The 57,671-nt window shown below is 38.3% G+C and carries 56 protein-coding genes and 1 riboswitch (1 of these 57 running past the window's edge); of the genes, 37 read left to right on the forward strand and 19 right to left on the reverse strand.

What is annotated here, in order from left to right; translation table 11 throughout:
• Positions 1–288 precede the first annotated feature (288 nt).
• Genes ACQKN2_RS17675 through ACQKN2_RS17685 form a run of 3 tightly spaced genes read left to right on the forward strand, consistent with a single transcriptional unit; the run spans position 289 to position 989 of the window.
• Complete coding sequence (locus ACQKN2_RS17675; protein WP_323650826.1) at positions 289–522, forward strand: hypothetical protein; 234 nt, start codon at positions 289–291, stop codon at positions 520–522.
• A gap of 44 nt (positions 523–566) precedes the next feature.
• Complete coding sequence (locus ACQKN2_RS17680; RefSeq protein WP_427416104.1) at positions 567–776, forward strand: hypothetical protein; 210 nt, start codon at positions 567–569, stop codon at positions 774–776.
• A gap of 15 nt (positions 777–791) precedes the next feature.
• A complete protein-coding gene (locus tag ACQKN2_RS17685) occupies positions 792–989 on the forward strand; it encodes a gamma-type small acid-soluble spore protein (protein ID WP_427416105.1) in 198 nt (65 codons plus the stop codon).
• On the opposite strand, the gene ACQKN2_RS17690 is transcribed toward ACQKN2_RS17685, so the two are convergent.
• The gene (locus ACQKN2_RS17690) at positions 983–1,243 is read right to left on the reverse strand and encodes a hypothetical protein (RefSeq protein WP_427416106.1); all 261 of its coding nucleotides are present in this window, start codon (positions 1,241–1,243) and stop codon (positions 983–985) included. The two genes, ACQKN2_RS17685 and ACQKN2_RS17690, sit on opposite strands and share 7 nt — an antisense overlap.
• A gap of 92 nt (positions 1,244–1,335) precedes the next feature.
• Here ACQKN2_RS17690 and ACQKN2_RS17695 point away from each other — a divergent pair, with 92 nt between their 5' ends.
• The gene (locus tag ACQKN2_RS17695) at positions 1,336–1,506 is read left to right on the forward strand and encodes a cysteine-rich CWC family protein (protein ID WP_323650820.1); all 171 of its coding nucleotides are present in this window, start codon (positions 1,336–1,338) and stop codon (positions 1,504–1,506) included.
• 119 nt (positions 1,507–1,625) lie between these two features.
• Positions 1,626–2,207 (forward strand): DUF305 domain-containing protein, encoded by a 582-nt coding sequence (locus tag ACQKN2_RS17700; protein WP_427416107.1) that lies wholly within the window; start codon positions 1,626–1,628, stop codon positions 2,205–2,207.
• Between the two features lie 109 nt (positions 2,208–2,316).
• On the opposite strand, the gene ACQKN2_RS17705 is transcribed toward ACQKN2_RS17700, so the two are convergent.
• A complete protein-coding gene (locus tag ACQKN2_RS17705) occupies positions 2,317–2,913 on the reverse strand; it encodes a metallophosphoesterase family protein (RefSeq protein WP_427416108.1) in 597 nt (198 codons plus the stop codon).
• A gap of 557 nt (positions 2,914–3,470) precedes the next feature.
• Here ACQKN2_RS17705 and ACQKN2_RS17710 point away from each other — a divergent pair.
• The 8 genes from ACQKN2_RS17710 (at position 3,471) to ACQKN2_RS17745 (ending at position 16,051) form a co-directional block, all read left to right on the forward strand.
• Positions 3,471–4,973 carry a class I adenylate-forming enzyme family protein gene (locus ACQKN2_RS17710; RefSeq protein WP_427416152.1) on the forward strand — a complete coding sequence of 501 codons (1,503 nt, stop codon included), beginning with the start codon at positions 3,471–3,473 and terminating at the stop codon, positions 4,971–4,973.
• 353 nt (positions 4,974–5,326) lie between these two features.
• The gene (locus ACQKN2_RS17715; RefSeq protein ID WP_427416109.1) at positions 5,327–6,313 is read left to right on the forward strand and encodes a C39 family peptidase; all 987 of its coding nucleotides are present in this window, start codon (positions 5,327–5,329) and stop codon (positions 6,311–6,313) included.
• A gap of 396 nt (positions 6,314–6,709) precedes the next feature.
• On the forward strand, positions 6,710–7,939 hold the full coding sequence (locus ACQKN2_RS17720; RefSeq protein WP_427416110.1) for an ATP-grasp domain-containing protein: 1,230 nt from the start codon (positions 6,710–6,712) through the stop codon (positions 7,937–7,939).
• Positions 7,939–8,640 carry an aspartate/glutamate racemase family protein gene (locus ACQKN2_RS17725; protein WP_427416111.1) on the forward strand — a complete coding sequence of 234 codons (702 nt, stop codon included), beginning with the start codon at positions 7,939–7,941 and terminating at the stop codon, positions 8,638–8,640. Before ACQKN2_RS17720 ends, ACQKN2_RS17725 begins: the two co-directional genes overlap by 1 nt.
• A 272-nt stretch (positions 8,641–8,912) precedes the next feature.
• On the forward strand, positions 8,913–10,061 hold the full coding sequence (locus ACQKN2_RS17730) for a DEAD/DEAH box helicase (protein WP_323650807.1): 1,149 nt from the start codon (positions 8,913–8,915) through the stop codon (positions 10,059–10,061).
• A gap of 1 nt (position 10,062) precedes the next feature.
• Positions 10,063–11,292: an aminopeptidase gene (locus ACQKN2_RS17735; RefSeq protein ID WP_427416112.1), complete on the forward strand. Its 1,230-nt coding sequence runs from the start codon at positions 10,063–10,065 to the stop codon at positions 11,290–11,292.
• A 524-nt stretch (positions 11,293–11,816) separates the two neighbouring features.
• Positions 11,817–12,974, forward strand: a complete 1,158-nt coding sequence (locus tag ACQKN2_RS17740; protein WP_427416113.1) for an exonuclease SbcCD subunit D — start codon at positions 11,817–11,819, stop codon at positions 12,972–12,974.
• The gene (locus ACQKN2_RS17745) at positions 12,971–16,051 is read left to right on the forward strand and encodes an AAA family ATPase (RefSeq protein ID WP_427416114.1); all 3,081 of its coding nucleotides are present in this window, start codon (positions 12,971–12,973) and stop codon (positions 16,049–16,051) included. Before ACQKN2_RS17740 ends, ACQKN2_RS17745 begins: the two co-directional genes overlap by 4 nt.
• 217 nt (positions 16,052–16,268) lie before the next feature.
• Here the strand turns inward: ACQKN2_RS17745 and ACQKN2_RS17750 are convergent, their stop codons facing one another.
• The 7 genes from ACQKN2_RS17750 to ACQKN2_RS17780 form a co-directional block, all read right to left on the reverse strand.
• A complete protein-coding gene (locus ACQKN2_RS17750; protein WP_427416115.1) occupies positions 16,269–16,988 on the reverse strand; it encodes a LutC/YkgG family protein in 720 nt (239 codons plus the stop codon).
• 3 nt (positions 16,989–16,991) lie between these two features.
• Positions 16,992–18,416, reverse strand: a complete 1,425-nt coding sequence (locus ACQKN2_RS17755; protein ID WP_427416116.1) for a LutB/LldF family L-lactate oxidation iron-sulfur protein — start codon at positions 18,414–18,416, stop codon at positions 16,992–16,994.
• The gene (locus ACQKN2_RS17760; RefSeq protein ID WP_427416117.1) at positions 18,416–19,150 is read right to left on the reverse strand and encodes a (Fe-S)-binding protein; all 735 of its coding nucleotides are present in this window, start codon (positions 19,148–19,150) and stop codon (positions 18,416–18,418) included. Before ACQKN2_RS17760 ends, ACQKN2_RS17755 begins: the two co-directional genes overlap by 1 nt.
• 33 nt (positions 19,151–19,183) lie before the next feature.
• Positions 19,184–20,497: a GntP family permease gene (locus tag ACQKN2_RS17765; protein ID WP_427416118.1), complete on the reverse strand. Its 1,314-nt coding sequence runs from the start codon at positions 20,495–20,497 to the stop codon at positions 19,184–19,186.
• A 127-nt stretch (positions 20,498–20,624) separates the two neighbouring features.
• The gene (locus ACQKN2_RS17770) at positions 20,625–22,400 is read right to left on the reverse strand and encodes a helix-turn-helix domain-containing protein (protein WP_427416119.1); all 1,776 of its coding nucleotides are present in this window, start codon (positions 22,398–22,400) and stop codon (positions 20,625–20,627) included.
• 146 nt (positions 22,401–22,546) lie between these two features.
• Positions 22,547–22,669, reverse strand: a complete 123-nt coding sequence (locus tag ACQKN2_RS17775) for a hypothetical protein (protein ID WP_323650791.1) — start codon at positions 22,667–22,669, stop codon at positions 22,547–22,549.
• A gap of 48 nt (positions 22,670–22,717) precedes the next feature.
• Positions 22,718–23,050, reverse strand: coding sequence for a DUF4870 domain-containing protein (locus ACQKN2_RS17780; RefSeq protein WP_323650789.1), 333 nt, complete (start codon positions 23,048–23,050; stop codon positions 22,718–22,720).
• Positions 23,051–23,175: 125 nt separating this feature from the next.
• A riboswitch (TPP riboswitch) is annotated at positions 23,176–23,283 on the forward strand.
• Between the two features lie 130 nt (positions 23,284–23,413).
• Between ACQKN2_RS17780 and thiT the strand changes: the two genes are divergently transcribed.
• Complete coding sequence (gene thiT / locus ACQKN2_RS17785; RefSeq protein WP_427416120.1) at positions 23,414–23,974, forward strand: energy-coupled thiamine transporter ThiT; 561 nt, start codon at positions 23,414–23,416, stop codon at positions 23,972–23,974.
• Positions 23,975–24,502: 528 nt separating this feature from the next.
• Positions 24,503–25,258: a type I methionyl aminopeptidase gene (map, locus tag ACQKN2_RS17790; protein WP_323650904.1), complete on the forward strand. Its 756-nt coding sequence runs from the start codon at positions 24,503–24,505 to the stop codon at positions 25,256–25,258.
• A gap of 25 nt (positions 25,259–25,283) precedes the next feature.
• Here map and ACQKN2_RS17795 read toward each other — a convergent pair whose 3' ends face one another.
• On the reverse strand, positions 25,284–25,997 hold the full coding sequence (locus ACQKN2_RS17795; protein ID WP_427416121.1) for a hypothetical protein: 714 nt from the start codon (positions 25,995–25,997) through the stop codon (positions 25,284–25,286).
• 203 nt (positions 25,998–26,200) lie between these two features.
• On the opposite strand from ACQKN2_RS17795, the gene ACQKN2_RS17800 reads away from it, so the two are divergent.
• Together ACQKN2_RS17800 and ACQKN2_RS17805 are read left to right on the forward strand one after the other, a co-directional pair.
• Positions 26,201–27,031, forward strand: coding sequence for a polyphosphate kinase 2 family protein (locus tag ACQKN2_RS17800; RefSeq protein ID WP_427416122.1), 831 nt, complete (start codon positions 26,201–26,203; stop codon positions 27,029–27,031).
• Positions 27,032–27,318: 287 nt separating this feature from the next.
• Complete coding sequence (locus ACQKN2_RS17805; protein ID WP_323650782.1) at positions 27,319–27,906, forward strand: GNAT family protein; 588 nt, start codon at positions 27,319–27,321, stop codon at positions 27,904–27,906.
• Positions 27,907–27,957: 51 nt separating this feature from the next.
• Here the strand turns inward: ACQKN2_RS17805 and ACQKN2_RS17810 are convergent, their stop codons facing one another.
• Both ACQKN2_RS17810 and ACQKN2_RS17815 read right to left on the reverse strand, forming a co-directional pair.
• Positions 27,958–28,521: a beta-class carbonic anhydrase gene (locus ACQKN2_RS17810; RefSeq protein WP_427416123.1), complete on the reverse strand. Its 564-nt coding sequence runs from the start codon at positions 28,519–28,521 to the stop codon at positions 27,958–27,960.
• Positions 28,522–28,855: 334 nt separating this feature from the next.
• On the reverse strand, positions 28,856–28,990 hold the full coding sequence (locus ACQKN2_RS17815; RefSeq protein WP_427416124.1) for a hypothetical protein: 135 nt from the start codon (positions 28,988–28,990) through the stop codon (positions 28,856–28,858).
• 851 nt (positions 28,991–29,841) lie between these two features.
• On the opposite strand from ACQKN2_RS17815, the gene motA reads away from it, so the two are divergent.
• Entirely contained in the window at positions 29,842–30,645 is an 804-nt protein-coding gene (gene motA, locus ACQKN2_RS17820) for a flagellar motor stator protein MotA (protein ID WP_427416125.1), read from the forward strand.
• Positions 30,629–31,402, forward strand: coding sequence for a flagellar motor protein MotB (motB, locus tag ACQKN2_RS17825; RefSeq protein ID WP_427416126.1), 774 nt, complete (start codon positions 30,629–30,631; stop codon positions 31,400–31,402). The genes motA and motB overlap by 17 nt, the downstream gene beginning before the upstream one ends.
• A gap of 66 nt (positions 31,403–31,468) precedes the next feature.
• Here motB and ACQKN2_RS17830 read toward each other — a convergent pair whose 3' ends face one another.
• Positions 31,469–31,690, reverse strand: a complete 222-nt coding sequence (locus ACQKN2_RS17830; RefSeq protein ID WP_323650773.1) for a DUF1128 domain-containing protein — start codon at positions 31,688–31,690, stop codon at positions 31,469–31,471.
• Positions 31,691–32,211: 521 nt separating this feature from the next.
• Here ACQKN2_RS17830 and ACQKN2_RS17835 point away from each other — a divergent pair.
• Together ACQKN2_RS17835 and ACQKN2_RS17840 are read left to right on the forward strand one after the other, a co-directional pair.
• Entirely contained in the window at positions 32,212–32,538 is a 327-nt protein-coding gene (locus ACQKN2_RS17835; RefSeq protein ID WP_427416127.1) for a YtxH domain-containing protein, read from the forward strand.
• Between the two features lie 25 nt (positions 32,539–32,563).
• Positions 32,564–33,502 (forward strand): YihY/virulence factor BrkB family protein, encoded by a 939-nt coding sequence (locus tag ACQKN2_RS17840; protein ID WP_427416128.1) that lies wholly within the window; start codon positions 32,564–32,566, stop codon positions 33,500–33,502.
• Between the two features lie 55 nt (positions 33,503–33,557).
• Here the strand turns inward: ACQKN2_RS17840 and ACQKN2_RS17845 are convergent, their stop codons facing one another.
• Complete coding sequence (locus ACQKN2_RS17845) at positions 33,558–35,462, reverse strand: heavy metal translocating P-type ATPase (protein ID WP_427416129.1); 1,905 nt, start codon at positions 35,460–35,462, stop codon at positions 33,558–33,560.
• Between the two features lie 328 nt (positions 35,463–35,790).
• Positions 35,791–37,329, reverse strand: coding sequence for a fumarate hydratase (locus ACQKN2_RS17850; protein WP_427416130.1), 1,539 nt, complete (start codon positions 37,327–37,329; stop codon positions 35,791–35,793).
• A gap of 419 nt (positions 37,330–37,748) precedes the next feature.
• Between ACQKN2_RS17850 and ACQKN2_RS17855 the strand changes: the two genes are divergently transcribed.
• Positions 37,749–38,540: a YwqG family protein gene (locus ACQKN2_RS17855; RefSeq protein WP_427416131.1), complete on the forward strand. Its 792-nt coding sequence runs from the start codon at positions 37,749–37,751 to the stop codon at positions 38,538–38,540.
• A gap of 236 nt (positions 38,541–38,776) precedes the next feature.
• Here ACQKN2_RS17855 and ACQKN2_RS17860 read toward each other — a convergent pair whose 3' ends face one another.
• Complete coding sequence (locus ACQKN2_RS17860; RefSeq protein ID WP_049668848.1) at positions 38,777–38,962, reverse strand: SE1561 family protein; 186 nt, start codon at positions 38,960–38,962, stop codon at positions 38,777–38,779.
• A 369-nt stretch (positions 38,963–39,331) separates the two neighbouring features.
• Between ACQKN2_RS17860 and ACQKN2_RS17865 the strand changes: the two genes are divergently transcribed.
• Together ACQKN2_RS17865 and ACQKN2_RS17870 are read left to right on the forward strand one after the other, a co-directional pair.
• Positions 39,332–40,510, forward strand: coding sequence for an MFS transporter (locus ACQKN2_RS17865; protein ID WP_427416132.1), 1,179 nt, complete (start codon positions 39,332–39,334; stop codon positions 40,508–40,510).
• A gap of 374 nt (positions 40,511–40,884) precedes the next feature.
• Positions 40,885–41,520 (forward strand): hypothetical protein, encoded by a 636-nt coding sequence (locus ACQKN2_RS17870; protein ID WP_427416133.1) that lies wholly within the window; start codon positions 40,885–40,887, stop codon positions 41,518–41,520.
• Positions 41,521–41,935: 415 nt separating this feature from the next.
• On the opposite strand, the gene rlmD is transcribed toward ACQKN2_RS17870, so the two are convergent.
• Together rlmD and ACQKN2_RS17880 are read right to left on the reverse strand one after the other, a co-directional pair.
• Positions 41,936–43,315, reverse strand: a complete 1,380-nt coding sequence (rlmD, locus tag ACQKN2_RS17875) for a 23S rRNA (uracil(1939)-C(5))-methyltransferase RlmD (RefSeq protein WP_427416134.1) — start codon at positions 43,313–43,315, stop codon at positions 41,936–41,938.
• Between the two features lie 44 nt (positions 43,316–43,359).
• A complete protein-coding gene (locus ACQKN2_RS17880; RefSeq protein ID WP_427416135.1) occupies positions 43,360–44,178 on the reverse strand; it encodes a polysaccharide deacetylase family protein in 819 nt (272 codons plus the stop codon).
• A 599-nt stretch (positions 44,179–44,777) separates the two neighbouring features.
• On the opposite strand from ACQKN2_RS17880, the gene recX reads away from it, so the two are divergent.
• Genes recX through ACQKN2_RS17895 form a run of 3 tightly spaced genes read left to right on the forward strand, consistent with a single transcriptional unit; the run spans position 44,778 to position 46,177 of the window.
• The gene (recX, locus tag ACQKN2_RS17885) at positions 44,778–45,581 is read left to right on the forward strand and encodes a recombination regulator RecX (protein WP_427416136.1); all 804 of its coding nucleotides are present in this window, start codon (positions 44,778–44,780) and stop codon (positions 45,579–45,581) included.
• On the forward strand, positions 45,578–45,907 hold the full coding sequence (locus tag ACQKN2_RS17890; protein ID WP_427416137.1) for a YfhH family protein: 330 nt from the start codon (positions 45,578–45,580) through the stop codon (positions 45,905–45,907). Before recX ends, ACQKN2_RS17890 begins: the two co-directional genes overlap by 4 nt.
• Positions 45,908–46,177 carry a YfhJ family protein gene (locus tag ACQKN2_RS17895; RefSeq protein WP_323650751.1) on the forward strand — a complete coding sequence of 90 codons (270 nt, stop codon included), beginning with the start codon at positions 45,908–45,910 and terminating at the stop codon, positions 46,175–46,177.
• Between the two features lie 39 nt (positions 46,178–46,216).
• Here ACQKN2_RS17895 and ACQKN2_RS17900 read toward each other — a convergent pair whose 3' ends face one another.
• Positions 46,217–47,206 (reverse strand): metal-dependent hydrolase, encoded by a 990-nt coding sequence (locus ACQKN2_RS17900; protein WP_323650749.1) that lies wholly within the window; start codon positions 47,204–47,206, stop codon positions 46,217–46,219.
• Between the two features lie 217 nt (positions 47,207–47,423).
• Between ACQKN2_RS17900 and mutY the strand changes: the two genes are divergently transcribed.
• The 10 genes from mutY to ACQKN2_RS17950 form a co-directional block, all read left to right on the forward strand.
• Positions 47,424–48,458, forward strand: a complete 1,035-nt coding sequence (gene mutY, locus ACQKN2_RS17905; protein WP_427416138.1) for an A/G-specific adenine glycosylase — start codon at positions 47,424–47,426, stop codon at positions 48,456–48,458.
• An 84-nt stretch (positions 48,459–48,542) separates the two neighbouring features.
• A complete protein-coding gene (locus ACQKN2_RS17910; RefSeq protein ID WP_323650745.1) occupies positions 48,543–48,719 on the forward strand; it encodes a gamma-type small acid-soluble spore protein in 177 nt (58 codons plus the stop codon).
• A 395-nt stretch (positions 48,720–49,114) separates the two neighbouring features.
• On the forward strand, positions 49,115–49,663 hold the full coding sequence (gene ntdP, locus ACQKN2_RS17915; RefSeq protein ID WP_427416139.1) for a nucleoside tri-diphosphate phosphatase: 549 nt from the start codon (positions 49,115–49,117) through the stop codon (positions 49,661–49,663).
• A 116-nt stretch (positions 49,664–49,779) separates the two neighbouring features.
• Positions 49,780–50,004 carry a hypothetical protein gene (locus ACQKN2_RS17920; RefSeq protein ID WP_427416140.1) on the forward strand — a complete coding sequence of 75 codons (225 nt, stop codon included), beginning with the start codon at positions 49,780–49,782 and terminating at the stop codon, positions 50,002–50,004.
• A 196-nt stretch (positions 50,005–50,200) separates the two neighbouring features.
• Positions 50,201–51,946, forward strand: coding sequence for an ABC transporter ATP-binding protein (locus ACQKN2_RS17925; protein ID WP_427416141.1), 1,746 nt, complete (start codon positions 50,201–50,203; stop codon positions 51,944–51,946).
• A 472-nt stretch (positions 51,947–52,418) separates the two neighbouring features.
• Positions 52,419–53,432 carry an ABC transporter ATP-binding protein gene (locus ACQKN2_RS17930; protein WP_427416142.1) on the forward strand — a complete coding sequence of 338 codons (1,014 nt, stop codon included), beginning with the start codon at positions 52,419–52,421 and terminating at the stop codon, positions 53,430–53,432.
• Positions 53,407–54,396, forward strand: a complete 990-nt coding sequence (locus ACQKN2_RS17935; RefSeq protein WP_427416143.1) for an ABC transporter ATP-binding protein — start codon at positions 53,407–53,409, stop codon at positions 54,394–54,396. Before ACQKN2_RS17930 ends, ACQKN2_RS17935 begins: the two co-directional genes overlap by 26 nt.
• Positions 54,397–54,417: 21 nt before the next feature.
• Entirely contained in the window at positions 54,418–56,037 is a 1,620-nt protein-coding gene (locus ACQKN2_RS17940; RefSeq protein ID WP_427416144.1) for an ABC transporter substrate-binding protein, read from the forward strand.
• A 206-nt stretch (positions 56,038–56,243) separates the two neighbouring features.
• Positions 56,244–57,248, forward strand: coding sequence for an ABC transporter permease (locus tag ACQKN2_RS17945; protein WP_427416145.1), 1,005 nt, complete (start codon positions 56,244–56,246; stop codon positions 57,246–57,248).
• A 15-nt stretch (positions 57,249–57,263) separates the two neighbouring features.
• A protein-coding gene (locus tag ACQKN2_RS17950) for an ABC transporter permease (RefSeq protein ID WP_427416146.1) crosses the window boundary here: on the forward strand, positions 57,264–57,671 show its start. Its footprint extends 486 nt past the window's final position; only the first 408 of its 894 coding nucleotides appear in the window; its start codon is at positions 57,264–57,266; its stop codon lies beyond the right edge, outside the window.

Consider the following 57,671-nt stretch of genomic DNA (forward strand, 5'->3'; position numbering starts at 1 on the left):
GAACGAAGGCTAAAACCATCACATCCTGTGATAACGCCTTCGTGACCAACATCGTGTTGGCCCGAGACCCTGCAGCGAAGCGAAGCGGCTCATCGAACGCCCCTAGGAAAGCGCCCAGTCGGAACGGAAATCAACTACACGTTATGATGATGAGCCCAAAATAATTCCTTTAATATAGGTTATGCCGTAGATATAGAAAATACCTATAATTTTCATGAGAATAGCAATTGCAGTTAGTTGGATATGATAAGCAGTAACAAACCATATCCAGTAATCGAGGAGATATTGATGAAAGAATTTAAAATTACTTATTTTTTTGATGAACTGCATTATGTACGGAGATTTATCCATATAGAGTCACAGGAAAAAGCAGAGGCATTAGTTCGAAGCGAACGAGATCAATATATATCCTTTACAGATAGTAGAGGGATGTATCATGAGCTGCATACAAGACATGTTCGGGTCATTCAAATATCTGAATATCATCGCATCGATAAAAGCTCGAAAACGAAAGGTACATGATTTGTCCAACATTGCACATGTTATAGGTAAAGGAGTGAGCAATGATGGACAAAGAAAACATACCACATGAAAAAAAGATGTTCATGAACTTAGCAAGTAAGGATAAACCAGACATGGTGGAATCTGATAATATAAGTCTTTTCGATTTACACGAAGATATGCAAACGGTTGATCCTATACCGGTTAGAGAGCTCAATAAAAAAGTAGAACGAGAAGGCGATGAATTGATCGAATTGCAGCCTGATGAATTATAGAAGGTAGGGATTTTCATGACGGATCATAACGAAGCTCAGTTTACTTCTGCTGGAACGAATATTAATGAAGTGAAAAGACAAAATGCGGAAAGTGGTTTATCTTACAATGAAGTGAAAAAACTGCTAGCCCAAAGAGGTGGGGTTGGTACGGGAATCTATAGTGATACAGATGTTGAAGAAGTAAAGCAAGAGATTCGTGGGAAAAATCAATAAGTTATTTTGGGAGGAGTATGAAATGACGTACTCCTCTTAACTATTTCAGCGGATGTCCAAATACCCGCTGAAATAGAGGAACTCAGTCTAAGAACGCCACGTCCTGTGGCAACGACTGAGTGACCAACATCATGCTGTTGTTGCTGCCGCTTCGCTTTCGCACAGTCCAAAACCTTTTGCTGTCGCTTCGCTTTCGCACAGACAAAACACGTTGCTGCCGCTGCGTTAGCACTACGCTTTCGTGCAAAAAACATCTGTTGGCCTAAAGCCCGATTGGGGAGAAAAAAATCACTGATTAAAATCTCACTTTATTATAAAATGTAAGCACATGTAAGGAGGTGGACGAATGAAAGAAAAACGTTGTCCGTTATGTGGGCAAGAAAATCATTGTGGGGTAGTAAAGGGGCAAAAGGATTGCTGGTGTATGACAGAAAGTTTTCCTAAAGAAATTCTTGAAGCGGTACCAAAAGAGCAATGTATTTGTCAAAAATGCTTGGATACATATAAAAAAGATTAATCGTTTAGAACTTAAAAATAACTTCAACTGCTATTTCGAAACAATAAAGATCATTTGGTACAATTGTCTACCGCACAACAACCTATCGGACATATATTACTCTGAAAGGAGTGTGTCTAATGACTAAAACAATTTTACTTAGTAATGTAACAAAGGCATATTTAGAGGAATACGAAAGGATCCTCAATAAAATGATGCAGGGCATGACCTATGTGACAATTACCTGTAGTATTTCAGATAATTTTATTAAGCAAATATTACCGCATCAAGTAGCTGCTATTAAAATGTCGGAAAATGTTTTGCGATATACCACTAATATACTAGTACAAAATCTCGCCTTAGAAATAATAGCAACAAGTACGGAAACTGTTGAATGTCTGGAAGCGATACAAAATAGATGCTGTATCGTACAAAATTCGGAATGTGAATTGTACGAATATATGTGTGCATACAAAGAAATTACCGGGGCTATGTTCCAATCAATGAGTTTACCACCAGTTTCTAACAATATTAATATAAACTTTCTTCGAGAAATGATTGTTCATCATCAGGGAGGCGTTCGACTAGCACAAAATGTTTTAAGGTTCTGTATTTGCCAGGAATTAATACCAATCCTTCGAAATATGATTCAAACTATGTGCGATCGTATTTGTGATATGGAAAAATTACTTGATGCTTTAAAGGATTGCGAAAACTGCTAGTTTGAACACGGAGCTAAAAAACGCTAGGGTCGAAGTCGACTTTAGCGTTTTTTGTGAGTGCTATGTATATCAGGAAACTGCAGAGTGAGGCTTTCCTTATGAAAAATAATCACACATTCTCAACAGACGGAGCGCACATAAATGTTACTGTTCGTTTTTGACTATCGTAGAGACACCATTCACGGTGATCGACAACTGATCCAACATTGATGCCGTACTGCTTTTCTTGTAATGCGATTGGTTGACCAAAGCGAATACGAATACGTAACTTTTTATTGCGATGATAAAGACCTGATTCATGACTATGTCCGAAGAAAAGAAGCGATTTTTTGAATGGCGGAAATGTTGGTTGCCACGTCACACTCCATTGAAATTGATGGCCATGCATAAGTGTAGCACCATCAATCTCCATTGTTTCAGGTAGGTTTGTAAAACGTTCGATGCCAGTTACACGCGTAATTCGCTCCTCTTGATTGCCACGAATAGAGGGGAATGTTAGCAAATTTTCAAAATCATTTTCCACAATTGCAGCTTTTTGAAGAGGTAAACCCGACATTGTTTGTGCCTTTTTCTTACTTACAGTACATTCGTATAAATCACCTAATCCCAATACCTTTGCATCTTTCGCAGTGTGCTGAATATGGGTTAGAACTGCTTTTGTATCTTCTATATTAGAATGTAAATCTCCTAAAAGTGCGTACAGCATTTTAATCAGGCCTTTCTTAAAATCAATTATGCCTCGGTATAATTGCGTGACATCCGCCGGAGGCTTTGGGCAAACACGATGTTGGTCACTCAGGCGTTTTCACAGGATGTGAAGTTCTTAGCCTGAGTTCCTCTATTTCAGCAGGTGTCCAAACACCTGTACCTGTCGCTACGCTTTCGGTACATAAAATATCTGTAGCTGACGCTACGCTTTCGCCACCAAAACACTTGTAGCTGACGCGTTGCTTTCGCTACATAAAACATTTGCTGAAAGAAGTTAAACATTATACAAATATCATACACCTAACAGAAATTGATAGAAAAGTAAAATGTATAAATATATTTAGTTGCATATTGGTTATATTTAGGTCCATCACTATAACGTGGAGCAAATTTCCGTTCCGACTGGGAGCTTTCCAAGCTTTCGCTCTGAATTACATATTTTTATGTGAAGAAAAATTGCCAACCTTTTCATAGATTGATAAAATGTAATTGTAATTTTCTGAATTTTCTCAGTACAGTGTAAGGGTAATGAATTTATGATTTGGGGGGCTTATGATGACGATGTTAATGACAGACATTCTACAAAACTATGCTATGCAGCAACCAAAAGGGATTGCAACGATATACGATGGGACAGAGCTATCCTATAGTGAATTTTATAAAAGTGCAGAAAAATTCGCAGCGTACTTACAAGAGCAAGGCTTTGAAAAAGATGATGTAATTGCATTATATACGCTCAATTCAGATTTGTTTTTAATTGCTTCTATCGGTGTTCAGTTAGCGGGCTACGTTGTCATGCCCATTAATACAAAATTAGCAGCTCCAGAGGTCGAATATATTTTTAATCATTCAGAGGCTAAAGGACTTATTTATGATGAAAGGTTAGAGGATGTACTCACAACTATTGCATATCCGTTTCAACTTATTGTAGGGCTCAATGAAATGACAGACATTATTAAAACATATCCAGGTCAAAGAAAAGCTATCAAATTGGAGCCTCATGATACTGCTGTTGTTATGTATACTTCCGGTACGACGGGAAAACCAAAAGGAGTAATGCTAACTCATCAAAATATTGTTTCAACTGCGGATATATGGTCGTCATCAATGGATATGACCAATGAGGATCGCATGTTTATTTGTACGCCTTTATTTCATTGTGCTGGTCTTCATGTATTTGCGATGCCGATGTTTTATAAAGGCGGTACGATAGTTATAGAAGAGGCGTTTTCTTCGTCAAATACATTAGAACAGCTCGCCACTACTGCTGCGACAATATTCTTTGGTGTTCCGGCAATGTATACAATAATTTTAAACACACCTAACTTTAAGGAACATGCATATAAAAATTTACGTTTATTATGTTACGGGGCGGCACCGATGCCTTATGAGCTTGTTAAGCAAGTGAAAGAGACATTTCCTAAAGTGAAAGTACAAAACCTGTATGGACAAACAGAAAATACTCCTGCGGCCTCTTCTCTTTTAGATGCAGATGCATTGACGAAGATTGGATCAGTAGGAAAACCATTAGCACAAACAGAGGTCCGTGTTGTTGATAGCTTTGGTGAAACTGTGCCAACGGGTGCGGTAGGAGAAATATGTGTCAAAGGACCACAGGTCATGAAAGGCTATTTACGTAATCCTGAAGAAACAGCTAGAGCAATTAAAGATGGCTGGCTCTATTCAGGAGATTTAGGACGTTTTGATAAAGAAGGCTATCTCTATATTGTAGATCGTAAAAAGGATATGATCATTCGAGGTGGCGAAAATATTTATCCTATCGAGATAGAAGAGGTTTTATATCAACTGCCAGAAATTTTAGAGGCTGCCGTTGTAGGTTTACCACATGAAGTATATGGTGAAGTTCCGAAAGCATTTGTCGTATTGAAGGAAGGGGATTCTTCCGATGAAGAGGCGATATTGGCTTATTGTCGGACGCAGCTTGCAAAATATAAAGTACCACATGAAATTGAATTTTTAACTGAATTACCACGTAATGCTTCTGGTAAGGTTTTGAAGCATACATTACGACCGAGCGTAAGCAGCACAGTAAACTAAGTGTGTAAAAGTGAAACTGGAAAGTAGCAAAACCAATAATACCTTGATTGGGCAATAACGCCATATGTAAAGGGTGAATGAAAATCAACGATGCCTAGGTCTAATTCCATGACTTCCGTCGGAGGCTTTAGGCAAGTAGATGTTTTTTGCTTTTTGCGCGTATACTTAGACACCTGTACCTGTCGCTACATAAAACATTTGTAGCTGCCGCTTCGCTTTCGCTACAGAAAACATCTGCTGAAAGAGGTTAAAATAGGAACGTCTATGAAATTAGCGTATAATAGAGTCTACGACAAATTGAAATAATAGAATTGAAGTTATTGTCTTCAAACAAGATAGGAGCGGAATTTGTCTTGTGGACGAGGTATAAACGCCTTTTACTAATAGGTATTATGATCATCATGCTACTTTCGAGTTGCAATTCGTTTTCTCAGCAGGAAACGCAAAATAATGGGTTAACTGTGTTAACGGTAGAGTTTAATAGTGGTGCACCAATACCTAACCTTTATATAACTGCTACAGATGTAAAGACAGGTGAGGTAGTGGAGGATGCGGTTGGCTCTGAAGAGGGCGAAGCGACATTTTCGAAACTTAAAGAGGGACGGGAATATGCTATTGCTGCAACTACACTTGAAAATAGTACGAAAAACGATGGCTATACGACAATCGAACATTTTACATATGATGTGACGAAGCCATATTATCGATTGCAAACGCATTTTTCAAGGGACGAGCAGGAGCTAGATGTACCAGTTGTTATGCAAAATCCAGAACTTCCACATGGCTGTGAAATAACATCGTTAACAGCTGTATTAAATTATTATGGGCTAGATGTGACGAAGCTGGAAATGGCTGATCACTACTTACCAAAGCAAACAATAAGTACTGTCGACGGACAACGATTTGGTCCAAATCCAGAGCAGGCTTTTGCAGGTAATCCTCGTGATAAAGCACATGGAATGTATGTCTTTGCTGCTCCGATTGTCAAAGCAGCAGAGGCAGTCATAGCGGATAAACAGGCAGACTTACGAGTGACAAATAAGAGCGGTGCCTCGCAGGACGAAATTTTACAGCTTGTTCGCGAGGGAATCCCTGTTGTGACATGGGTTACATTGGATTTATCAAAGCCAAAGATAAATTCAGATAAGGGCTGGATCTATGAAGGGGAAACAGTTCCACATGAAGCGTATATGAACTTACATGCTGTTGTTTTAAATGGGCATCTAGGCGATAAAGTAGTGGTCATGGACCCATTAAAAGGCTTTGTCACGTATAATGTGGATCAGTTTTTTAAAAGTTATAGAGAGTTAGGTAAACGAGCTGTAGCCGTTCATAAATGATTCAAAGAAGAGGTATAAGGAGTACAAGGAAAGTATGTTACACTTATAAAAAAGGCTCGACACTAAAAGTGACATTTGTTTATATATAAGTTGATCGAAGTGAAGGCAGGGCGACTCCTTGGGGATCAGCGTCACCGATGAGATCCTGGCAAGTAGCGGAACGAAGGTTAAAAGCATCACATCCTGTGATAATGTCTTCGTGACCAACATCGTTTTGTTGTCGCTACGCTTTCGCACAGACGAAAACCATGTTGGCACAAGTGGCTCATCGGACGCCCCTAGGAAGCTTTGCTCTGCGCGAAAGCGAAGCGTCAGCGACAAAGCTCCCAGTCGGAACGGAAATCAACCCCACGTTATGGTGATAAGCCTAAAAAAAGCTAAAGTGAGTTGAGCAGAATGGCCATTGAACACGCTTTTTTACCGATTTTATTAGGAGATGAAATGAATGCTTACGGCATGGCAAGAGCATTTTACGAGTCCTATGGCGTTAAACCACTTGCATTAAATCATACGAATATGGAGAAAATACAGCAGAGTGATTTATTAACATTTCGTGAAGTTCCAAGACTCCATATTGAAGATCGTTTTGTCGTGGCGTTAAAGGCCATTGCAGAGGAATTTACAGGTAAAAAATTGCTTTTATTAGCGTGCGATGAATTTTACGTAAAAAGAATTGTGCAACATAAAGAGGAACTAGCAGAGTATTTTGAGGTTCCTTATGTGGATGCAAACCTTGCTCAAGAGTTATTAACACGCGAGAGCATGTATGAACTTTGTGCGAAGTTCGGCTTTCACTATCCGTCAATGCATGTTTGCACTGTCAATGACTATGAGGAATTTGACATCCCTTTCGAATATCCAGTTGTCATTAAACCACTGAATATGACAAAGTATGCTGCATGTACTTTTATAGGCAAGAAAAAAGTGTATGTTGCAAAAGATAACGACGAAAAGGAAGCCATTTTCCACGCCATTTATAAGGAATCTATATACCGAGATGACATAATGGTACAGCACTACATTCCAGGCGAAGATGCTCATATGTGCGTCGTCAATGCTTATGTTGGGCAAGACAATAAGGTAAAGCTGCTTTCTGTAGGTAACCCGATTTTAGAGGAGCATTCTCCAGAGGGAATTGGTCGCTATGTAGCCATAATGACAGCATATGATCAAGACTTAATGGATCGCGTGAAATTGTTTCTAGAGGAGATTCGATTCCAAGGATTTATCACGTTTGATATGAAGTATGATGAACGTGACGGTCAATATAAGTTATTAAGTATTGAATTACATAATGAACTTTCCAATTATTATGTGACAGCTAGTGGCTATAATTTAATGCAATATGTTGCGGATGATTTTATTCGAGGAAGCAAGCAACAGCTAACTTATGTTCAGAATAAGCATCTTTGGACGATTGTGCCAAATGGTGTACTTTTTAAATATGTACAAAATGAACAGCTAGTAATTGAAGCGAAGAGCCTTATTCGCCAAGGAATGGCTACGGATTCCATCTTTAATTATAAAGATATGAATGCAAAGCGTTGGTTGAATATAACGCTAGATAATTTAAGCTTTTATCGCAAATATAAGAAATATTTTAACAACAAAGGTCTGTCAAACTAATGAAAAAACAAACTTTAGGTATAATAGGTGGCGTAGGTCCACTTGCAACGATGTTTATCGGTGAAATGATTGTAAGACGTACGAAGGCAACGAAGGATCAGGAACATCTACATACAATCATTGATAATGATACGAATATCCCTGATCGTACTGCCTTTATTTTAGATAGTACAAAGGAAAATCCTGTACCAGTAATAGTCGAAGATGCTAAAAAGCTTGCTTCTGTTGGAGCAGATGTGATTGCTATTCCATGTAATACAGCACATACCTTTTATGATGAGATTGCTGAAGGTTCTCCAGTTCCCGTATTACATATGATAAGGGAAACAGCAAAGCGTGCCTCTGATTTAGGGGCAGAGCGTGTAGGTATTTTAGCGACAACGGGTACATTAACTTCACGCATGTATCAAGATGCGTTAGAGGAATTTGGTATCACACCAGTTGTCCCAGACGATGTGATGAAAGAAAAAGTCATGTCAATTATTTATGATTACGTAAAGGCTGGGAAAGATGTCTCTCGAGAAGATTGGCAACCGATAGAAGAGGCAATGCTTGCACTTAATTGTGATCGTATCGTATTAGGATGTACAGAATTATCTATCGTCAATCGAGATTTAAAATTAAGTGACACATATATCGACTCATTAATTGTTTTAGCAGAACGTGCTATAGAAGCATGTGGCTATGAAATAGTAGATTAACAATTGAATCAACCAAATAAAAATCTGCTCGCTCTTCGCGGGTAAGCTGTAAACCTTCAAAGAAACTTCGGTGTCTTTGAGGGCTTGAAGGCTTACAAATCCCGTGCGAATCGTGCAGATTTTTTTCGCATTATTGTGCAGGAAGAACTTCCACCCCAAAATTCGTTAGGTGAGATTATTGAAACGATTATAAAATGGTTAATGTACATATGAAGTAGGAAAATGATTAGTGTGTTAAACTAGTGTCAAGTAGATAGAAGGTGGGAAATTACATGTCAGTAATAAATTTATTAAATGAAGATTTGCAAGCAAAATGGAAATTTGAAGAGCCAATGAAAATTCAAGAAGAAATGATTCCAGCGATGCTTGAGGGCAAAGATATTGTAGCCGAATCTCCGACAGGATCGGGGAAGACATTAGCTTATGTACTTCCTTTACTAAATAAAGTAAACGGTTCAAAAAAACAAACACAAGGACTTATCGTAGCCCCATCACAGGAGCTAGCAATGCAAATTGTAGAAGTTATCCGTGAATGGACAGCAGGTTCTGATATTACGGTTCAACAACTAATTGGTGGTGCAAACTCCGCACGTCAAATCGAAAAGTTAAAGAAAAAACCGACGATAGTTGTAGGAACACCAGGCCGATTAAATGAATTAGCTCGTGCTGGAAAATTAAAGCTAAAAGAAATTGAAACAGTTATTTTAGATGAATGTGATCAGTTACTTAGTCGTGAATATCGTGTCGTAGTAAAATCCTTTATCGAAGGTTCAGCATTTGGGCGACAAATAGTTGTTGTTTCAGCAACTATTACGGAGGAAATTGAATTAGTAGCTAGTCGCATGATGTTCGAGCCAGTACGCTTCAAAATTAAACCTGAGGATATGTTAAAGGTTGGTAAAGTTGTACACTCTTTCTTGAAAGTCGAGGAGCGAGATAAAACTGATTTCCTACGCCGACTATCACATACTGAAGGTTTACGTGCACTAGCTTTCGTCAACAATATAGATCAATTGCTGATGAAGGAAACGAAATTACAATACCGTGCGGCACCGATTGTGACATTACATTCTGACATGAAAAAAGAAGAACGTAAAAAGACGTTAGATGCATTCCGTAAAGGAGAAGCGCGTATTTTAATTGCTACAGATATTGCAGCACGTGGTTTAGATATTGCAGGTTTAACACATGTTATTCATGTCGATGTTCCAAGAACAATTGAGCAGTATTTACATCGTTCAGGTCGTACAGGTCGTGCTGGAGCAGATGGGGAAGTATTAACGTTATTATCATATCGTGATGAAAAAACGTATAAAAAATGGACTAGAGAAATTTCTGGAAAACCTGTGCAAAAAGTATGGCATGAAGGCAAGCTAGTGGAGGGCAATTCAAAAACAATTGGACAAAAGCGAGGTAAATAATATGACTTTTGAAGAAAAATTACAAGCATATGCAGAACTTGCGGTAAAAGTCGGTGTCAATATTCAACCAGGGCAATATTTATTAATCAATACATCAGTCGATGCATTGGATTTCGCCCGTTTAGTTGTGAAAGAGGCCTATAAGGCTGGGGCAGGACGTGTTCATGTTAACTTATCAGATGATGAAATGGATCGTGCTTACTTTGAACATGCCTCAGATGAAGAATTTAATCGTTTCCCAGAATGGGTAGTTAAAATGCGTGATGAGGTAATCGAACGTAAAGGCGCAATATTATTGATTGATGCTGCAGACCCTGATAAATTAACAGGTATTTCAGCAGACCGTCTAGCTACCCATCAAAAGGTATCAGGAGCTGCTCTAAGAAACTATCGTAACGCTGTCATGAAGGACTTAATCGCTTGGTCGATTGTAGCCGTTCCTTCGCCAAAGTGGGCTTCGAAGGTGTTCCCGAACTTAGTAGCTGAGGAACAAGTACCAGCATTATGGGAGGCTATATTTAAAACTGTTCGTATCGGTGACGGCAATGCTGTTGAAAAATGGCATGAACACGTAACAAATTTAGAATCTCGTGCGGCTCTACTGAACAATAAAAAATATGCGAAGCTTCACTATACAGCGCCAGGTACTGATTTAACAATTGCATTAGCGCCACAGCATAAATGGCTTACTGGAGGTAGTAAAACGCCAGAGGATACGATCTTTATTGCTAATATGCCGACAGAAGAGGTTTATACATTACCGATGAAACAAGGTGTTAATGGCTATGTAAGCAATACAAAACCATTAGCTTATCAAGGGAATATTATCGATGGCTTTAAACTAACATTCGAAGAAGGAAAAATTGTTCAGGCTGAAGCACAGGTAGGCCTTGATTTATTACAGGAGCTTATGAATGTGGATGAAGGCTCTTGCTATTTAGGCGAGGTAGCACTTGTACCACATGAATCACCAATTTCAGCATCGGGAATTTTATATTTTAATACATTGTTTGATGAAAATGCATCGAACCATTTAGCGATTGGTGAAGCTTATCCAACTTGCTTAGAGGGTGGAAGAGATTTAGAAAAAGGTCAGCTTGAAGCGTTAGGTGCAAATATTTCAGTAACACATGAGGACTTTATGATTGGCAGCGGTGAGATGGACATCGACGGTATTTTACCAGATGGAACTGTAGAGCCAATTTTCCGCAAAGGTAGCTGGGCATTTTAGGCTCTTGATGTAACTTATTTCAGCGGGTTTCCAAACACCCGCTGAAATAAGGGACTCAAGAACGCTACGTCCTGTGGCAATTTATTTGTGCGAAAGCGAAGTGACAGCAACAAGGTTTTAACTGTGCGAAAGCGAAGCGACAGCAACAAGGTTTTAACTGTGCGAAAGCGAAGCGACAGCAACAAGGTTTTAACTGTGCGAAAGCGAAGCGACAGCAACAACAACGACAACAACACACGACTGAGTGACGCCGCTTTTATGGAGAAGGTAAGAGTGAAAGAATCGTTTTAATGTAACAGGGCATTCGACAAGGATGCTCTTTTTTTGTTGAACGTATTTCGAAAACAAAGGCGACGGAAAGAATCGTCGAAGTGACGGAAACAATCGCCGAAACGACGGATCCCCCTGACACCTCAGCTCCACAAGTTACGACGTGGAGCTTTATTATATTTTTCAAACTAATAAAAGGAAAAACAAACAATACAGTAGCCATGATAAAATGAAATAGACAGGAGGCGCACAGAATGAAAATATTTCATACAGCAGATTGGCATTTAGGGAAGCTTGTACAAGGCGTCTACATGACCGAGGATCAACATTATATTTTACAGCAATTTAAGCTAGCTATAGATGAAGAGAAACCGGATGTTATCGTTATAGCAGGTGATTTATATGACCGTTCGATGCCTCCGATTGAGGCAGTGAATTTACTAAATGATATTTTGGCGGAAATTGTTCTTGATAAAAAAATCCCTGTGTTAGCAGTTGCCGGGAACCATGATAGTGCAGGTCGATTGAACTTTGGCAGTAGTTTAATGAGTGATAGTGGATTACATATTAAAGGCCAGTTTACGAAAGACCATGCACCAATCGTTTTACATGATGAGTATGGCGAAGTACATTTTCATCTCGTACCATATGCAGAGCCAGCTTCAGTACGGACAATTTTAGAGGATGATTCCATTCGTTCTCATCAAGAGGCGATGGAAAAAATTATTGAATATATTGGGCAAAGTTTAGATTCTACAAAACGTAACGTTTTTGTTGGACATGCCTTTGTGACGAAGTATGGAGAAGAGGAAGCAAATACGAGTGAATCAGAGCGACCTTTATCAATAGGAGGCTCAGATTGCGTAAATGCAGCGTTGTTTAAGCCTTTTCATTACACTGCACTTGGACATTTGCATAAAGCCCATTTTGTGTTGAATGAAACGATTCGATATGCTGGTTCTCCATTGAAGTATTCATTATCTGAGCACTTACATGAGAAGGGCTTTTTAATTGTTGAGCTAGATGCACAGGGAGAAATAACTGTGACGAAGCGAAAGCTTATACCGAGACGAGATTTACGTGTGGTAGAGGGTTTAATGGATGATTTATTGCAATTACCACCAAGTGATGATTATGTATTTGTACGCTTAACAGATACTACGCCAGTAACTTCGCCGATGGAACGTATTCGTACAGTATTTCCTCATGCGATGCATGTTGAACGTAAAGTAATACGCCAAGAAGTATCACAAGAAATTCAAGCGGTTGAGGCGGAGAAGATAGAAGACATCGATTTATTCCGATCATTTTTTACAGATATTATTGGCGTACAGCCAGATCAAGATACAGAGCGTCTATTTACAGAGATGCTGCAAGAATTATTAGATGAGGAGCGAGAGACAGTAAAATGAAGCCTTTAAAGTTAACGATTACTGCATTCGGTCCATATAAAAATACAGAGGTTATTGATTTTCAACAGTTAGGTGAACATCGTCTATTTGCGATTTCCGGAAAAACAGGTGCAGGGAAAACGACGATTTTTGATGCTATATGCTATGCACTTTACGGATCAGGTAGCGGTGAAGATCGTCAGGATACTGCTATGCTACGAAGCGGGTTTGCAGATGATGATGTGAATACTGCCGTGGAACTTGTTTTTGAAATGCATGATAAGGTCTATCAAATAGTACGTCAGCCAGGTCATATTAAAGAAAAGAACAAAAGTGTTACTGGTAAGAAAATAGAACTGGCTGAAATCAAAGGAGACACACTTGATTATAGTATTGTAGAAAAGCAGCAAACACTTGAGGTAGATAAAAAACTACAGGAAATAATAGGTCTCACAAAGGATCAGTTTAGTCAAATTGTTATGCTGCCACAAGGTGAATTTCGTAAGCTATTAACCTCAGATTCTACGAATAAAGAAGTTATTTTGCGCAAGATTTTTAAAACAGACCGTTTTGGTGCTATGACAAAAAGACTTGATGCGAAACGAAAAGAAGCGGAAAGTGATCTACTGCGTGCGAAACAATTAAAGGAGCATCTTCTTGGCCAAATTGCGGGGGCTTTGGCACAGCGTTCGTCCTCTTTATTTACTTGCATTACTAACAATACCGAAAATATGCATCAGCTAAAGAAGGCTCTGGAAGAAGAACAGACCTACTATACTGAATGTATACAATTGGAACAGCAGCGCTATAAAGAAGCTTATGCGCATCATCAAAAAGAGCAAGAGTTTTATAGTATGGCGAAAACATTGAATGAGCAATTTGATGAGCAAACGAATCGTCAGAACCGTCTGCAAGCATTGCTTCAAGAGCAAGATGTATATAGCGCAAAAGAACGTGAAATTGCATTAGCAGAGAAGGCAGAACGTCTTGTAATACTTGAACAGCAATGCATCGATATACGTGCTGAGCAAAATCGAAAAGAACAATCCTGTCAGCAAGCAGTGACGGAGCAGCAGAACGCGGACGCTCAGTTACAAATAGCACAAGAAAAGTTTAATGTTGAAGAGGCGAAAGAGCCTGAACGTCAACACGTTCTACAACAGGAGTTGCAGCTGCAAGCATTATTACCAACTTTCGAGGCGTATGAGTATAATCTTCAGCAACTGCAAATAGCTGAACAATATGTTGCTACAGCAAAGCTAGCAGTAGACGATAATAGTAAAATCGTAGAAACAGGACAAATGCAAGTTCTGCATCTATCAAAAACAATTGAACAATATGAAAAACAACTTGAGCCATATGAGGGTTTTTTAGAACAGCTACCGAAGCTAAAAGAGCAAGTATCATACCTAGCACAAGTTGAAAAATACACTAGAGCAGTTGAAACGGCAGAGCAGGATGTAGCGACGACTAATGTCCACTATCAAGAAAGTAAGCAAGCTCTTCAAAAGCTGGAGCAGCAATGGATTGCGAGTCAGGCAAGTATTTTAGCACAACAGCTTAAGGATGGAGAGCCTTGCCCAGTTTGCGGTAGTACATCACATCTCGAAACACATCGTGAGCAATTAGAGATGATAGAATTAGCACAGGTGGAAGCTTTACGAGTAAAGGCTACTAATGATGAGCGCAAGTTTTTAGAGAAAGAAGCTTTATTAAATTCTACAAAGCATCTTCTACAAGAGGCATTAGAACAAGTAGAGACGAATGAGATAGATCCATCGAATCAAGCACAAATTGTAGCTTCCTTACAAAATGTAGAGCAACAAATTATAATCTTAAAAGTAGTGAGCAATAAATTGTCTGATGTTCGCATGCAGCAAAAGGATCATCGTGCACGAATGGAGCAGCTACAAGAAAAGCAATTAAAACTAGAGCAATATTTAGCTGAAAAGACGAAGGAATTGACTAAACAACAAGCAGTTGTAGAAGAACAGCAAAGACATATTCCAGAAAATCTTATGACGCTACATGCATTGAAGCAGGAGATTGCTAATATAGGTTCCCAAAAGGTTTCCTTACAAACTGCGTGGACTGTCAGCCAGCAAGGTCTGCAATCTGCCAAGGAAGCAGCAAATAATGCTAGAATGACTGTCGAAATAGCGAAACAGGCTTTTGAGGAGTTAAAGCTGAAAATGGATGAAAAGCGCGAGCAATTTTCAGTAAGTATGAAGGAAGCCGGCTTTGAAAGCTATGAAGAATTTGCTACTGGGAAGCGTAGCATGTTGCAAATAGAAGCTTTACGGAAGGCTTGCAGTGATTATGCAATGCAAATCCACACTTTACAGGTGCAAATTACTGAGGGAGCGAAGCACCTTAAAGGACAAGAGAAACAGGATTTAACGGCAATGGAAGAAAAGTTAGAGGTGCTTCGTGTAACCTATGAGGAAGCTTTTAAAGTATTGCAGCAGATGGAAGGATTTGCGAAAGCTTGCGCAGACTTTATCGAAAAAGTAGAAGAAGCGGAGCTGGAGATACGCTTACTTGAAAAAGAAGCGGGACGAGTGAAGGAACTTTATGCAATGTTAAATGGACAAAATGCGAAAAAGCTGTCCTTTGAGCGTTATATTCAAATTAACTATTTAGATAAAATTACAGAGGCAGCAAATGTCCGGCTTTATCATTTATCCAACGGTCAATTTGAGCTACGACGTTCAGATCGTTTAGAAAAGCATGCTAAGCAAAGTGGGCTTGGACTAGATGTGTATGATGCCTATACAGACCAATTACGTGATGTGAAAACATTATCGGGGGGAGAAAAGTTTAATGCGTCTCTAAGTCTTGCTCTTGGTATGGCAGATGTCATTCAAAACTTTCAAGGCAATATCCGTATTGAAACAATGTTTATTGATGAGGGCTTTGGTTCACTTGATGAAGAAGCGTTGAATAAGGCGATTGATACGCTTATTGATTTACAAGATTCTGGACGCATGATTGGCGTCATTTCACACGTTGCAGAATTAAAAGCTACAATGCCTGCAGTTTTACATGTTGAAAAAACAATGAACGGTCATAGTCAAACATATTTTGAAGTGAAGTGAAAAACCAGATGTGTTGATTAACCATTTTTATATATTCGAAGAGGCTGATTTCCGCTACGGGCTACTCGCTTTCCTGCGGACGCCCCCAGGAAAGCGCTCAGTCGGAACGGAAATCAACCACTCGCTTTGCCGAAGAGCCATACTTTATTTAATATCACGCCCTTAATTTCATTTCAACAACAATAAAAAGAGGCGTAAAACGATACGCCTCTTTTTCCTATAAATCATCAATAATAATGTAGGTCATGTACATAGGGCCGTGAACACCGACAACTAAAATCATTTCAATATCAGCAGAGTTACTAGGTCCGGAAATAAAGTTAACGCAAGAGGCGAGAGTTTCTCCTTTTTGTAGACGCTCTCGAATTTGTACAGCTGCCTGCGTCATTCGAGGTACTATTGAACTTTTTGGCATTAAAATGATGGATTTGGTAGGTAAGAAACTAACAGTCCGACCGTGATTTGGATTGCTAAAAAGTACAGCTGTACCGGATTCCGCCAGTGTGATATCACTTATTGTAATTCCGATATTTGCTTTCTCTACTAGTGTTATATTGTCCTTGCCAATTGTCGGATCCCACGTGTGCAGCTCGATTTGTTTCTTAGGTAATGTGTCTGAAAACAGTGCTGTCAAACCATAAGCGTCAAATCGTTCATCCTGCCAAGTCATAATTGGACCACCATTATAATCGACAATGACTTTTTCCAGTGTCGTAGCTAAATCAGCAGTAGATGTCACGACGCAGTTCGTATTGATGCGTGTGCATTGTTTTTGTAAGACGCCCAATAGCTCATCCTGAGATAAATTTTGTAATGTTTTATGCTGCGGTGTATATCGCCATTGAGGACGCTCCACATGTGTTGGTATAGATGAACGTTGAAGTCTAGAAGATAATTGACGAATAAATGTCTCGCGATTTTGAATTGTGCCTACCATTCCTTAATCATCTCCTTTTTGTCGATTTTCGAACCAGTCACGGAAGCGCTCTTTTTTAGGTGCAGGGAATTCTCGAATATCTGTCCAATTTTTTAATGGGCCAATGCCTTTTGATAGTTGATCATTTTTTGTTAATGGCTTTAAAACACTCGATGCAACTTTAGAACCGAATTTATACATACCACTTGATGAGGAACCAATACCGAAAATAGACATAAGGAAGCGTTCTGATACGGGAGCACGACCTTCCTTTTCCACAATTGTTTGTCGATGCTTATGAAGTAACTCGTGCAACGGAATTTTTACTGGACAAACATCAGTACAAGCCCCACAAAGTGTTGAAGCAAATGGTAGTTCCTTATATTCATCATAACCACCAAGTAATGGAGATAAGACTGCCCCAACTGGTCCAGAGTAAATTGAACCGTATGAATGACCACCTACATGACGATAAACAGGACAAATATTAGCGCAAGCACCACAACGAATACATTGTAAAATGGCTTGGAATTCACTACCTAAAATTTCTGACCGCCCATTATCAACAATGACTAAATGGAATTCTTCTGGGCCGTCTACATCACCCTCTTGACGAGGACCGCTTAATACAGTTACGTAACTAGGCAGTTTTTGACCTACTGCACTTCTTGTTAGCATATTAACTAGTACTTCTAGCTCTTCAAACGTTGGAACAAGTCTCTCCATACCCATTACAGTAATTTGTGTTTTTGGTAATGCTGTCGATAAATCAGCATTTCCTTCATTTGTTACGATGCAAACAGAGCCAGTTTCGGCTACTGCAAAGTTACATCCTGTAATTCCAATATCCGCAGTTAAATAATCATCACGTAACATTTTCCGTGCATGCTTTGTTAGTTCCTCAGGACGTTCAGAGCCTTCATACTGGTGATGATGTTGGAAACTTTCTTGTACCTGTTCTTTCTTACGGTGTAAAGCGGGTGCCACGATATGTGAAGGTAAATCGTTGTCGAGCTGTAAAATGTATTCTCCTAAATCAGTTTCGATAACACGGCAGCCAACATGCTCCTCTAAATAATAATTTAAGTCAATTTCTTCTGTTACCATTGACTTTGATTTAACGATTTTTTTGGCCTGCTTTTTATTGGCGACATCAGCGATATAGACTTGTGCTTCTTCCGCAGTAGCGGCAAAGAAAACATGACCTCCACGTGCAGCGACCTGCTCACTTAGCTGTGTTAAATAATAATCTAGGTTTGCAAGTACATGCTGACGAATCTCTTCACCAAGTGACCGCCATTCCTCCCAATTGCCAAGCTCCTCGGTAGCCAATTGACGATTTGTTTCTAATCGGTCTTGTGCTCCTGAAACGGCACTACGCATAAAGGTATTTTGAATGCCTTCTCCAACACGATTATTAAAAGATTCATTGCCGACCTTCATTGGCATTATGCACGCACCTCCGCTTTTCGAGAATTTAAAATTTCAGCTATATGAAGTACTTGTACATGTGCACCTAATCGTTCAGCACGACCGCGAATATTCATTAAGCAGCCTTCATCCGCGCCAACTAAATAAGCGGCACCTGTTTCAATAATGTGCTGCACCTTTTCATCAACCATTTGCTCGGAAATAGGTGTCATTTTTACAGAGAATGTACCACCGAAACCACAGCAAGTTGTTTTGTTAGGTAGCTCTGTATACGTCAAGCCTTTCACGTTGTTTAGTAATGTTAAAGGCGGGCTTTTCACACCGAGTAGACGAGTCATATGGCAGGACATATGATAGGTCACATTTCCGTTGAAGCTAGCACCCACATCTGTAATGCCAAGAACCTCTACGATAAATTGTGTTAATTCATAAGTTTTGTCAGCCAATTTTTTTGCACGAGCCGACCATTGAGCATCGTCTGCAAAAACTTTTTCATATTCTCGAAACATATAAGCGCAAGAGCCAGAAGGGCAGACGATATACTCAGCATCATAAAATGCTGTGATCATGTTTTTCATTGCTTCCTTTGCTTCTTTAACATAGCCAGAGTTGTAGGCAGGCTGACCGCAACAAATTTGTCCTTTTGGAAATAGGACTTCACAGCCAAGATGTTCTAGTAGTTCTACAGTTGCTTTGCCCACATTTGTTTGAAACATATCTACTAAACATGTTGCGAAAAGTGAGACTTTCATGTTTGTTCATCTCCTACTGTTTATTATTGGTGTTTACGAATAAATTAAAATCGCAGTAATTAATGCTGGAATTGCTGCTACAAGAGGTCCAATTACTGAGACAAAAAATATATGCTTGTAGGCATCTTTATGTGTTAATCCTATAACTGCCAGTACAGTAATAACTGCTCCATTATGTGGTAAAGAATCTAAACTACCAGAAGCGATTGTCGCAATACGATGAAGTGCCTCAGGTTCAACGCCTAAATCTAAATAGGTTTGGGCCAGTGTTTCCATCGCGATTCCAAGACCACCAGAGGCAGTACCTGTAATCCCTGCAAGTGCCGCAATAGCGGCATAAAGAGAAATCAAAGGGGAACCAGGTATATTGGTAAGCATTTCAGTTACTACTCCGAAGCCCGCTGTCGCTGCAATTACGGTGCCATAACCAACATCAGCACTTGTATTTACAATTGGTAAAACTGTATTTGTTGCTCCTATATTAATTGCTTGTAATTTGTTGTCTATGTATTTCCAAAAGATAATGATGGAAACAAGCACTGTAAGCATTAATGTGTAGAGGATATCTACTTTAAAAACGTTTAATGTAACAATTAAGAAAATTGGTGGCAAAATACTTAAGATAAATGGCGGCAATTTTCTCTCGCTTGCCTCAAAAGCTTTTGAATCCTGTTTGTCTGGATTTTTCATATTTTCGTATGTTTCACCACGCGCATCTGATTTAGACAATTGACGTTTTAAATAGAAGCAATTGAAAACAATAATGGTAACCGTAGCAACAATCCCAACAACAGGTGCTGCAGTAGCTGTTGTACCTAAATATTTCGTTGGGATAATGTTTTGTACAGATGGTGAACCAGGAAGCATAGTCATTGTAAAGGTTGCCATGCCAAAGAAAAATGCTCCTGTAAATAGATGCCAAGGGATATTCATAGCCTTAAATAACGGCTTAGCAATTGGTAAAATAGCAAAAATAACAACGTATGTATTAATACCGCCTAACGTTAAAAAAGCACAAATGATGACGACTGCCATCAACGCATTAAATTTGCTATGACGTCCCATAATCTTTAAAAGTCTTTCTGCTATTGCACGAGCAGCACCACTATCATCCATAAATTTACCGAAAATTGCGGCAAATAAGAAGATGAGGTAGTAGTTTTTCATAAAGTTTATAAACCCGGTCATATAGTCGCCCTGTAGTGAATCTAAAATAGGCATTTGATTTAAAATAATGACGATTAAGCTGGCAATTGGCGCAATAATAATGATACTGAACCCGCGTAGTGCTAGAAAAATTAATAAAGCCAGGGAAGCAATAATCGTAAACAAACTCCACATTTCCATTCCTGTTAAGCCCTCCTAGTTTAATATAAATATTCTGAAAATTCAATAAGTAGGGTTTAGTATAACAATGAATACTATGAAAATACTATGTAAAAACAGACAAAGATAAGATCTATACTTTGTCTGTTTAGGCTAACTTCGCATTTTGTAAGTAAGAAAACATATAGATGGCAAGGTTTAATTCAAACATAGTTTTCCCATTTTGCTCATCAACTTCTATCAATGAAAAGATCGTCTGAAGCCTATATTTAATAGTGTTTAGATGTACATAGCATGCTTCCGCAGTTTGTTTGCGATTTTGATTATGTTCAAAAAATAGTTTTAGTGTATATAACAAATCAGTTTTATGCTGTTTGTCATATTCGATAATTGGTCCAAGCTTCATCTCTACATATTCTGCCATTTCCTGTGGGTCGTTATGTAAGAAAAGTGAGTATGGTCCAAGCTTATCGTAGGATAAAATGAACGGTGCCTGTTCGAGTGTTTGTAAATAGTCAATGCACTTTTTTGAGTCCCGGTGAGAGCTAGAAATATTTTCAATAGTGTCGAAATGTCTCCCTAGGCCAACGATAAACGACAGTGAATTGTACTTTTTAGAATCCTTATCGAGGAGCTTGAAAAAAAGTTGAATGCTTTCTTTAAATTGTTCAACTGGTTCTCTTAGATTGTTCATAAATAAAAAATGATAGTGTAAATCATGTTCTGAGATAAAAACTGGTAAGGAAAATAAACGTGCTAAGCGATAAAGTAGCTTGCTAAATTGTTGCTGCTTTTTTTTAGTTTGAGCAACACCATACTTACTTCCCTCAAGCTGTAGAGTAGCGCATAAATAATGGGTCGTTTGTTGGGCTTCTTGACGTTTATAAAAGGCATTAAAATTCAAGTTTAGTAGCTGTTGTAACAAATAACCGTCATATTTGAAGGAAATTTCAAGCTCCTTTTCCTCCTCGGCTAATTGTAAGGCGAAAAGAGCACTTGCCTGTTCTACTGCAAATAAATCTAGAGGATCCATCTGTAAATGTTGATCCATAACAATCAACAGTATTCCTATTACACCCCGCTCTGTATGGATAGGGAACAAATAACTTACATACATTTCATGGTTGATTGGTATATGTACTTGATGTCGCACGCATTGTTGAACAACTGTATGAAGATGCTCTGATTCCTGCTCTTTTAAAATTTCGGTTGCAAGCTTTGCTGTTGAAGAAGATGTGACAAGTAAATCGTAAAAATCAGTGGTAATTGCTACAGACTGTCCTAGTAAGGAAGCGAGGGTATCGATCATATCGTTTAGTCGACCTCGTGTTAAAGAGACTCGTGTTAAAGCATTATAAATGCGTTTAGAGCGTTCGTTTTGAGTAAATAATTTTGCATTTTCGATGGCGATTGAGGATTGATTCGCAAATGCTTGAAGCATTGTTAAATCACTATTCTCAAACTGTGTATCTCCTGAAAAATTGACAATCGTTAACACGCCTATACATGAATTACTTTTATCAAGAAGCGGAGCACAAACAGCACTTTTTGGGTAAGTAAAATCACCGACTGCTTTTGTATAGTTTTCTTCATACTGTGGAAATAAATCGGCCATATTTTCAGTTACATCATCGCTAGTATGGAATCTAAATGCCTTTTTTTGAGAGAATACTTTTCCAGTCATCCCTTCATTTGAGGCAAGGTGAATTTTCTTCAAGTAAGCTAGATCATAACCTACAGTATGCTTAGCAATTAAACGATCTGTCTCTGTATTTAACATAAACAGCACACCTGCATCAGCACCTTTAATCACATGGAGTACTTCACTAATAAGTTTCTCTAACACTTGGTCTATATCGAGTGTTGATGTTAGGACCTGTGCAGCATTAACCAAGCTCATTAATTGTTTTTCGGTATTTATCATAAACAACTCCTCATGTGTATTGTTAAACTTTATATTACAGTGCCATATAGAAGATAGCGAACTGTTAAATAAACGAAAAAAAGAATCTGCTGAAAAAAGTAAGCAGATTCTTGTTATTAAGCCCATTTAACTTTAAAAACGTATTATTACTTATAGATGTTTTTGGAGGAATTAGCCGTTCCCTTCTTTGCAGCGATTACTTTTTTAACAATTGGAATAACGATAGGTGCTAATTTTACGGCGGTTTTGACAACTTTAGATACTTTCAAAAAATAACAGCTCCTTTTAGTACTCTCTGTTCAAGGTTGAAATGAAACTTATCGGATAACGCGAACAGCTTGAATAATATTCCAAATGACGATTCCTATTGAGACGAGAATGTAAATTGCGAATGAAACTAACCAAATGATAAGAAATGTACTGCTACCTGAATCAGGTTCAAAAGTGTTGAATGATAAAGTTGAGAAAATAAAGACTGCAAAAAATATTATTCCAAATGCGACTGGGATTAAATGTGATATTAGTGCTCGAAGAGAATGACTCTTTACGTCGTGATCTTTTGAAACAAAGTAAACTACTAATGGCACAATAAAAGGTGCGAAAAAGATACTGAGATAACTAAAGGCAGATAAAATTTTTTGGTTCTCCATAGTTGTACCTCCTTTTTTAATATTTACGCATGAAAAACAGTAAAGTTTCAAAAAATTAATGTGGAAGAGGTTGTAATCGTTATAGTGTTTGCGTACAATGAGGTTGTTCAACTAAATTAAGATGTAACGACCACAAGGGGAGCTGATGATGTCAGCTGAGACTGGGCACGTAATGCCTTGACTCTTTGAACCTGTAAGTTAACGCTTGCGTAGGGATGTGGATAGAAACCGACACTTTTACGATGTGAGGCTCTGTCCTGGCATCGTTTTTTAATAATTATTGATGCCATATAGGAACATATTTGCCAACTGATTTCTATTCCTGCTCTTGTATCCTACATCGGAACAAAGGAGAGAATAATTATGGACAATAAAAGACTTTTAATGCTTGTGGAGATTGCGATATTCGCAGCGATTGGCCTTGTGCTTGATCAGGTTTCCTTTAAAGTATGGGCACAAGGTGGCTCTGTTAGTCTCGTGATGGTTCCAATAGTGTTAATAGCATTTCGCTGGGGCCTTATTCCAGGCATGACAACGGGTTTACTCATTGGTGTTATGCAAACAATGTTTGGTGCCTATATTATACATTGGCTTCAAGGAACACTTGATTATGGTGTTGCCTTTACAGTAGTAGGCTTAGCGGCCGTTGTGCGTGGGCCAGTGCTTGAGGCTGCAAAAGATTTAAACAAAAAGAAAATGGCGCTTTATATTATTTTAGGAACGGTAATAGCGGGCTTTTTACGTTATGCAGCACATACCATTGGGGGCGCTGTATTTTTTGCAGAGTATGCTGGCGATCAAAATGCATGGATTTATTCAATTATTTATAATGGAACATATATGCTACCAGCAACGATTTTAACAGCGATTGTCGGTGTTCTGTTATTTACGGCAGCACCTCAATTAATGCAACGAAAATCATAATTATTATGCCCTTCACACGAGTGAAGGGTTTTATTTTTATTAAATTGGATGAAGGATCATTGTTTTTTAGCTCATCCCCATAACATGAGGTTGATTTCCGTTCCGGCTGGGCGCTTTGTTGTTGCTGTCGCTACGCTTTCGCACAGAGCAAAGCTTCCTGGGGGCGTTCGATGAGCCGCTTCGCTTCGCTGCAGGGTCTCGGGCCAACAGATGTTTTTTGCGCGAAAGCGTAGTGCTAACGTAGCGGCAGCAGCACCGAGGTTGGTCACGAAGGCGTTATCACAGGATGTGATGGCTTTAGCCTTCGTTCCTCTTTCGCTGATCCCCGAGGAGTCGCCCAGCCTCCACTCCAATCAACTTATGCATGGCATACGTTTTAAATAAATGTCATTCTTAACTTTTAGTAATGAGCCTGTTTTCAGCAATTTACACTTTATGATGGCATATAATATTTAGAGCGTTTAGCGTTTTATGTATAAAAAGTTATGTTATATTAAATAGAGATATTAGATGAAAGGGACGTTAAAAATGATTGTAAAAACGCAAGAAGAGATTGAAGCCTTTAAAAAAATCGGCCGTATTTGTGCTGAAATTCGTGAAGCCATGAAGGCTGCTACAAAACCAGGTGTAACAACACTTGAACTAGATGAAATTGCAGGCCGTATGTTTGCTGAGGCAGGAGCAGTTTCTGGACCTAAAGGGGAGTATGATTTCCCAGGATACACATGTATTAGTGTTAATGAGGAAGTCGCACATGGTATTCCAGGTGAACGTGTGATTAATGAGGGAGATATCGTCAATATAGATGTATCTGGTTCATTAAATGGTTACTTTGCGGATACGGGCATTTCATTTGTAGTTGGTGAAGGTTATGAGGATAAAGAAAAGCTATGTCGCGTAGCTAAAAGTGCTTTCGACCGTGCAATGACAAAAGTAAAAGCTGGATCAAAATTAAACCAAATCGGCAAAGCTGTTGAGCGTGAAGCATATGCCAATGATTTAACAGTGATAATGAACCTAACAGGTCATGGTTTAGGTCGTTCTTTACATGATGAGCCAAATCATATTTTAAATTATTATGATGCATGGGATTCTACAATTATGAAAGAGGGCATGGTACTTGCAGTCGAGCCATTTATCTCAGCGAAAGCGGAGCATATTGTGGAATCTGGTGATGGCTGGACATTCGTTACGCCAGACAAATCATTAGTTGCTCAAATTGAGCATTCAATTATCGTTACAAAAGACAAACCAATTATTTTAACTTCACTTGATGAACAATAAAAAAGCTAAAAATCCTGCTACCAATTTAATTTTGGTGGGCAGGATTTTTTTTAATAAATAATATACCGACAAGTAGCACTCCACATAAAAATAAGGCTGCCGTTGACACAAGTAGCTCATCAAAACCATTATGTAATGCGACCCCGATATAGGACCAGATAAATACACTTGGATAGATAATATCAAAATAATGGAAACGGATATGTAGTGCTATTGCTACCCCAAGTGTTAGTAAAATAACTGCCCAAAGGGGATCACTAAGCCCAAAACCATTCCATTGATAAGATGTTAGCGTAAAGCTTACATTTGTCATCAGGCTGAATGTAATCCACCCGAAGTAAATCGAGAAGGGTAAACGACCTGTAAGTGAATTATTGCTGAGTGGGTACGTTTTGTACAACTTAGATAAATACAGGACTAAAATAAACGTACTGACAATTGACACGATAAATAGTTCGTGATGCCAAACAACAATTGCTAACGCCTGCATGATACATATGCTACTAAAGAGAACAGTCTGTTGAATAGATGTCTTTTTTAGATTCATGACTAACCAATAACCAAGTAACATGTAAACCACAATCCAAATCACATAACTAACATCAAAAGGTGCAAATATTACTGGAAAACGATTTGAGATCTCTAAGGAAGATTGACCGTTTATTTTCATGAAATAGGATGAAAAGGTTAGGATAAGTGAGACAACGTAAGTGATTGTCATCAAAAAAAATCGAGGCATGTTTTCCTCTCCCTTCGTGTTAAATTGTATAGGGAAAAGACAAATAAGTATAGGACTGTAACGTTATATTTTCATTATAACGGAAATTTCCAACAATGTATCGTGTTGTTTCGCTAAAATTATCTACAATTTACCATTTAAATGTGCATTCATATATTTCTTTAGTACAATGGGAGTATACAAATGTAAGGAGTGAAGTTTTAATGACTCAAAATTTAAATAATCTAGATCTATCAGTTAATCTGGATAAGAAAATGTATAAAAAGAAATTAAAAGTACTCCAGTATGAAATGTTAAATGCTCAACAGTTTTTATTAAACAATAAAATAGGGTTAATTTTAGTATTTGAAGGTATGGATGCTGCTGGTAAGGGTGGTGCTATTAAGCGTCTAATCGAACGTGTTGATCCACGTGGTTATGTCGTACACCCGATTTCAGCACCTCAGCCTCATGAACTACGCTACAACTATTTACAACGCTTTTGGAGAAAGCTACCACAGCATGGGCAAATCGCTATTTTTGATCGCTCATGGTATGGCCGTGTATTAGTTGAGCGTATTGAAGGATTTGCAACAAATGAAGAGTGGTCTCGTGCATACGAAGAAATTAATAATTTTGAAAAGATTTTAACGGCAGAAGATTATATTGTTATTAAGTTTTGGCTTCAAGTATCAGATGAGGAGCAGCTTAAACGTTTTAAAGAACGTGAGCAAGATCCGTATAAGTCTTGGAAGCTAACAGATGAAGACTGGCGAAATCGTGAAAAAACACTACAGTATACGGAAGCTGCAAATGAAATGTTTGAGAAGACCGATAAGAAAAGTGCTCCATGGGTTCTAATACCAGGAGACGATAAAAAATATGCACGTGTACAGGTGCTGCAAGAAACACTAGCACATATAGAACGTGAAGCAAAAAAACGTGGCCTTCATGTAACGAATGTCTTAGACAAAGCGCATTTAGAAGATGCTGAATCGTCTAGCCTTGAATTGCTAGAAGAGAAGCCTAAAAAACAAAAACAAAAAGTGAAATAATGTTATTGATGCTGTAACAACAAGACGAGATGTTTTAGTTGTAGCAGCATCTTTTTTTACATACAATAAAGTAAAACTTCAATTCGGTGGGGGTTTACCCACAAATTGTTAGTTGAGCATTATAGTCAGTTAATCGTGTACTATGTTGATTGAAATTCAATTTAAAACAGGGAAAGACATTTACTGGCCGTTAAAACGGGATACAGTGAAACTTCAGGCAATTGGGGTTAGATCCATTGAAAATGAACGCAGGCTTTAAACAATTATCGGAAGGTTAGTGTGGAAAAATGGTGCTTAAAATTTGGAGACTATTGAGGAAAAAGGGTGAAAATGTGGTATCAATTCAGGGGGGGAAATGCTACATTCGCACATTTTATGAAAAAGACGCACAAAGTTTAACTGATCTCGTAAGCCGCAATAAATATTTTTGGTCTACATACGAACCGTTACAACGACCTGAATATTATACAATTAATGCTCAATATAAAAAAATTCAAGAAAGCTTATACTTAATGGACTCAAAGAGGGAATTTACTTTCGGTATTTTTGAGCCAGGTACAAATAATCTAATAGGACATATTGCTCTTTATGCAGTAAAACGTTTACCGTATTCCAGTGCGTTTGTTGGCTATGCGATGGATGAAATTTATGTGGGAAAAGGGATCGTGACAGAAGCAGTGAATATGGTCGTGCAATTTGCGTTCGAGCAAGTAGGCTTACATCGTGTAGAGGCTTATGTTTCAACACAAAATAATCCTTCTATCCGAGTTTTAGAAAAGTCTGGATTTCAGCGAGAAGGTCTTTTGAGAAAGCTGCTGTACATTAATGGCCAATGGGTGGATCATTATATGTATGCACGTTTAGAGAACGAATAAAAAGAAGCGTCTTACTTTCAAGTAATGAAGGATAGACGCTTCTTATTTTTACTATTGTTTACTACCGTCTATGATTAAATCAAGGCGACCTGTATTTGGATCAACTACTAATCCATGAACAGGCACATCTTTCACCATTAACGGGTGATTGCGAATTGTATCTACGCTTTTCTTAACACTTGTTGCTACGTCGCCAAAGCCACGTAAAAACTCTTTTAAATCAAGACCTGAATTTTCTACCGTTTTGATAGTATCGGGATTAATCCCTCTAGCAACCATTTTATTTAGCATTGCTTCTGGGTCAACTGCGCTCATACCGCAGTCGTAATGTCCAACAACATACACTTCATCCGCTTGCAGTTCATAAACAGCTACAAGTAAACTACGCATAATTGCACCAAAAGGGTGACTAACTAATGCCCCAGCACTTTTAACGATTTTTACATCGCCATTACGTAAATTCATAGCTTTAGGTAACAGCTCAACAAGACGAGTATCCATACAAGATAACACAACGATGCGTTTATCAGGATACTTTGTTGTAATAAAAGGCTCATATTTTTTTTCTTGAACGAAATCTTCATTAAACTTAAGAATGTCTTGTAACATTGTCATGAAAGATTGCTCCCTTCCCTACAGAAATATTTTAGAGCAAAATGATCAATATGCAAATAATAATGACAATATTCACGCAATTTTTATGAAAAAAAAAGAAGTTTAGTAATTTATTTAGCGAAACGAAATAATTTAAAAAATAAAAAACAGCTACGTTTGGTAGCTGTTTTTTTAGATAGAATCAATTATGCCTTGGCATAATTGCGTCCGGAATCGGCTTTGTGCTTAGGCCTGCACGATGCAGGTCAGTTAGCCGATATCGCATGGATGCGATGATTTTAGGCTAACATCCCCAAAGCATTCCTTTCCGATTCAGTGACATCCGCTGAAAGAATTAGAATTTTTCACTTGGTTTTGCATCTACAGTTACTGAAGACTTAGTATCTAAACCAACTTGTAAGTAGTGGATGAAGAATCCCATAGAAATTAGTAAAACGGCCGAAAAGCCTAGTACAGTCGTAATGAACATAATGAAAGCTCCTCTCTACTAAAATAATCTACAATGTTGTCTAAAGTAATTATACAATAGGTTACTAGGAAAATCTAAGGAGAATTTATGACATCCATAAGATACCTAGTCTGGACTAATATTAGTAGGTATAAAATACTTGAAATACCCAGTTTTTATTACAGAGAATAGATTCTTTTTTACCTATCCGCAGGAATGCTGTTTGTACTCATTTACTCAAAACTAATTATAAAGTCATGTGCCAAGCTTTCATTTAGCTCATTCTTCAATAGCTCTCCAAAAGGCATTTCCTTCAAAAACAATATACAAGACTGTGGAATAGGTAATTCCGTGCCTTTAGGTGGTGAAAGGAGCTTTTTGTCCAAGCACAAAGCCGAAGCCGTACGCAATTATGCCAAGGTATAATTGATTAAATAGGAGAAAAAAATAAATGAGTCTTTCGGAGCGCTTTTATTGCGAGCGTGAAAAAAAGTATCGTCTGAACCATCGACAAACAACTGTTTTACACTATTTTTCTACGAAATTTTAGTAATTATCCGAATCGATTTCAGATTATCAGTCGAATAGCTTATATAGTAAAATTGATATTTTTAGGTATTTAAACCTACTTTTACGACTCATTCAGCATAAATTGATAATTTTGTGTCGAAGGATAATAACAAATTCTTAACTAATTTTAAATAAAGACAATTTAGTGTATTATTCTTAATTCAATATAATCAAATATAGTCGGAAAGTGAATAAAAAGTATTTATTACATCGAAAAAAATGTGAAATACATTTATACTATATTCAAAATATGAAAAAAAGGACGAAATAAAGGTAAATAGGAGATTTGGAGGTTCGAAAAAATGGATTTGTCGTCGGTAGTAGGGATAATTTTAGCGTTTATCGCGCTATTAACAGGGATGGTGATGAAGGGTGTAAACTTAAGTGCGTTTTATAACCCAGCGGCCATTCTAATTATCATCGTCGGTACTGTTTCCGCAGTAACAACTGCCTTCCCCATGAAGGAGTTAAAGCGTGTACCAAAGCTATTTAAAATTCTTTTTAAAGAAACAAAATTAGCAGATGATATTGAGATTATTAAGATGTTTTCACAATGGGCTGATTTAGCTCGCCGTGAAGGTCTATTAGCGCTTGAGAGTAAAGCTTCAGAGATAGAAGACCCATTTTTGAAAAATGGACTTACCTTAGCAATTGATGGTCAAAATGCGGACTATATTCGTGATGTCCTAACGGAAGAAGTCGAAGCAATGGAAGAACGTCATGCTAGTGGTTCTGCAATCTTTACACAAGCTGGTACATATGCTCCAACTTTAGGGGTACTCGGTGCGGTAGTAGGTTTAATCGCCGCATTAGCAGATTTGAATGACATAGAAAAGCTAGGACATGCTATTTCAGCTGCTTTTATGGCTACATTACTAGGTATTTTTACAGGTTATGTTTTATGGCATCCATTTGCAAATAAATTAAAACGTAAATCTGCTGTAGAAGTAAAACAAAAACGTATGATGATAGAAGGTATCCTTTCGGTATTAGAAGGGGAGGCACCACGTGTTATTGAACAAAAATTATCTTCTTACTTAACAATGGAAGAACGTCGTCAAATTTCGGATGAAAGCGGGGCGGGCGGCCTTGGCAAAGAAAGCTAGGAAAAAAAAGCATGAAGAACATGTTGATGAGTCTTGGTTAGTTCCGTATGCTGATATTTTAACGCTGTTATTAGCATTATTTATTGTACTGTTTGCGTCCAGTTCAGTAGACCAAGAAAAGCTAGAGAAAATGTCAGCGGTGTTTAATCAAGTATTTGATGGTGGTACGGGCTTTTTAGAACAGCCTGCACCGATACAAAGTCCGAATGCAGAAAGTAATCAAACACCACAACAAGCGCAGCAAAACTCCGCGTATTTAAAGGATCAGAAGGAGTTAGCTGAAATTAAAGGTAGTGTTGATAATTTTATCGCAGTGAATGAGATGGAAGGTCAATTTGCAACAGCAATGACTGATGAGGGTTTACTTGTAACAATTCGTGATAGTATCTTGTTCGATCCAGGGAAAGCAGAGATTAAACCAGAATATAATTCGATAGCTAAAGAACTTTCAGATGTATTAGTATCTAATCCACCACGTAGTATTGTGATTACTGGTCATACGGATAATGTGCCGGCTGGTCCAAACTTCACTTCTAACTTACAACTCTCGGGGTTGCGTGCAGTGAACTTCGCAGAAATTTTAATAAACAGTAACTCGAAGTTAGATCGTCGAAACTTTAGTATACAAGGTTTCGGTGAAAATCGTGCCATTGCACCAAATGATTCTACAGAAGGGCGTTCTAAAAACCGTCGTGTAGAAGTGTTAATACAACCACTTGTGACTGAGGATGGTACTGCCGCAAAAAAAACAAATTAGAAAAAAGCTATTAGTAACAGGATTTGATGCCCTATTGCTAATAGCTTTTTATTTACAAAATCCTATTTATTTACGTAAAGCTCCTAATTCAGCAACGATGGCTTGCATCTCGCTCGGACTAAATGTATCGCGCTTCATGACCATTTCGTATAAATAGACAAGGTCTTCGTAATTAGCTTCATCGAAATTTTCCGATTTCATGGCATCGACATTTACCATACGAAGCTTTTCTTTCATTTGATCAACCATATAAATAACGTTCTCTTTTGACGGTACTGATAAATCCATTATTTAAACCTACCTTTCATAATCCTCGGAAATATCATTTCATTGAATAAAAAAAATGTCAACACTGTATTTGAGCTTTGCTTTAAAAATAGACTGTTATTGGGTAGAATAAGGGCAGTAACAGTTTAATTATGGTTCATCACCATAACGTAGGGTTGATTTCCGTTCCGACTGGGCGCTTTGTTGTTGCTGTCACTACGCTTTCGCACAGATAAAACAATTGCTGACGCTTCGCTTTCGCACAGAGCAGAGCTTCCTGGGGGCGTCCGATGAGCCGCTTCACTCGCGCTGCTCGCTCCAGGGTCTCGGGCCAACACGATGTTGGTCACGAAGGCGTTATCACAGGATGTGATGGTTTTAGCCTTCGTTCCTCTATCGCTGATCCCCGAGGAGTCGCCCAGTCTCCGCTCCAATCAACTTGTATACATGGTATACGTTTTAACAAAATCATCCCTAACTTTTGATGATGAGTCTTAATTGTTCTAAAGGAATATACATTTACTAAGCAGGGGGTATTTAATATGGGACGAAGTAAATTATTAGCATCCATCGTAGTTGGTGCCGCAGTTGGTGCTGCATTAAGCATGTTGGACCGTGTAACGCGTGAAAAAACAGTAGCTACAACGAAAAAGATGAAAGAGGCAATCTCGTATTATGCAGCCAATCGAGAGGAATTACAAGTACTAGTTGAGGAAAAAGTATTGGCCGCTAAAGTGCTGTGTGAAGGTGTGACAGAAAATGTGAATGCCATTGTTGAGAAAGTGGATGAATTTAAAGAATTACCTTCTACAATCGAAGGTATGATTAATGATACAAAATCAGCCTTTTCTTTACCTGATAAAGAATAGTTGGTTCGTACAGGAGGAAATTTGTATGGAAAAGAAAAATGCATCGATACATACAGCTGTCGGTGTGGTGAAATCATTTGTCTCACCAGACGAAGACACTGTAGATGTGATGACATCAAGAGGCTTTATGCAAGATTTAATACTACGCTTACAGCGAGTGGAAGTATCAGCTCTTGCTGCGGAATTGGCTTATTTCTTTTTACTATCTTTTTTTCCACTACTAATTTTTCTAGTTACATTGCTACCGTATTTGAATTTAGAGACGACGCAAGTGTATTCCTTTCTAGTGAATATTATGCCGGACGAGGTATATAGGCTTATTGAAAATACATTAAATGAAATTTTAACAAGCCGTAATAGTAGTTTGTTATCCATCGGGGTGCTTGGAACAATTTGGTCTGCTTCTAAAGGGATTAATGCGTTGATTAGAGCCTTGAATAAGGCCTACGATACAGAAACTAGGGGGAGTATATTGGATCGAGGGTTATCCCTTGTTTTCACTATAGCATTTGTCGTTGTTATTGCTGTCGCTCTACTTCTACCGGTTTTTGGGCAACAGGTGGGGCATTTCTTATTTTCGATTGTTGGCATTGAGGAGCAGTTTGAAATCATTTGGTATAGAATGCGCTGGTCGATACCACCTCTACTTATTTTTATTGTTTTAATGGGGATCTATAGATTTGTTCCGAATACAGATCCTCGTTTGAAGATAATGAGCGTTTGGCCGGGGGCATTGTTTTCGACTCTAGCCTGGCTAGCGGTTACGTTTGTTTTTTCCTTTTATATTAATAATTTCGCAAATTATTCAGCTACATATGGCAGTATTGGTGGCGTTATTATTTTAATGCTTTGGCTATATTTCACGGGGATTATTTTAATATTTGGTGGCGTTTTAAATGCGACGATGCAGAAAAAAACATTGCAAAAAGAGCTTGTGAAGCAGGAGATATTAACAAATAGTTAGGAATATTAAAAAGGACAGCCTCGATATCACGTTTTGTGATACGAGGCTGTTTGTTTTAGACGTTTTTATTCAGCATACGTAAGCCGTTTAAAATAACTAAAATGGTGCTTCCTTCATGCCCAATAACACCTAGGGGTAAATCGACAACTTGTAAAAAGTTTGAGGCAATTAATAAAACGATAACGCCGATTGAGAAGAAGATGTTTTGTTTGACGATACGTTGCATTTTACGAGACAAACGTACGGCATAGGCAATTTTTGATAAGTCATTTTTCATTAAAACGACATCAGCTGTTTCCAAAGCAACATCTGTTCCTTCTCCCATAGCAATTCCGGTAGTGGCAGTAGCTAATGCGGGTGCATCATTAATACCGTCACCGACCATCCCTACAAATTTATGTTCAGAAAGAAGTCGTTTCATCTCAGTCACTTTTGTTTCAGGGAGGCATTCTGCGACGTATTCTGTCACGCCTGCTTCCTTAGCGATTACCTTTGCTGTCTTCTCGTTGTCGCCTGTTAGCATGACAACATTAATCCCTAGATCTTTTAGTAATGAAACTGCTTTTTTTGCTTCGTTGCGAACGGTATCCTTTAAGGCTGCCAATGCAACGATGCCATCTTTATCACGAATGAAAATTACTGTTTTTCCTTCTGAGGCGAGGTTTTCCGCTACACCATTCGCAAATTCGTTTGCCTCATCTAGTCCAACAAAGTCTGGTTTACCAACAAGGTACTCGACCTCATTAACGTAACCTTTAATACCCCAACCTGGGATATCTTTAATAGTGGCCTGAGGAAATTGTGCGATCCCTTCTTTTCTTGCATATAAAGTAATTGCTTGAGCAAGTGGATGGTTCGATTGTGCTTCAATACCTGCAAGGATGGACATTGCGTTTTTACGGTTAAATTCTTCACGAACAATAAAATCAGTAACGGTTGGTTTACCTTGTGTTAAAGTGCCTGTTTTATCTACTGCAAGGGCACGTAATGCACCTAGATGCTCTAAATGTAGGCCTCCTTTGAATAGCACACCGTGTTTTGCACCATTTGAAATGGCTGCAAGTGTTGCTGGCATAATAGATGCAACAAGTGCGCACGGAGAAGCAACGACTAGGAGTACCATTGCTCGATAGAAAGTTGTCGTCCAGTCCCAACCTAGTACAAAGTGAGGTAGAAACATCATTAGGGCAACGGTAAGTAGCGCGAATTTCACATACGTACCTTCGAATTTTTCTATAAACTGTTGTGATGGAGATTTTTCACTCTGAGCACTTTGTACAAGCTGGATAATTTTTTGGAATAGTGTTTCAGAATTTGGCTTTGTCATTTCCATCGTAATGGCGCCATTTAAGTTCACTGTACCCGCAAATAACTCGTCGCCTTCCTGTTTTGCTACTGGAAGTGGTTCACCGCTAATTGCAGATTCATCGATAGAAGACTGTCCTTTGAAGATGACACCGTCTGCTGGTACACGTTCACCAGGCTTAACGAGTAGGTGATCACCAATTTGTAGAGTTGATACAGCAACTTTCATTGGTTCAAAACCACCACGAACAAGCCAAGCCTCTTCAGGTTGTAAATTCATGAGTGCAGAAATTTCACGATGACTTTTGTTCATTGCGTATGTTTCAAGAGCACCACTCACAGCAAAGATGAAAATTAGAATAGCACCCTCCGTCCAATAACCGATTGCTGCTGAACCGATTGCGGCTAATACCATCAATAATTCAACGTTAAGTGCCTTATTTTCAATGGTCTCTTCAATACCTTCTTTTGCTTTAGCAAATCCACCAACGCAAAATGCAACAATATATAAAAGAATAGAGGCTGTTGTTTGCCCGCTTGTATCTAAACGCCATGCAAGTAAAATAAACAAACCTGCTATAAGGGCAGCGATTAATTCAGCATGTTCCTTTGTTTTCTCAATTAAACTAATATTTTCTCGATTAGTATGTTCCATTCCTATCCCTCCTGATAATGAAAATCAATATCAAAATCTATATAAATCAATGAGTATAAACTGTTTCTAATTGAAAATAGATTTCAATTGATTCTTTTTTAATTTAGAATTATTATAACAAAGGAATTTTAAAAAAGAAAGTAAGAAATTAGGAGGTATTTTTTTTAGAAAGGGGATAAAAGGGACCCTAGATTGAGTTTGAGGTGATTGTGAGGCTTTTTGAAATAATTTTGAGCATATGAAAAGCACAGATATTCATAGGAATATTCTGTGCTTTTCAAATTTGTATAGTGAAAATGCCTAAACTTTGAAAGAAATTGCTTCTTTATTAGAATACTCTTTCTGCGTGAAGAGCAAGTTTTTCTAGAGATGATTTATCTACGTCTGCGTGTAGTGAGTTACCATGAGAGTCCATAGTTACAACAGCTGTGAACTTCTCAACGTTCAGGTGCCACATAGCTTCTGGAACACCGAATTCCATTAAGTCAACACCGTCTACACCTTTAATGCAGTCTGCATAGTATTGTGCTGCACCACCGATTGCATTTAAGTAAACGCCGCCGTGCTCTTCTAATGCAGCAAGTGTTTTTGGTCCCATACCGCCTTTACCAATTACAGCGCGGATACCGAATTTTTTCATGATGTCACCTTGATATGGCTCCTCACGAATAGAAGTAGTTGGACCAGCTGCTTTTACTGTCCAGTTACCTTCTTCGTCTTTTGCCATTACAGGGCCACAGTGATAAATAACTTGTCCATTAAGATCAACTGGAGCATCGTGGCTCATTAAATGATGGTGAATTGCGTCACGGCCAGTATACATACGACCAGTAATTGATACAACGTCACCAACTTTTAGAGCGCGAATTTGTTCTTCAGTAATTGGTGCAGTAAGTTCCACTACATCTGTAGTAGTATCTTCTGTTGTTGCTGCAACTTCATCTTCTTTAAATGTAATTTTTTCGCCTTCTTGGTAATGCCAGTTAATAATTTCACCAGTTTGAGGATTGATGTCCACAGCCATACGACGGTATGCCCAGCAGTTATAAGCTACTGATACGTAGAATGATGCAGGGATACGGTGCATAACACCAATTTTACAGCCAAGTAATGTTGCTTCACCACCGAAGCCCATTGTACCAATACCAAATGTGTTTGCAGTTTTCACTACATATTCTTCTAATTTAGCAAGATCAGCATTTGGATTTGTATCTTCCACATGACGGAATAACTGTTCTTTCGCCAAGTCGTAACCAGAAGAGCGATCGCCACCGATACCTACACCGATGAAACCAGCTGAACAGCCTTGTCCTTGTGCTTGGTATACTGAGTGAAGGATACATTTACGGATACCATCTAAATCACGACCAGCGCGACCAAGACCATCAATTTCACATGGTAGGCTATACTGGATGTTTTTGTTTTCACAGCCGCCACCTTTAAGGATTAATTTAATTGTAATGTAGTCGTTTTCCCATTGTTCGAATTTCATAACAGGTAGACCGTCACCTAGGTTATTACCGCTATTTGCGCCTGTTAATGAATCAACCGCATTTGGACGCAATTTTGCATCTGCAGAAGTATCGACGATAGCTTTTTTAATAGCTTCTTTAATTTCTAATTGGTTTACACCAACAGGAGTATAAATTTTGAATGTTGGTAGACCAGTATCTTGACAGATTGGTGATACATTATCTTCTGCCATAATAATATTATTTGAGATTGTGTCTAAACTCATTGCAGCACGAGTACCAGCAGTCTCAGCTTCTTTAGCTTTCTTAATTGCACGACGTACGTCTTTTGGTAAATTCGTAGACGTTTCAGTAATTAAATCGTAAAGACTTTTCTCCAAAGTTTGGATATTCATTTGGTATTGCCCCCCATAGAAAATTTGATTATTTCCACGTAATATTATACTCTTTTCAACTAATGAAAAAAAGAGTTCAACTCATTGTGGTCGGAATTAAAGCTCTATTCTCAAAAAGAGGAAATATAAATGTTAAAATATGTTATTTATTGTTAAGATGTTAGAAGAAAATTGAAGCGGGGTAATAAACAATATCTTAAGGTTTTCCTGGTTGGTTAAAGAATTTACCGGAGCGTTTTTTTTAGAGGCTGATCATTTTGAGAGTGAAGCGGATCACATTTGGGGCGAAGTTGATCACTTAGAGAGTGAAGCCAATCACCTTTGGAGTGAAGTCATTTCCAACCTTATTCGAAATTAAGGTTGTTGACACGGAACGTTTGTTCTATAATGAATTTAAATTTACTTTAGGAGGTAATACTATGAAGTTACTTAATTTACCTGAAGCATTTGAACAAAGTAGGACTGTAATAGAGGAAACGATACAGCCTACCGTATTTATTGAAACGGAAGAACGAAAAACATCTTTATTTGAAAGTAAGTTTGAAGGCGATCCATATTTTCCGCTAACTATGGAGTACCCGAAAAATCCAGAAGGGCAACCATTAAAATTACTAGCTCAAATTAATTTTGCAGATGTACCGAAGCATTTACCAAACTTCCCTGATGAGGGAATTTTGCAGTTTTATATTGATGGCTATGATGATGTACTAGGGATGGATTTTGACAATGGTCAAAATCAGGAGGGCTTCCGCATTGTTTTCCACGAAAATATTGTTAGAGATGAGTCACAGTTAGTACAAGACTTCTCATTTGTTAAAGCGAAAGAAGAAGAATTATACTTCCCAGTGGAAAAAGAAATTGCATTGTCCTTTGGAACAGGCTATGAACCATTATCAGCAAATGACTTTAGAAGTGAAAAAACATATGCGAAGATCCTTGCTACTATAGAAGACGATGATCATTTAGTAGACTCATTTTATGAAACATTAAATAGTACAGGTCATAAAATCGGGGGATACCCATTCTTTACTCAGGAAGATCCAAGAGCTTATGGTGACTATACAGACTCAACTATTTTGTTGCTTCAAATTGACAGTGTAGGCGATCATATTCTGTGGGGAGATGTCGGGGTCGGTAACTTTTTCATCACAGAGGATGAGCTAAAATGTAAAGATTTTAGTAAAGTTCTATATAATTGGGATTGCTATTAGCCAGAAATGGACAAGAAAAAAAGCAAGTGGATATATAGCCTTCCACTTGCTTTAATCTTCGTTCAGCAAATCTTTATTCTGAAGGTAGTGAGATGGATGTTGATAGGTTCCTTTTTAAAACCTACTGAATGAAGATAAAGCCTCCGGCGGATGTCACGGATTTTGTAAGGAATGAATTGTGCTGGGCACAATTCAAAATCCGGACGCAATTACGCCAAGGCGAAATTGATTAGTAGTTATTGTTCACGAGCATTAAATTGCTCCATTTTGTCCTCTAAATCATCCATCATTTGAATTAAACGATCAATATCTTCTAATTCAGTTGTTTCAGGATCGATGGCATCTAAAACTTCTAAAAACATTTCAAGACGCTCTTTTAAGTAATTCATTTGCTGTTTTTTATCAGTGATTGGATTTGACATACATACACCTCATTTCGTCCCCTCCATCTTAGCTGATTTGGGACTAAATTTCAATGTTTAGGTAAACACCTAGGACTTAGCGATTATTTTGAAAAAACAATAGACAGAATATTTACAATATTGATGATGTGTGTTAAATTAATATTAAGAAAAAGCAAAGGAGCTGATCTACAAAATCCTAAAAGACTCTAACTCGAAAAGGAGGGAGTTTAAACAAGTACTCGGCCAATGTAAAAGCCGAAATTCGTGTTTATACAATTAAATGGAGATAAGTGTTAGTTAGGCCTTAGCGTAAAATCACATATGGTGAGCGCTAAGGCTTTTTGGTATGCTGTTCTTTGGAAGAATGACTGGATGTTGGAGGAAAAGATGACGTACTTCTCAGATTACAGCAAAAAAAGATTTGCCATTCTAGTGTTAATTGTATCTATTTCAGGCTTTTCACAAGGGATGCTTTTACCGCTTATTTCAATTATTTTCGAACGTGATGGGGTATCCTCCGCGTTGAACGGATTGAATGCAACAGGTCTATACATAGGAACTTTATTAATCTCACCATTTATCGAGCAGCCATTACGAAAATGGGGCTATAAACCGATTATTTTAATTGGCGGTGCCCTTGTGTTTGTTTCGCTGCTAATATTTCCTTTATGGAAAAGTGTGACTTTTTGGTTTGTCCTTCGCTTACTCATTGGAGTAGGAGATCATGCATTACACTTTGCAACACAAACGTGGATTACAAGCACCACAGATCATAAAAGTTTAGGAAAGGGTATGGCCATTTACGGTTTGTCCTTTAGTACAGGCTTCGCAGTCGGACCTTTAATGGTGAAACTTATACAAGTTTCAGAAGCATTACCGTTTATTGTGTCCTCCGCTATGTGTTTATTTGCATGGGCTTTTGTATTCCTTTTACAAAATGAAAAACCAGAACGTTTAACGGGAGACTTACATGCGAGAGGCTGGCATCGTTATAAAATAGCCATTGCATTTGGATGGATTGCATTTTTAGGGCCATTTGCTTATGGGTTTTTAGAATCTGCTTTAAATGCTTTGTTCCCAGTTTATGCTTTACGTAAAGATTTTGACGTAAATATGATTCCTATTATGTTATCAGTCTTTACATTTGGCGGGATTTTAACACAGGTGCCGCTTGGTGCAATAGCGGATAAAATAGGACGACGTTATGTCTTAATGTTTGGCTCATTTGGAGGGGCTATTATTTTTGGGATTGCCAGTTTTTTAGAGCATTCTCAAATGGCAGTAGCCGTAGCATTTTTCTTTACAGGTACATTAGTCGGTTCGATGTTTTCATTAGGTATTACCTATATGGCAGATTTAACACCAAAAGAACTACTGCCAACAGGAAATCTACTTTGCGGCATTGCCCTTAGTATTGGTAGCTTAACAGGGCCATTTTTAGGTGGCGTTTATTTAGAATATGTAAAGTACAGCTTCCTTTTATTAGTAGCGATGCTTTTACTAGCTGTAGCTATTGTTTTGTTAGTATTTGGACGAAATAAAAATAAGCGATTGGTGTCGATGTAAGAGGCTTTGTCTTTTGCCTTGAAGCGGAAGGAAGAGAGTCAAGTTCGGGTAGAGGAAGTAATAGCTCGAGTAAATTGCTAGCTTGGAAGCTTTTGCACAATGTATAATTTTGGGCAAAATAAAAGAGCGGGGCTCATCTCCCGCTCATAAAACAAAAAACGCCCAGCAAATCCGTGCTGTTATGGAGTTCTTTGCGTGACAAGGATGTTACGTCCAAGTCACATAGGTTTGGCACCTAGAATGATATTATACAGACAAGCGAACATAAAATCAAATAAAATTTGCAGATAAGTAATATTTGGACTTCGAATTTCAATCTCTATATAATAGAAGAACACTAACAAGATGACTAATTATAATGAGGAGATTAACATATGGCAGAATATAAAAAAATATCGATTCACCGTGCATTAACAGAATTAAAGATGCTAAATCACCGCATCGAAGCAGCAACGAATGAAGTTAGTTCAGTGTTAGCTAATCGTAAAAGCAATAGCAAAATTAATGGTGTAGAGATTCAAGAATATGAAAAGCAAATGCAAGCCTCATACGATAAAGTAGTTAGCTTAGTTGGCTATCGCAACCGAATTAAAGCGCTAGTTGTAGAGTCTAATGCTAAAACCAAAGTAATAGTGGGAAAAGAAGAAATGACTGTAGCAGAAGCGATTGAACGGAAACAGTCCATTCAATATGAAAAGGAACTGTTAGAAGTCATGCAACAGCAATATCGTTCAGCGATAAATACGGTAGCAAAAGAAAATGATGCGTTGCCAGCAAAGTTAGAAACGTATTTAGTTAATATACTAGGAAATAAAGATAAACAATCTCCAGAAGAAGTAAAATTACATACGGATACATTTATGAAAAGAAACGAGTACGAGTTAATTGATCCGATGAATGTTAAAAAGAAAATTGAGGCGTTAAGTAATCGAATTGAAGAATTCGAATCAGAGGTCGATGCAGTATTATCGGAATCGAATGCAACAACATTTATTGAAGTGCAAGCCTAACTAAATATGCATGGCCTAGCGAAAACAGAAAACGAAAAGTCGCTCGCGCTTCAAGACATGTGTGCGAGTTAAAACCAGAAACATGTCTTACTACAATGGATAGTTTAAATAATCGGAGATAAAAGCTCAAAGATTAAAGTTAAAAGTCCAAAGTTTACGTTTCAAAGTTCTTTCGTATTAAAGCTAAAAACTTAAAGCATAAAAATCTTTTAAATCCTGGGCTACTGGTTAAGGTATTGATTTTTCTGGACCGTCCGTCATCCACCAGGCAGCTAGAGCTGTGCATTACATACAAAAATAATATATAAAACAATGAGGGCATCTCTTAATTTTAGGAGACGCCTTTTTGCTGCTGTTTAATTCTCTTTTCAAATTTAAACGGGCGTCTCTCATTTTTTGAGGACGCCCATTTTCATTACTTATTCTTCAACACAAGCTTCGCAACGCATTCCACTTGTGCAGTTTGTGCAAACATATCCACTGGCTGAATGTACTCTACATCATAAAACTTCGATAATTCGTTTAAATCCTTCGCTAATGTTGAAGGATTACAAGACGTATAAACAAAGCGCTTCGGTTTTAGCTTCAACACCGTGCGGATAAACTCTGGTGCTAGACCTGTGCGTGGTGGATCAACTGTAATAACATCTGGTGTAAATCCTTCCTTGCGCCATTTTGCTAAGACACTTTCTGCTGTACCAACTGTATATTTTGTATGCTTGAAGCCATGGTTGCGTGCATTTTCACGTGCATCCTGAATACTTTCTGGAATAACATCCATCCCACGAACTTCTTTCGCTTTGTCAGCTAGCCATAAACCGATTGTCCCAACACCACAGTAAGCATCAACAACTGTTTCTTTGCCTGTTAATGCTGCTGCTTTTTTGATTTCATCATATAGATGAACGGTTTGTGTTGGATTCAGTTGGAAAAAGGCGCGAGCTGATAAATCAAAGGCTAATTCGCCAAGTTCCTCGTGAATCGTTTCCTTGCCGTCGAGGACAATCGTTTCGTCGCCAAAGATTAACGATGTTTTATCACGATTAATATTTTGAGCGATCGATACGATGCTTGGGTCGGTTTTTTTAATGCGTGCAATGAGCTCCGCTAGATGAGGAATTTCTTTACGTGTTGTGACAAGTACGACTTGTGTTTCACCCGTACGAATCCCTGTACGTACAACAATCGTACGCACTAAGCCATCAAGCGTACGACCATCGTAAATAGTGATATTTAGTTTTTGTAAAATTTTACGTGTTGCTACCGTGATTTTTGACGTAATCGGATGTTGCACAAGGCAATCATTGATGTTCAGTAACTTGTTGCTACCTTCTGCAAATAGCCCTGCATAGACACGTTTACCCTCTTTACGTACTTGATATTGACTTTTGTTTCGATAATTCCATGGATTATCCATCCCTAGAGTTTTACGAACTTCAACTGTAGTAGCTAAAGGCTTAGCATAACGTTCTAAAGCTTGAACGACGATATCACGCTTTTCGATTAGCTGTTTTTCATATGTCATATGTTGAAGCTGACAGCCGCCACATTCGTTGTAAACTGGGCATGGTGCTTCCTGGCGATATTTTGAAGCTTTGCGAATCGTTAATATTTCTGCTTCGGCAAAATTTTGCTGTGTTTTAGTCACTTGTGCTGTAATTTCTTCACCAGGAATAGCTCCCTTTACAAATACGACATTACGCTTATAAAAGCCTACGCCTTCACCATTAATACCTAATCTTTTAATTATTAGAGGAAATTTTTGTCCTACTTCCATTGTTGTTTGTTGCGTCAAGCTTTCCACGTCCCTGTTCTTTTAATATCATCTCCCCATTATAACTAAGGAGTAGACGATTGCAAAGCGACAGGAAAATCTTCATGTTCTAAAACTAAATCGTTAAGGGATAAAAATGTATAGCCTTGTTTTTTTGCTTCGGCAATAAACCTAGGAAGAGCTTCAGCGTTATCCTGCGCAACAGTATGCATTAATATTACGGCACCAGGATGAAGCTGTTCTATTAATGCGTTATACGCATAATCTGCGCCACGTCGTACATCCCTTTCCCAATCCTTAAAGGCAACAGACCAGAAAATATGACGATAGCCTTCAGCATTGCCTACCTCTAATAATTTCGCATTAAATGTACCTTCAGGCGGGCGAGCATATGTTGTACGTTCAATACCCGTCAATTCACGCAGTTTATCATCAAGCTTTTTCCATTCAGTACGCATACCATCGGGCGTTAGTCTCGCCATATTTGGGTGCCCATATGAATGGTTGCCAATCATATGGCCATCTTTAACCATGCGTTTTACTAAATCAGGGGCACTTTCTAAATAATGACCAGTTAAAAAGAAGGTAGCTGGTGCGTTTTCCTTCTTCAACGTATCCAAAATGCTTTCCGTAAACCCATTTTCATATCCGTTATCAAAGGTTAAATAAGCAACTTTATTATCAGGCTTTCCTTTATAAATGGCACCATATTTGTCAACTATCTGATCAAGCTGTGCCCCAGCTTCTGCTGGTTCACCGTTTTTCGCTCGTTTAATGCCCCAGTTGTATTCATCAGAGCCAGAGGCCGAAAATGGATTAAAGCTAATTGCCGCGGCAATAATAAAAGTAGCAATTACCGATCCTACTATATGCTGTTTCCACATAAAAACGCATCCTTTCTTTTTCATTAGAATGTGTTATTTTTTAAAAAATTATCCTACTTCATTCATTCAAAAAGTACTTCTTTTTAAATGAGGGAATTTAACTGAATATGTTTTTCTAAAACAGTAGGTTGTACATGCAGACCTTCTAATACTTACCAACGCGAAACGAAAAATACCCGCGGAAGAGAAGCGAATACCCGCGGAAGAGAAGCGAATACCCGCGGAAGAGGAGCGAATACCCGCGGAAGAGGAGCGAATACCCGTGGAAGGGAAGCAAATACCCGCGGAAGGGAAGCGAATACCCGCGGAAGGGAAGCGAATACCCGCGGAACGAGCGAATACCCGCGGAAGGGAAGCAAATACCCGCGGAAGAGAGGCGAATACCCGCGGAAGAGGAGCGAATACCCGCGGAAGGGAAGCAAATACCCGCGGAACGAGCAAATACTCGCGGAAGAGAAGCAAATACCCGCGGAAGGGAAGCGAATACCCGCGGAACGAGAGAATACCCGCGGAAGACAAACGAATACCAGCGCACATCGGAATACCTAAAAAGCAATACCTACGAAAAATGTTATAATAGTTATAGTGAGGTGTTACGAATGCGTGTTATTACGAAGATTGCACGTCAAAAAAACAATCCAGAACGTTATAATATATATTTGAACGAAGAATACGCTTTTCCTGTGGATGAGGCAATTCTCATTCAATTTGGATTAACGAAGGACAAAGTGCTTGAGGAATTTGATATTCAGGAAATTGCTTATGAGGATGAGATTCGAAAAGCTTTTAATAAAGGGTTAAATTTTTTATCTTATCAAATGCGTAGTGAGCATGAGGTCAAGAAAAAGCTTCTCTCGTTAGAGTTTGGGGAAGCGGTTATTTTAGAGGCTATACAAAAGCTTAAATCGTATGGCTTTTTAAATGATGAAACTTACTCCAAGGCGTTACTCGATACGAAAAAAGCTACGATGAAAAAGGGACCCAAAGCAATTAGGCAAGACCTTATGAAAAAAGGGATTGATAAAAGCTTACAGGATGAGGTACTTGCTACATATAGTCATGGGGAACAGGTAACGCTTGCGACACAATTGGCTGAAAAGGTCGTTCGATCGGAAAAAAAGAAAACGCCAACACAAATAAAAGCTAAAATTCAAGATTTTTTAATGCGAAAAGGTTATTCTTTTAGTGTTGTAGATGAGGTGCTTAGTCAAATAGAGATTGAGCAAGAGGAAGATGAATGGCAACAGCTACTTGATGTACAAGGCGAAAAAGTTTGGAAAAAGTATTCATCGAAGTATACTGGTTATGAATTGAAAATGAAAATAAAGCAGGCGCTCTATCAAAAGGGTTTTCCTATAGAAGTTATAGATCGTTTTATAGAAGAGAAGGAGAATGAAGAATGAACGAAAAAAATTATGCTGCCATGTCAGAGCATGAATTACGTGAAGAAATAGCTATGATCAAGGAAAAATCACGTAAGGCGGAACAGCTAGGCATCATCAATGAATTTGCAGTATACGAGCGCAAGGCTTTAATGGCAGCAGCTTATTTAGTGGATTTGGATACAATAATTCCTGGAGAAATGTATCGTATTGACGGTTCTGAAAATGAATTTTTCCAAGTGGATTATTTAAAAGGACGCTTCGCATGGGGACATCGCTTAGGGGGCGAAAAATACCAAGAGGCTTTACCTGTTTCAATGCTATCTCCTGTAAAGGTGGGCAAATAAATGGATGAAAAAATTGAAAAGCTAATTGCTGAGTTACTTGCAAAAAACCCGCAAATGTCAGTAGGACGTGCACGAGTATGGATTGAGCTTTTATGGAGTGATTTTGAATCAACTTCTGCAAAAGCTGGCTACGCCTATCGTGGTGCGGAATACACTGAAAATTTGGTACGTCAATTAATTGCCAGCTATGGTGATAAACTACATGCATTTGCGGGACGTAACCCCAAATACGCACATTTACTTGATGCTAGTGATGATATGGTACAATAACAAAACCCTGGCCAATATTTGGCCAGGGTTTACTGATGTTTAATTACTTGCGCCAACCTGTAATTTTTTCTGGAGTTTATCTTCTGTAAAAATCCAGCCTGTGTATGAAGTGATAATCTCGTTGTCATCGTTTAAATGAGCGACAGCCACGAAAGGATAGCGATTATCACTACGGTAACGCAGATCAATTAATCTTACTTCTGTTATTAAGCCATTATCGAGTTCTGAAATTTCCCAACGATACAATGGTGAGAATGACACGAATGCAGCGAGATTGGGATCTTTCAAGGCTATTTCAATAAGAGGCGTTTTCGGTAAAGGTTTTATTTCGAATTTATCGTAAATATTAACAGCTCGCCCATAAGCACGGCCAACATAATAATGCGTTTTGGATTTTGCTGCAATTCGCCAATGGAAGAACCGCATTGTAGGGGCCACGATAACATACTCTTCATCCTGAATGGTATTATGCACAGCTTTTTTCACAGCCTTTTGGACTGCAAATCGTAAAATGTAGTAAACGATAATAATGAGATACATGATACTAAATGTCCAAACAGGATTGACACCAAATGCCCAAAGTAAAATGCCGAGGCAATGTAGTGTGAAAATAATAGGATCAAATGTATTGATGACACCAAGTGCAACCCATCTTCTAGAAAATGGTCGAAGTGCTTGTGTACCATAAGCATTGAAGATATCAACAAAGACGTGAAGTGCTACAGCTAAAAATGTCCAAAGCCATAAATGAAACACATTTGCGTCTTGAATAATAAGTGCTAAAACCGCTGTAATTAAGATGGGCCAAATAGCTACTGCTGGTAGTGAATGGGTAATTCCACGATGATGTCGAATATAAATTGCATTGTTGCGCAGCTTTAAGACTGTATCGACATCAGGTGCCTGCGAGCCAATAATTGTTCCTGCCATTACTGCGGTAAAGGTCATCGAATGACTTGCTACAACGGGATCAGCTAATGCAAGACCACCGAGGGCTATACCCATAACGAAATGTGTACCTGAATCCAAAAATATCCACTCCTTGTATGCATCAAAATAGAGTACAATTTGCATACATGTATATTTCAATAATCCGTAATACTTGATATTTCTCTATTAAGACTGTCGTACTAAATCTTGAAGCTAGAAAAATGATAGCGCTTTTTGTCGTTTTAGACAGATGATCTTTTCTTAATTGTATACTCTTTTTACCATAAATAAAATCGTAAAAACACTGGAGGTCACTGTGAATTATCCATATGTAACAGAATTTCGACAATCTTTAGTCGAATGGTTTAATGTTGAGAAACGTGATTTACCTTGGAGGCATACGACGGACCCTTATAAAATCTGGGTATCGGAAGTGATGCTTCAGCAAACACGTGTCGACACAGTTATTCCTTATTACAATCGTTTCATGGAAAGTTTTCCAACAATAGAATTACTCGTGGAAGCTCCACAAGAATACTTATTAAAACATTGGGAGGGCCTCGGCTATTATTCCCGTGCACGTAACTTACAAGCGGGTGTTCGCGAGGTATTAGAAAACTACGGTGGGGTAGTACCCGATAATCGCCATGAGATTTCAAAATTAAAAGGCGTAGGTCCGTATACTGCTGGAGCTATTTTAAGTATTGCCTATAATAAGCCCGAACATGCAGTGGATGGCAATGTTATGCGCGTTTTAAGTCGTGTGCTTACTATTCATGATGATATAGCCGTTCCAAAGACTAAAAAGATTTTTGAAGAGGCAGTTGAAGAACTGATTGATCCTGAAAATGCATCGTCCTTCAATCAAGGCTTAATGGAGCTGGGTGCACTTATTTGTACGCCAACTTCACCAAAGTGTTTATTGTGTCCAGTTCGGGAATACTGTACTGCTTTTAATGAAGGTGAGCCTGAAAAATTACCTATCAAATCTAAAAAAGTAAAGATGAAGCATCTCACGTACGATGTGCTTGTATGTCAGGATGACAAAGGTCGAATTTTATTGGAGCAGCGTCCGGAAGAGGGTTTATTAGCTAATCTATGGCAGTTTCCAATGCTAGAGCACGGTAAAGATTCAATAGATACTTTTATTGCTGATTATGCAATGAATGTTCAATCGCAACAGGATTTGCTAACATTTAAACATGTTTTCTCACATTTAACATGGCATATAAATAGCTATTTTATGAAATGCAATTCGGCAATAAAGGGTGAATGGCTAACTCGCGAACAAATAGAATTATTACCAATGTCCGTTCCGATGCTGAAAATTTGGCAAGAAATAAAGGATTAATCAAGAAAATTAAATTTTATAAAATTTATAAGCATAAAAGCATTCACCTCGGTACACAATAATGAGCGTGGAGGTGAATGAACAATGAAAAAGCAAAACAACCAAAACTTACAACCAAATAAAAACATGCAACGTCAAAGTCAAGAATTTGGTTATGAAACAGACGTTAATGAAGTGCAAAAGCAAAATGCTAAAGCAGAGCAAAACAAAACTCAAGCTTCAGGTAACTTCAACAAAACTAACCAAGATCTTGGTGAATAACACTTTGTAATTGCATAATTGCATTTACCTCTGAGGAGCTGTCTACAAATCGAAAAGATTAAAAAGGGCAGCTCCTTTTGAATTTTATATAGCAAGATAAGAAAACAGGTGGGTAAGGAACTGCTCGGGTAGCCGATAAAACCACTTTTGATGCGAAGAAAAACCGCTCGGATTCAGAAGAGAAAACCCCGCTTTGATACATTAATATAAACAGAAAATTCCAATTGGGTTATTGTTATGATAAAATTCGCTTCAAATTAACGAAATTTTGTACAAATTTAAAAGAGCGCAGGGAAATTTGTGGTTTTCTAACTACACCTTTCGCGTACACATTGCTATAATATACTAGAGACTGCTAGATTTAGGTAGCATAGACGAAAAGGTGGGCTTCAAAGATGGCAATACCGGTAGAAGGAGAAACGATACAAATACATAGTTATAAACACAATGGCCGTATCCACCGTGTTTGGCAAGAAACAACGATTTTAAAAGGAACAAAAAATATCATTATCGGTGCGAATGAGCGGACACTTGTGACAGAATCCGATGGTCGAACGTGGCTAACGAGAGAGCCTTCTATTTGTTATTTCCATGCGGAGTACTGGTTTAATATCATTTGCATGCTACGTGAAGATGGTGTGTATTATTATTGTAATCTAAGCTCACCATTTGTTTTCGATAATAATGCCATTAAATATATTGACTATGATTTAGACATTAAAGTTTTCCCCGATATGTCTTTTTCACTCTTAGATGAGGATGAATATGAGCTACATCGTAAGGAAATGTCTTATCCAGATGTCATAGATAAAATTTTAAAGCGCAATGTCGATAAATTAATTAGCTGGATTCAACAAAAAAGAGGACCCTTTGCACCTGATTTTATCGATGCCTGGACAAGTCGTTATAAGTTTCAGCTCGATATGCAAGCAGATGATTGTTAGTTGCACCTATTAGTTTTACTAATAGGTGTTTTTTTTATAGGAAAATAAGTAATGCTCTACCAGTGTTTTTTGTTATAGTAATATTGTAAAGTATTACAAATATTCGGAGGGAAACTATGAATACAGGTTATATTATAGGGACATTGTTCTTTCTAACTGGTAGTTTTATGTTGTTCATGCACAGACTTGTAGCCGAGGCGGTCCGTTATTTGGGTCACTTTGTGAATGATACTATACATATGAATTATGGTTTATACGTACCTTCTTTTGGGTTCATGCTAGTAGGGTTGATCTTTATATTACTAGAATATGTATATAAAAGATTAAAGGAAAAAATGTAAAAAGGATTGTTACATAAGCTGATTGCAAAATAGTTCGTGACAAAGCTAAATTAACTGTACTTCAAACAAAATATTGCTATAATACGTTTGGGCATTCATTTTTGTGGATGTCTGTTTCTTTTTATGTACGAAGTGATATAAGGGGTTCCCCTTGCATTTGCTAAATATGTTTTTTTGATAAGGATGTGATAATAAATTGAGTAGTATAAAGCGTTATATGAGATTTGTAAAACCATATACATGGGAAATTATTTTAACGATTTTAATTGGTATAGTGAAATTTGCAATTCCGTTATTTATTCCATTACTCATAAAAATTGTGTTAGATGATATTATTGCTGCAGATCATCTAACGGATGCAGAGAAGACAAAAGAGCTGTTTTATTGGTTAGGTGGCACGATCATTGTATTCTTTATTATTCGACCACCGATTGAGTATTACCGTCAATATTTTGCTCAACATGTCAGTAACAAAGTGCTTTTCGATATTCGACAACAAATATATGCACATTTACAGCGACTAAGTTTAAGATACTATGCAAATACAAGAGCTGGCGATGTGATTTCAAGAGTGATTAATGATGTGGAACAAACAAAAAACTTTATCATGACAGGCTTGATGAACGTTTGGCTCGACCTTGCGACAATTGTTATTGCTATCGGTATTATGTTTGCCATGGATGTAAAGCTTACGCTAGTAGCATTGATTGCGTTCCCATTCTATGCATTTAGCGTAAAGTTCTTCTTCGGTAAACTTCGGTCTTTAACACGTAAACGGTCACAAGCACTAGCAGGGGTGCAAAGTTATTTACATGAACGTGTAGCTGGAATGAGTATTATTAAAAGCTTCACGCTAGAAAAGCATGAGCAAAAATTATTCGATGAAGCAAATGGTGAATTTTTAGAGAAAGCGCTGGATCATACGAAATGGAATGCTAAATCGTTTGCAGTGGTGAATACAATCACAGATGTAGCACCACTCCTAGTAATTGCTTATGCAGGTTATCAGGTTATTAATGGTCCCCTTTCAATCGGGACGATGGTTGCTTTTATTGCCTATATCGAACGACTTTATGGTCCACTTCGTCGCCTTGTAAGTTCATCAACAATGTTAACACAATCCATTGCATCAATGGATCGAATGTTTGAATTAATAGATGAGCCCTATGAAATAAAAAACAAGGCTAATGCGTTAGAGCTACCACGGGTAAGGGGTGAAGTTCGTTTTGACAATGTGAACTTTCAATATGAAGAAAAAGGCTCACAAATTTTAAACAACATCAATTTTACCATTAATCCTGGAGAGACAGTTGCGTTTGTAGGAATGAGCGGTGGAGGAAAATCAACCATCATTAGTTTAATTCCTCGCTTTTATGACGCAACGAGTGGCACCGTATGTATTGATGACTATGATGTTCGTGACGTATCTCTACATTCTTTGCGCTCACAAATCGGAATAGTCCTACAGGATAATATTTTGTTTAGTGATTCAGTAAAAGAGAATATTTTAATGGGCAAGCCAGAAGCTTCTGATGAAGAGGTCATTGCTGCGGCGAAAGCGGCGAATGCACATGATTTTATTATGAGCTTGCCAGATGGCTATGACACAAAGGTCGGGGAGCGCGGTGTGAAATTATCAGGTGGACAAAAGCAGCGAGTAGCGATCGCTCGTGTGTTTTTAAAAAATCCTCCTATTTTAATACTGGATGAAGCAACCTCTGCATTGGATTTAGAAAGTGAGGCACTTATTCAAGAATCATTGGAAGTACTTGCACATGAACGTACGACTATAATAATCGCTCACCGATTATCTACAATTACACATGCAGATAAAATTATTGTTATAGATCATGGACAATTAATTGAAAGTGGTACGCACGAGCAATTAATGCAAAAAGAGGGTACCTATTTTAATTTATTCCAGGTGCAACATTTAGATTGATATACCACACTATAATAGAAAAAATCTGACTCACCATCATAATGTGGGGTTGATTTCCGTTCCTCTGGGCGCTTTCCTGGGGGCGTCCGATGAGCCGCTTCGCTTCGCTGCAGGGTCTCATCTGTGACGCTAATCCCCAAGGAGTCGCCCAGCCTCCGCTCCAATCAACTTATTCTCATGACATATGTTTTAACAAAATGTCATCCCTATATTTTATTAATGAGTAAATAGTTTGAAAATAGCCTTCCATTTAACATAAACGGAAGGCTATATTTTTGTCTTATTTATAAAATAGTATTAATTAATAAGAAATTATTAATACCAAACTCGAATGATGTAGAAAATCTATGTTAATTGCAGAATAATAATGATTGAAAGAGAGATGATTTTTGGTTAGAATTATCTGAAAATAGGGAATTGAGTGATAGTTAACGCGATTAAGTGAAAATATAGGTACGATGGGAGATGGATCATGAGAAAAAAGCTGCTAGAAATAAAAGGCTTAAAGACAACCTTTTTTACAGATGATGGACAAATTCCTGCCGTAGATGATATTGATTTTTCTGTTCATGAGGGAGAAATATTAGGGATTGTAGGGGAATCGGGAAGTGGAAAAAGTGTCACATCCCTGTCCATTATGGGGTTAATACCGTCACCGCCTGGAAAAATAACAGGGGGAGAAATACTGTTAGATGGCAAAAACCTCGTAACATTATCTGATAAACAAATGCAGAAAATTCGTGGAAAAGATGTGGCAATGATTTTCCAGGAACCTATGACATCCTTAAATCCTTTGTTTACAATTGGGGATCAACTAAAAGAAGCGATTTTAATTCATAATCCAAAATGGTCGAAAAAAGAAGCCTTTGCAAGGGCAGTTGAAATTATGAAGCTTGTAGGTTTACCACGTGCTGAAGAATTATTAAGAGATTATCCACATCAGTTATCTGGGGGGATGCGACAACGGGTCATGATTGCGATGGCGCTTGTCTGTGATCCGAAGGTGCTGATTGCTGATGAACCGACTACTGCACTAGATGTTACGATTCAAGCTCAAATCTTGCAGCTGATGAAAGATTTAAATATACGTTTAAATACAGCTGTTTTATTAATTACGCATGATTTAGGCGTTGTAGCAGAAACATGCGAGCGAGTTATTGTGATGTATGCAGGTCAGATAGTAGAGGAGGCACCTATTCAGGAGATATTCGTTAATCCAAAGCACCCTTATACACAAGGACTTATTAAATCTGTACCAGATATGCGATATAAAAAGGACAACCTTTACTCTATACCAGGCAGTGTACCAAAACCCGGAAGTATTCAGGCAGGCTGCCGATTTGCAACACGTTGCGAATTTGCGATGGATCGCTGTATACAAGAAACACCACCTTTATATGAAGCAGCAGAGCAGCATAAATCAAGATGCTTTTTACTAGAGAAACCGGAGGTGGAGCAACATGTCGAAAACCTTATTGAAAGTTGATGGGTTGAAAAAATACTTTCCCATTCGGAAGGGTGTCCTTAATAAACAGGTTGGGGACGTAAAGGCAGTGGATGATGTTTCCTTTGAAGTTTTTGAAGGAGAAACATTAGGTATTGTTGGAGAGTCCGGGTGTGGTAAATCAACGACTGGTCGACTATTAATGCGATTGCTTGAGCCAACAGAGGGAAAAATTGAATTCGCGGGAAAAGCGATTTCTGAATTATCTAATAACGAAATGCGCAAAGCCCGTAGAGATATTCAAATGATTTTCCAAGATCCTTATGCCTCTCTTAATCCTAGACATAATATTGGGAAGATATTGGAGGAGCCTCTTATTGTTCATGGAATGGGCAATGCAAAAGAACGGAAGCAGAAAGTATTAGAGCTTCTCGAAATTGTTGGGTTAAATGAATATCATGTGAAACGGTATCCACACCAATTTAGTGGTGGTCAAAGACAGCGTATTGGCATTGCTCGTGCTCTAATGACGAATCCTCGTTTGATTATTGCGGACGAGCCTGTCTCTGCACTCGATGTGTCCATACAGGCTCAAGTATTGAATTTATTGCAAAACTTACAAAAGGACTTAAAGCTAACTTATATTTTTATCTCCCACGATTTAGGGGTTGTACGCCATATTAGTAATCGTGTAGGAGTGATGTATTTAGGGAAAATAGTGGAGTTAACAGCAAGCGAAGATTTATATGCTGAGCCACTGCACCCATATACTCAAGCACTGCTATCCTCGGTACCTGTTCCAGACCCTACGTTTGAACGTGAACAGCTCATTATTTCTGGGGATATTCCAAGTGCTTCGAATCCGCCAAGCGGGTGCACTTTCCATACGCGATGTCCATTTAAAAAAGAAGAATGCTCTCAAGTAGTTCCGAAAATGCAAGAAGTGAAACCGGGTCATTATGTTGCTTGCCATCTGTATGAAGCAATCCAACATTCAATGATATAAAAAAACTTAGGGGGAAATTTAATGAAGAAAAAGAAACTTTGGACTTTGGGTGTAATGCTTATCCTTGTTCTCTCGACAATCTTAGCTGCTTGTGGCGGTTCAGATAATAAGGATACGGGTAGTAAAGATACTTCAAGTGATGGCGATTCAACTAGCAGTAGCGGATCAAAAACATTAGTATATGGTCGTGGTGCCGATTCCACTGCTCTCGATCCAGCGACAGTGACAGAAGGTGAATCGTTTAAAGTTACGGTTAATATCTATGAAACTCTAATTAACTTTGGAGAGAAAGATGTAACATTGCACCCAGGACTAGCGAAATCTTGGGAATCTTCAGAAGATGGTCTAACGTACACGATGCAACTTGAAGAAGGGGTTAAGTTCCATGACGGTACTGATTTTAATGCTGAGGCAGTCGTGAAAAATTTTGAGCGCTGGAAAGCCGGTGGTGCTGATAAATTCCCATACTACGCTTCTCAATTTACAGTAGGTGAAAAGCAAGTAATTGAGTCGATTACTGCTGATGGTGATAATAAAGTAATCTTTAAACTAGCTCAGCCACAAGCACCATTCTTGAAAAACTTAGCGATGTCTCCATTTGCTATTGCTTCACCAGCAGCATTTGAAAAAAATGATGAGGCACTTAAAGATCATCCAGTAGGTACTGGTCCATTTAAATTTGTAGAGTGGAAACGAAATGATTCTATCACAATTGAGAAAAACCCTGATTACCGTATCGCAGATTTGCCGAAATTAGATAAAGTTATTTTCCGTTCTATTCCAGAAAACTCCACACGATTCAATGAATTAACTAACGGTGATGTTGATGTAGTTGATGGCTTAAGTCCATCTGATAAAGCTTCAATCGAATCAAATGCAGATTTACAATTAATCGAACGTCCGTCTATGAATGTTGGTTATCTAGGATTAACGGTAACACGTCCGCCATTTGATAATGTAAAAGTTCGTCAAGCAGTAAACTATGCAATCAATAAGCAAGCATTAGTAGATGCATTCTATGAAGGCTTAGCGGAGCCAGCGAAAAATCCAATGCCTTCAGTAATTTCAGGCTACAACGATGAGGTTAAAGGCTATGAATATGATCCAGAAAAAGCAAAAGCATTATTAACTGAGGCTGGCTATGATGGTAAAGAAATCGAGCTATGGGCAATGCCTGTGCCACGTCCGTACATGCCTGACGGTCAAAAAATAGCGGAAGCCATTCAGAAGAATTTAGCAGATGTTGGTATGAAATCTAAGATTGTAACGTTTGAATGGGCTACTTATTTAGAGAAGGCTGAAAATGGAGATGCAGATGCGTTCTTACTTGGGTGGACAGGTGATAACGGAGACGCGGATAACTTCCTTTACACTTTATTAGACGGAGATAATATTCATTCTAACAACTATACTTTCTATGACAACAAAGAAGTGCACAAACTATTAGTTGCAGCACAAACTGAACTGGATGAGGACAAGCGTAATGCTCTTTACAAGCAAGCACAAGAGATTATCTCTAAAGATGCACCATGGGTTCCAATTGCTCACTCTACTCCAATTTTAGCTGCTAATACTAAAGTTACAAACTATGTTGCACATCCGACAGGTTCTGACCGTTTAGATACAGTAGATGTGAAATAGGTATAAAAGGGCTATCTCGACAGGTTTTTAATTTAAGAGGGAATTTTAAAGAATCTGCTTGCTTTCTGCGGGTAAGCCGTAGAAATCTTGCGGATTCTTTTTACAGTTTTTCTGTATGGAAGACCAACCCTTTCAACAGTATGCGTGGAGACTTCAATGCTTTTGATGCAAAAGTATATTATGAAAATAACAGAGGGGTGAAGAAAATGCTTCACTATATGGGGAAACGTTTATCCCAACTAATCCCAGTTTTGCTTGGAATGACTTTTATCGTTTTCATGTTAATTCGTGCGATTCCTGGTAATCCAGCACAAGTAATTTTAGGACAGCAGGCAACGAAAGAAGCGGTCGAAGCGTTAAACGCAAGTTTAGGATTAAATAAGCCATGGTATACACAATATTTTAGTTATTTAGGTGGCATTTTTCAGGGGGACCTAGGGGTATCATTGCGTACTAAATTACCTGTATCAGAGGAAATTTTTCCTTATTTAGCGGCAACAGCTGAACTAGCACTATTTGCAATGATTATCGCAGTGATAGTTGGCGTAAATGCAGGCATTATTTCTGCATGGTTCCAAAATTCTTGGTTCGACTATGTGGCAATGGTAGTTGCTTTAATCGGGGTGTCTGTACCGGTTTTCTGGCTCGGTTTAATGGAACAATGGGCTTTCAGTAATCAGCTTGGCTGGTTCCCGACATCTGGTCGAGAAAATGTGCGAGATCCAATAACTTCCATTACTCATTTTTATCTACTGGATACGCTCATACAAGGCCGCTTTGATCAATTTGCTGAAGTATTAAAGCGATTAGTACTACCGGGCATAGCTCTCGCGACCATTCCAATGGCCATTATTGCAAGAATGACTAGGTCGTCTATGCTTGAAGTAATGCGCTCTGACTATGTACGCACCGCTAGAGCAAAAGGGCAAAAAATGTTTATTGTTGTTTATAAGCATGCATTAAAAAATGCAGTTATCCCAGTGTTAACGGTCATTGGGTTGCAAACAGGATTACTACTAGGGGGTGCCATATTAACAGAGACAATTTTCAGCTGGCCTGGAATTGGTCGTTATATATATGATGCCATAGGCTTCCGAGACTATCCTGTTATTCAATCAGGTATTTTAGTAATTGCTTTTATTTTTATCATGATTAACTTAATTGTGGATTTACTATATACGGTGATCGATCCACGAATTAAATACAAATAGAGGGGAGAAGCGATAATGACTGGAGCCATTGATGTAAAAACAGAAGCAGCGCCAAGTCGTGAACGAGCGGCAGGTCCTTGGAGAGAAGGCTGGCGAAGCTTTAAAAAGAGTAAAATCTCCCTGGTAGGTGCGGGCATTGTACTATTTTTTATAATTCTTGCTATATTTGGTCCAAAGATTGCTCCTGAAGGAATGAATGAACAAAATCTTTCGATGCGTTTATTAGCACCGTCAAGTGAGCATTGGTTTGGCACAGATGACTTTGGTCGGGATATTTTCTCTAGAGTTATACATGGAGCACGAATTTCTTTGTGGGTAGGATTTTTTTCAGTTACTCTATCTGTTATTGTAGGTAGTTTCCTTGGCATTATTGCGGGGTATTATGGAAGATGGATTGATACGATTATCTCGCGTATGTTCGAT

It is taken from the genome of Lysinibacillus sp. NPDC093688, assembly GCF_050280145.1.
GTDB classification, from domain to species: Bacteria; Bacillota; Bacilli; order Bacillales_A; family Planococcaceae; genus Lysinibacillus; species Lysinibacillus xylanilyticus_B.

Excerpts from the sequence above, each read along its gene's own strand:
- ACQKN2_RS17700 (WP_427416107.1), top strand. The coding sequence starts at position 1,626 with ATGACTAAAACAATTTTACTTAGTAATGTAACAAAGGCATATTTAGAG.
- ACQKN2_RS17780 (WP_323650789.1), bottom strand. The coding sequence starts at position 23,050 with ATGGAGAACCAAAAAATTTTATCTGCCTTTAGTTATCTCAGTATCTTT.
- ACQKN2_RS17730 (WP_323650807.1), top strand. The coding sequence starts at position 8,913 with ATGTCAGTAATAAATTTATTAAATGAAGATTTGCAAGCAAAATGGAAA.
- recX (WP_427416136.1), top strand. The coding sequence starts at position 44,778 with ATGCGTGTTATTACGAAGATTGCACGTCAAAAAAACAATCCAGAACGT.
- ACQKN2_RS17845 (WP_427416129.1), bottom strand. The coding sequence starts at position 35,462 with ATGGAACATACTAATCGAGAAAATATTAGTTTAATTGAGAAAACAAAG.
- ACQKN2_RS17800 (WP_427416122.1), top strand. The coding sequence starts at position 26,201 with ATGACTCAAAATTTAAATAATCTAGATCTATCAGTTAATCTGGATAAG.
- thiT (WP_427416120.1), top strand. The coding sequence starts at position 23,414 with ATGGACAATAAAAGACTTTTAATGCTTGTGGAGATTGCGATATTCGCA.
- ACQKN2_RS17815 (WP_427416124.1), bottom strand. The coding sequence starts at position 28,990 with ATGTTCATTACGACTGTACTAGGCTTTTCGGCCGTTTTACTAATTTCT.
- ACQKN2_RS17705 (WP_427416108.1), bottom strand. The coding sequence starts at position 2,913 with ATGCTGTACGCACTTTTAGGAGATTTACATTCTAATATAGAAGATACA.
- ntdP (WP_427416139.1), top strand. The coding sequence starts at position 49,115 with ATGGCAATACCGGTAGAAGGAGAAACGATACAAATACATAGTTATAAA.
- ACQKN2_RS17940 (WP_427416144.1), top strand. The coding sequence starts at position 54,418 with ATGAAGAAAAAGAAACTTTGGACTTTGGGTGTAATGCTTATCCTTGTT.
- ACQKN2_RS17855 (WP_427416131.1), top strand. The coding sequence starts at position 37,749 with ATGAAGTTACTTAATTTACCTGAAGCATTTGAACAAAGTAGGACTGTA.
- ACQKN2_RS17740 (WP_427416113.1), top strand. The coding sequence starts at position 11,817 with ATGAAAATATTTCATACAGCAGATTGGCATTTAGGGAAGCTTGTACAA.
- ACQKN2_RS17755 (WP_427416116.1), bottom strand. The coding sequence starts at position 18,416 with ATGCCAATGAAGGTCGGCAATGAATCTTTTAATAATCGTGTTGGAGAA.
- ACQKN2_RS17765 (WP_427416118.1), bottom strand. The coding sequence starts at position 20,497 with ATGGAAATGTGGAGTTTGTTTACGATTATTGCTTCCCTGGCTTTATTA.
- ACQKN2_RS17725 (WP_427416111.1), top strand. The coding sequence starts at position 7,939 with ATGAAAAAACAAACTTTAGGTATAATAGGTGGCGTAGGTCCACTTGCA.
- ACQKN2_RS17830 (WP_323650773.1), bottom strand. The coding sequence starts at position 31,690 with ATGGATTTATCAGTACCGTCAAAAGAGAACGTTATTTATATGGTTGAT.
- ACQKN2_RS17695 (WP_323650820.1), top strand. The coding sequence starts at position 1,336 with ATGAAAGAAAAACGTTGTCCGTTATGTGGGCAAGAAAATCATTGTGGG.
- ACQKN2_RS17890 (WP_427416137.1), top strand. The coding sequence starts at position 45,578 with ATGAACGAAAAAAATTATGCTGCCATGTCAGAGCATGAATTACGTGAA.
- ACQKN2_RS17720 (WP_427416110.1), top strand. The coding sequence starts at position 6,710 with ATGGCCATTGAACACGCTTTTTTACCGATTTTATTAGGAGATGAAATG.
- ACQKN2_RS17805 (WP_323650782.1), top strand. The coding sequence starts at position 27,319 with ATGGTGCTTAAAATTTGGAGACTATTGAGGAAAAAGGGTGAAAATGTG.
- ACQKN2_RS17850 (WP_427416130.1), bottom strand. The coding sequence starts at position 37,329 with ATGAATATCCAAACTTTGGAGAAAAGTCTTTACGATTTAATTACTGAA.
- map (WP_323650904.1), top strand. The coding sequence starts at position 24,503 with ATGATTGTAAAAACGCAAGAAGAGATTGAAGCCTTTAAAAAAATCGGC.
- ACQKN2_RS17760 (WP_427416117.1), bottom strand. The coding sequence starts at position 19,150 with ATGAAAGTCTCACTTTTCGCAACATGTTTAGTAGATATGTTTCAAACA.
- ACQKN2_RS17710 (WP_427416152.1), top strand. The coding sequence starts at position 3,471 with ATGACGATGTTAATGACAGACATTCTACAAAACTATGCTATGCAGCAA.
- ACQKN2_RS17770 (WP_427416119.1), bottom strand. The coding sequence starts at position 22,400 with ATGATAAATACCGAAAAACAATTAATGAGCTTGGTTAATGCTGCACAG.
- ACQKN2_RS17680 (WP_427416104.1), top strand. The coding sequence starts at position 567 with ATGGACAAAGAAAACATACCACATGAAAAAAAGATGTTCATGAACTTA.
- ACQKN2_RS17880 (WP_427416135.1), bottom strand. The coding sequence starts at position 44,178 with ATGTGGAAACAGCATATAGTAGGATCGGTAATTGCTACTTTTATTATT.
- ACQKN2_RS17840 (WP_427416128.1), top strand. The coding sequence starts at position 32,564 with ATGGAAAAGAAAAATGCATCGATACATACAGCTGTCGGTGTGGTGAAA.
- ACQKN2_RS17745 (WP_427416114.1), top strand. The coding sequence starts at position 12,971 with ATGAAGCCTTTAAAGTTAACGATTACTGCATTCGGTCCATATAAAAAT.
- ACQKN2_RS17750 (WP_427416115.1), bottom strand. The coding sequence starts at position 16,988 with ATGGTAGGCACAATTCAAAATCGCGAGACATTTATTCGTCAATTATCT.
- ACQKN2_RS17870 (WP_427416133.1), top strand. The coding sequence starts at position 40,885 with ATGGCAGAATATAAAAAAATATCGATTCACCGTGCATTAACAGAATTA.
- ACQKN2_RS17910 (WP_323650745.1), top strand. The coding sequence starts at position 48,543 with ATGAAAAAGCAAAACAACCAAAACTTACAACCAAATAAAAACATGCAA.
- ACQKN2_RS17735 (WP_427416112.1), top strand. The coding sequence starts at position 10,063 with ATGACTTTTGAAGAAAAATTACAAGCATATGCAGAACTTGCGGTAAAA.
- ACQKN2_RS17865 (WP_427416132.1), top strand. The coding sequence starts at position 39,332 with ATGACGTACTTCTCAGATTACAGCAAAAAAAGATTTGCCATTCTAGTG.
- ACQKN2_RS17920 (WP_427416140.1), top strand. The coding sequence starts at position 49,780 with ATGAATACAGGTTATATTATAGGGACATTGTTCTTTCTAACTGGTAGT.
- ACQKN2_RS17895 (WP_323650751.1), top strand. The coding sequence starts at position 45,908 with ATGGATGAAAAAATTGAAAAGCTAATTGCTGAGTTACTTGCAAAAAAC.
- motA (WP_427416125.1), top strand. The coding sequence starts at position 29,842 with ATGGATTTGTCGTCGGTAGTAGGGATAATTTTAGCGTTTATCGCGCTA.
- ACQKN2_RS17930 (WP_427416142.1), top strand. The coding sequence starts at position 52,419 with ATGAGAAAAAAGCTGCTAGAAATAAAAGGCTTAAAGACAACCTTTTTT.
- ACQKN2_RS17675 (WP_323650826.1), top strand. The coding sequence starts at position 289 with ATGAAAGAATTTAAAATTACTTATTTTTTTGATGAACTGCATTATGTA.
- ACQKN2_RS17690 (WP_427416106.1), bottom strand. The coding sequence starts at position 1,243 with ATGTTTTTTGCACGAAAGCGTAGTGCTAACGCAGCGGCAGCAACGTGT.
- ACQKN2_RS17935 (WP_427416143.1), top strand. The coding sequence starts at position 53,407 with ATGTCGAAAACCTTATTGAAAGTTGATGGGTTGAAAAAATACTTTCCC.
- ACQKN2_RS17685 (WP_427416105.1), top strand. The coding sequence starts at position 792 with ATGACGGATCATAACGAAGCTCAGTTTACTTCTGCTGGAACGAATATT.
- ACQKN2_RS17860 (WP_049668848.1), bottom strand. The coding sequence starts at position 38,962 with ATGTCAAATCCAATCACTGATAAAAAACAGCAAATGAATTACTTAAAA.
- ACQKN2_RS17795 (WP_427416121.1), bottom strand. The coding sequence starts at position 25,997 with ATGCCTCGATTTTTTTTGATGACAATCACTTACGTTGTCTCACTTATC.
- ACQKN2_RS17810 (WP_427416123.1), bottom strand. The coding sequence starts at position 28,521 with ATGACAATGTTACAAGACATTCTTAAGTTTAATGAAGATTTCGTTCAA.
- ACQKN2_RS17945 (WP_427416145.1), top strand. The coding sequence starts at position 56,244 with ATGCTTCACTATATGGGGAAACGTTTATCCCAACTAATCCCAGTTTTG.
- ACQKN2_RS17835 (WP_427416127.1), top strand. The coding sequence starts at position 32,212 with ATGGGACGAAGTAAATTATTAGCATCCATCGTAGTTGGTGCCGCAGTT.